This window comes from Pseudomonas sp. GQ91, from assembly GCF_059758795.1.
In genome coordinates this window covers 229,034-286,704 of record NZ_JCAXED010000005.1, presented here as the reverse complement: position 1 = coordinate 286,704, position 57,671 = coordinate 229,034, and the positions used below count along the sequence as shown (strand labels likewise).

Here is a 57,671-nt window from a genome sequence, read left to right as displayed (position 1 = left end):
TTCCTGCAAGTTGCTCGGAATGGTCGTGGTAACGCGGAAACCTTCGGTGTAGGCCTCGCTGCCATAACGCCCGACCATCTCCGCGCGAGCCATTTCAGCGATATACGGCGCGCTCACTTCGGGTGTCTGCACGTGATAGCTGGCGTTCAATGGCTCCGCCACGGCGGTTTCGTAGGTGTTCTGGTCGATTTTGCCCAGCTTGTACATGCGCCCCAGGATCCAGTCGCGACGCTCCTTGCTGCGGGCCGGGTTGGCCAGCGGGTTAAAGCGCGACGGGGCCTTGGGCAGGCCTGCAATCATCGCCATCTGTGCCAGGCTGACGTCGCGAATCGACTTGCCGTAATACACCTGGGAGGCGGCTTCGATGCCGTAGGCGCGGTTGCCCAGATAGATCTTGTTGACGTACAGCTCAAGGATTTCATCCTTGGTCAGCTGGCGTTCGATCTGCAGCGCCAGGAGGATTTCCGTGGCCTTGCGGGAAAAACTGCGCTCACTGGTGAGGAAGTAGTTCTTCGCCACCTGCATGGTGATGGTGCTGCCGCCCGTCTGAATGTGTCCGCTTTTTATCAGCTGCGTGGCTGCCCGGATCAGGCTGCTGGGGTCTACGCCGTGGTGGTTGGCGAAGTTATCGTCTTCGGCCGACAGCAGGGCGTTGATGAAATTGGGGGGGATATCGGCAAAACGGATCGGGGTACGGCGCATTTCGCCGAATTCCGCGATCAGTTTTTCATCGCTGCTGTAGACCCGCAAAGGAATCTGCAACTGGATGCTTCTCAGGGCCTCTACCGAGGGCAACCCCGGACTAAGATAGAGATAGGCGCCGCTGAGCACGAGCAGCAGCCCGCAAACCATCGCGACAACGGAGTACCCGAAAAACTTCAGCAGACGAATCAAGGCTTTTGGATTTCCAGAGAAAAGAATGAGTTAGGCGTCGGGGGCAAGCACGACAAACGATGGAACCACCCGACCTGCAGACAAAAGCGGAAAAAAACGCTGGGCATTAAAGCATTTTTCGACTTGGGACGTCATGAGCGCCGCGCAACCAAGCCGACCGAATGCATCTTCCAGGTATTGACCAACCCTGAGACACGGAAAGCGTTAGGGAGTTTTATGGTAAAGGGATTTTTCAGGCGAAGCGCCGATACCGTGCTGGGTGTCGACATCAGTGACAGGGGAGTGAGCGTGCTGGAACTGGCGCGTTCGGGTGCCGGATACAAGGTGCGCGCCTATGCGGCCCAGGCTTTTTCGGGGCGTGTCGTGGTCGACAGTAATATCCTCGATCTGGAGGTTGTCGCGCAGGCCGTTTCCAAGGCATTGTCTCGGGCGCGGACATCGATCAGGCATGCGGCCGTGGCGGTGGCGGGGCCGTCGGTGATTACCCGTGTGGTCGAGATGGAGGCCGGGCTGAAACCTGGCGAAATGGAGCAGAGAGTGCGAGGTGAGGCCGATCAGTACATTCCTTATCCGTTGGATGAGGTGGCGATCGACTTTCATGTTCAGGGGCCATCCTCTCGCGATCCTGCTTATGTCGATGTATTGCTTGCCGCCTGCCTCAAGGAGCAGGTGGAGGCACGTGAAGCCGTACTGGCCCTGGCTGGCCTGGCCACGCGAATAGTGGATGTCGAGGCGTTTGCCCTGGCGCGGATGACCGATACAGTGGTTGCCTGTATCGCACCGGGGAGTGGGATCAATAGTGCACAATGGGCTGCCGATGCCCAGGGATTGCGGGTCGCCTGCGGTCTGGCCCTCAGGAGTTTTGATTGATGACGAGAATCAACCTTTTACCCTGGCGCGAAGAACAGGCTGAACGCCGGCGCAAGTACTTTCTGGTGTTTTTGTTGGCTGTCGCGCTTGTGGTGCTGGCCGCCATATGGCTGGCAGATCGTGTCATCGACCGGGCGATCGATCGCCAGGTGGCCCGTAATAACCACTTGAGCAAGCAAGTCACGGTGCTTGATTCACGGATCAGGACCATCGATGAACTGAGTGAGCAGCGCCGGCAATTGATGGAGCGCATGAAGGTTGTCGAGGACCTGCAAGGCGATCGCTCGTCGGGCGGGCGGCTGTTTGACGAGTTGGCCCGTGCGGTACCCGATGGCGTGCAGTTGCACGAAGTCAGCGTCAGTGGAACGTCGGTCGAAATCAGCGGCACGGCGGACTCCACCCGCGATGTTGCCCGCCTCATGCGCAGCCTGGAAGAGTCCGCGGGCTTGCAGGATCCCGGCTTGCGGCATGTGCGGGCCGACGAGGCGGGAGGTGGCAATGCCTTCCAACTGATGGTGCGTCAGAGGGCTTCAGGCGAGGCGGGGCAGTGATTCTTCTGACCGGCCCGGTCGGGTCGGTTATGCCGCTGCTCTCCACGCTGTACCACGCTGCCGGCCAATGGCCGTGGCCTGGCAAGGTGCTGGTGGGAGGCGTGCTTGCCGGTCTGTTATGGGGGGCGGGCGACGCCTTCTACTTGAACGCAGCGCGGGAGCAGTTGCACCATCAGGAGGCTCGGGAGCTGGCATTGCGCGAACAATTTGCCGAAAAGGCTGTTCGGTCTGCTTATCTTGAAGTCTTGTCCCGTCAGTTGGAGGTTATGCGCAGCGCATTCGCCGAGCAGTTGCATCGATTGCCATCCGCGACCGAAGTGCCCAGCCTGCTTGAAGATATTGCGCGCCTGGGACTGGCCAGCGGTTTGACGCTGGAGGACCTCAGGCTGTTGGATGAGCAGGTCCAGCCGCTCTATGCCGAGCTGCCGATTCAGCTCAGCCTGATCGGGACCTATCATGATCTGGCGACCTTCATCAGCGCTGTGGCCGAGTTACCGCGCATCGTCACCTTGCATGACTTCCTCATCCGCCCCGTCGATGGGCGGGATGCCGGGTTGCTGCGCTTGAAGATGCTGGCCAAGACCTATCGTTACAGCGCTGCGAAGACTTTGCCATGAGCGCCCTCGAGGCTGCGTGCCTGGGTTTGGCGCTGATAGTCCTGGCAGGCTGTGAAAATCACGCCGACCTGCAAGCGTTGCAGGAGCAATTGCAGGTCATTCGTCAGCAAGTGCCCGTGCCGTCAGCGGAGGCGCCGCTGGCGGCCGCTCCAGGCCGGCGTTTTGTCTACGATCCGGTATCCCTGCGTGACCCGTTCCGGCCGCCGGACAAACCTCTTGGGCGTCCCGCCGGTCGGCCTGGACGGGCGCCGGATCCGGGGCGTCCCCGGCAGTTTCTGGAAGGTTTTGCTGTCGATGATTTCCAGATGGTCGGCACGTTGACCTTTGGGGCGCGGGTGTTTGCCCTGCTGCGTGGCACTGTGGGCGTGCATCGCCTGGAGGTGGGCGATTATCTGGGCGGGGATCATGGGCGCGTGGTGGCGATCCATGAGGGGCAAGTGGATATCGTCGAGCTTTTTCCGGATGCACAGGGCGAGTGGCTGGAACGCTCGCGAACGTTGGTTTTGAACGTGAACTCATAACGGAAGTAAACAATGAAAAGGACTTTTTCGTCCTTCGGTGTGGCGCTATGGATAGCGTTCGCAGCACCGATGGTCACCGCCGTGCCCAATCGGGTCGAGCTGATTCAACTTCCACCGCCGGGTGCTGCGCCGCTGAGTGACGGGCGTGGTGCGTTTACCGGCGATAAATTATCCCTCAACTTCCAGGACATCGAGGTCCGCGCCGTGTTGCAGCAGATCGCCGACGTTGCTGGCCTCAATCTGGTGGCCGCTGATGATGTCGGTGGTTCGATTACCCTGCGTCTCAAGAACATACCGTGGGACCAGGCACTGGATCTGGTGCTGCAAGCCAAGGGGCTGGACAAGCGGGTGAGCGCCAACGTGCTGTTGGTGGCGCCGGCGCAGGAGCTGGCCGAGCGTGAGTTGCGGGCTCTGGAGTCGCGCAGGCAGTTGACTGAACTGGCACCGCTGCGGCGCGAGCTGCTGCAAGTCAACTATGCCGATGCCGCGCAACTGGCCAAGCTGTTCCAGTCGGTGAGCGGCCTGGAAGGCGCGTCCGATGAGCGTGGTTCGGTGGCGGTGGATGACCGCACCAACAACATCCTCGTTTACCAGACCCAGGAGCGCCTGGACGAGTTGCGGCATATCGTTGCGCAACTGGATATTCCGGTCCGGCAGGTCATGATCGAGGCGCGGATCGTCGAAGCCAATGTCGATTACGACAAGAGTACGGGCGTGCGCTGGGGCGGACTGATCCAGAATAAAGGCAATTGGAGCGGTGGCGGCATCAATAACGGGACTTCGGAGGCGGCCGGGCAATCGGAGAGTACACCCAGTTCGCCGTTTGTCGACTTGGGCGTGGTCAATGGCTCGTCGGGCCTCGGTATCGTGTTTATCACCGACAACGTGCTGCTCGACCTGGAGCTGACAGCGATGGAAAAAACCGGCAACGGTGAAATCGTCTCGCAGCCCAAAGTGGTCACGTCCGACAAGGAAACCGCGCGGATCCTCAAGGGCACCGAGATTCCCTACCAGGAGTCCAGTTCCAGTGGGGCTACCTCGGTGTCGTTCAAGGAGGCTTCGTTATCCCTGGAGGTGACGCCGCAAATCACCCCGGACGACCGGGTAATCATGGAGGTGAAAGTCACCAAGGATGAGCCTGACTACCTGAACAAACTCAACGACGTGCCGCCCATCAAGAAAAACGAGGTCAATGCCAAGGTGCTGGTCAAGGATGGCGAGACCATCGTGATTGGCGGCGTTTTCTCGAAAACCCAAGGCAAAGTGGTAGATAAAGTGCCATTTTTGGGTGATGTGCCGTATCTTGGCCGCCTTTTCCGGCGGGATGTGGTCTCGGAGAAAAAATCCGAGCTGCTGGTATTCCTGACTCCGCGTATTATGAATAACCAGGCGATTGCTGTGAGTCGTTGATTCTGTGCGAAATTTGATTCTTGTTGGACCGATGGGGGCTGGAAAAAGCACCATCGGCCGTTTGCTGGCCAAAGAGCTGCGCCTGCCATTCAAAGACTCCGATAAGGAAATTGAATTGCGCACGGGTGCCAATATCCCGTGGATCTTCGATAAGGAAGGCGAACTGGGCTTTCGCGACCGTGAGCAGGCGATGATCGCCGAGCTGTGCGGCTGCGACGGCGTGGTCCTGGCCACCGGCGGTGGCGCGGTGATGCGCGAAGAGAATCGGCGGGCGCTGCATGCCGGCGGCCGGGTAATCTATTTGCACGCGTCTGTCGAACAGCAAGTGGGGCGTACCGCGCGTGACCGCAATCGCCCGCTGCTGCGCACGGCCAACCCCGAGAAAACCCTGCGCGACTTGCTGGCGCTGCGCGATCCGCTTTATCGGGAAATCGCCGATCTGGTGGTACAAACCGATGAGCGGCCACCCCGAATGGTGGTTCTCGACATTCTTGATCGCTTGCAGCAACTGCCTCCCCGTTAAAGCCAGGGCCGAAATGCGCTATTCTCGGCGACGCGTCATGATCGTCCGGGTTATGGCGTAGAGCTATCAGGCAGCGTCGAGGTTGCCGACACCGTTAATGCAGGGCGGGATGCCTGCTTCCATCTTCCACGTGGGGACACATGCAGACACTTAAGGTCGATCTTGGCGAGCGCAGCTACCCGATCCACATTGGCGAAGGTTTGTTGGACCAGCCCGAGTTGCTTGCACCGCACATTGCCGGGCGACAAGTGGCGATTATCTCCAATGAGACGGTGGCGCCGCTCTATCTCGAACGTCTGAGTCGCAGTCTTGAGGCCTATTCGGTGATCTCGGTGATCCTGCCCGACGGCGAAGCCTTCAAGAACTGGGAAACCCTGCAGTTGATCTTCGATGGCCTGCTCACTGCCCGCCACGACCGCCGTACCACGGTAATCGCACTCGGTGGCGGGGTTATTGGGGATATGGCAGGCTTTGCGGCGGCCTGTTACCAGCGTGGCGTGGATTTCATCCAGGTGCCCACGACGCTGTTGTCCCAGGTCGACTCATCGGTAGGTGGCAAAACCGGGATCAACCATCCGCTGGGCAAAAACATGGTGGGTGCGTTCTATCAGCCCAATGCGGTGCTGATCGATACGGCGACGCTCAACACCTTGCCGCCGCGCGAGCTATCGGCCGGCCTCGCCGAAGTGATCAAATACGGCCTGATCTGCGACGAGCCGTTCCTCGCCTGGCTTGAAGAGCACGTCGAGGCCTTGCGCAATCTGGATCAGGTGGCGCTGACCGAGGCGATTTCCCGCTCCTGCGCAGCCAAGGCGCTGGTGGTCAACGCCGACGAGCGTGAGTCCGGCGTGCGGGCCACGTTGAACCTGGGTCATACCTTCGGCCATGCGATCGAAACCCACATGGGCTATGGTGTGTGGCTGCATGGAGAAGCCGTGGCTGCTGGCACAGTGATGGCGCTGGAGATGTCGCAACGCCTGGGCTGGATCAGTGTCCAAGAGCGTGACCGCGGTATCCGCCTGTTCCAGCGTGCCGGGTTGCCGGTCATTCCTCCCGAGGAAATGACCGAGGCTGATTTTCTCGAACACATGGCGATAGACAAGAAAGTGATCGACGGTCGTTTGCGTCTGGTGCTGTTGCGCCGAATGGGCGAAGCGGTGGTGACCGACGATTATCCGAAAGAGATTCTACAGGCCACGTTGGGAGCGGATTACCGCCTCCTGGCCCAGCTTAAAGGTTAACCAGATCCCGATGACTAGTTTGCATGCCGACGAGGCGTTTCTCGGCCATTACCAGCTAAACCACGACCCTTTTGCTCCTCGGGTGCCTGGTTTCAAGTTTTTCCCCGCACAACGCAAGCCGGTGTTGGGGCAACTGCACCACCTGGCGCGCTACAGCCAGCTATTGCTGGTGGTCACCGGGCCACTGGGCAGCGGCAAGACCCTGTTGCGTCAGGCGCTGGTGGCCAGCACCAACAAACAGTCGGTGCAGAGCGTGGTGGTCTCCGCCCGTGGCGCGGGTGACGCGGCAGGTGTTCTGCGCCAGGTTGCGCAGGCCCTTGACGTTTCCGATGCGGAGCCGACAGCGATCCTCAAGCAGGTCGTCCAGCTGGGCCTGACCGGCCAGGAAGTTTACCTGCTGGTGGATGATGCCGAGCAGCTCGACGAATCGGCGCTGGATGCGTTGCTGGCCCTGGCGGCCGGGACGCCTGAAGGTCGTCCGCATGTCTTCCTGTTCGGCGAGTCGTCGCTGATCGCCGATCTGGAGCAATTGGGTGGCGAGGAAGAGCGCTTCCATGTCATCGAGTTGCAGCCCTACGAAGAAGAGGAAACCCGCGAATATCTGGCCCAGCGTCTTGAAGGCGCCGGGCAGGGCATCGAACTTTTCTCCGCTCAGCAGATCTCTGATATTCACGAAAGCTCCGATGGGTGGCCGGGCACCATCAACCAGGTCGCCCGGGATACGATGATCGAAGCGATGATAGCCAGCCGTTCAGCGGTCAAGCGTCCAAAGATGGGGTTCACCATGCCGAAGAAACACGTACTGGCCATTTCTGCCGTTGTCGTGGTTGCCGTCGCCGCCGCCTGGTTGATTCCGGGTCGCAGCAAAGCGCCGACAGCGCCAGGCGCGTCTACCGAACAGGCGCAGTTGCCGTTGGGCAAGCCGACCACCAATGATGCGCCAGCCGTCGAATTTGCAGGTTCTGGCCAGCCCACCGAGCTGCCAATGGTGGGGCAGCCGGTGATGCGTGGCCCGTTGGCGGAAGAAGCCGGCGCTATCGCCGAAGGTGACGACGGCGTGCCGGTGGAAGGCGCCAGTGGTACTCCGCCGACCGTCACCACTGTTGCTCCGCCGTCTGGCGCGGCTGCCGACCCGGCGCCAGCCCCGGCTCCCGCGCCAACGCCAGCGCCAGCGCCGACTCAGATTGCAGCGGCCAAGCCGGCTCCAGTCCCTGCCCCGACGCCGAAGCCTGCTCCGGCCGCCAAGCCTGCTGAAAAACCGGTGACCGTGGCCAAGGCCGCCGCCGGCAGTGGCTGGTATGGCAGTCAGCCAGCGAAGAACTATGTGGTCCAGATCCTTGGCACCAGTTCCGAAGCCAGCGCGCAAAACTTCATCAAGGAGCAGGGTGGCGAGTACCGCTACTTCAAGAAGGACCTCAACGGCAAGCCGTTCTATGTGGTCACCTACGGCAACTTTGCCAACCGTGATGCAGCCGTTAACGCCATCAAGGCCTTGCCAGCGAAGGTTCAGGCTGGTAAACCTTGGCCTCGCACTGTCGCCAGCGTCCAACAGGAACTGGCAGCAACTCGCTGAAGATTCGGCGGCCTTACCCAGGTCGCCTCTCCCGGCACCTCAAAAAAACACCAAGTGCGTGCAGTCCCTACGGACCGCGCGCTTTGTGGTGTCTGCGTCACAGTAGCTTTTGAGTCGCGGCGGTCAGAATTAAAAAAGTTTTGACTAGCACAGCGTATCGCTTTAAACCTTTCATAAATGCGACATAGATTTGCGACATTTCGTCGCTAAATTTGTGAGCGTCTGTGTCGGTGTGTACAATGACCTCCCTTTTGCCCCCCGCTAAGCCGGCGTACGTTCGGCGTGGAAGGTAACCGGTTGAATTAAAAAGAAATTTGCCTCGGAACAAGAGGCAGCCTGGTGAGAAAGTGTCTATGAAAGCAGGTCTGTACCAACCCGATGAATTCAAGGATAACTGCGGTTTCGGCCTGATTGCCCATATGCAGGGCGAACCCAGTCATACCCTTCTGCAAACGGCCATCGAGGCCCTGACCTGCATGACCCACCGTGGTGGGATCAACGCCGACGGCAAGACCGGTGACGGCTGCGGCTTGCTGATTCAAAAGCCCGACCAGTTCCTGCGCGCCATCGCCAAGGAAACCTTTGGTGTCGATTTGCCCAAGCAGTACGCCGTGGGCATGGTGTTCTTCAATCAGGACCCGGTGAAAGCCGAGGCGGCTCGCGAGAACATGAATCGCGAGATCCTGGCTGCGGGCCTGCAGCTCGTTGGCTGGCGCAAAGTACCGATCGACACCAGCGTCCTTGGCCGCCTGGCCCTGGAGCGCCTGCCGCAGATCGAGCAGGTGTTCATCGCCGGCGACGGCCTGAGCGACCAGGACATGGCGATCAAGCTGTTCACCTCCCGTCGTCGCTCGTCCGTGGCCAATGCCCTGGATACCGACCACTACATCTGCAGCTTTTCGCACAAGACCATCATTTATAAAGGCCTGATGATGCCGGCGGACTTGACCGCCTTCTATCCGGACCTCAGCGATGAGCGCCTGCAAACCGCGATCTGCGTGTTCCACCAGCGCTTCTCCACCAACACGCTGCCGAAATGGCCGCTGGCCCAGCCTTTCCGCTTTCTCGCCCATAACGGCGAGATCAACACCATTACCGGCAACCGCAACTGGGCCGTGGCCCGTCGCACCAAGTTCGCCAACGATCTGATGGACCTCGAGGAACTCGGCCCGCTGGTCAACCGCGTGGGTTCCGACTCGTCCAGCATGGACAACATGCTCGAACTGATGGTCACCGGCGGCATTGACCTGTTCCGTGGCGTGCGCATGATCATTCCGCCTGCGTGGCAGAACGTCGAGACCATGGACCCCGATCTGCGGGCGTTCTATGAGTACAACTCGATGCACATGGAACCGTGGGACGGCCCGGCCGGCGTGGTAATGACCGATGGCCGCTACGCCGTCTGCCTGCTGGACCGTAACGGCCTGCGCCCGGCGCGTTGGGTGACCACCACCAATGGCTTCATCACCCTCGCGTCGGAAGTCGGCGTGTGGAACTACCAGCCTGAAGACGTCATCGCCAAAGGCCGCGTCGGTCCTGGCCAGATCCTTGCCGTGGACACCGAGACCGGGCAGATCCTCGACACCGACGCCATCGACAACCGCTTGAAGTCGCGTCATCCGTACAAGCAATGGCTGCGCAAGAACGCCCTGCGCATCCAGGCGACCATGGAGGACAACGACCACGGCTCGGCGTTTTACGACGTCGATCAGCTCAAGCAGTACATGAAGATGTACCAGGTCACGTTCGAAGAGCGCGACCAAGTGCTGCGCCCATTGGGTGAGCAAGGCTACGAGGCCGTCGGTTCGATGGGCGACGACACGCCGATGGCCGTGCTGTCCCAGCGCGTGCGCACGCCGTACGACTATTTCCGCCAGCAGTTCGCCCAGGTGACTAACCCGCCGATCGACCCGCTGCGCGAAGCCATCGTGATGTCCCTGGAAGTTTGCCTCGGTGCCGAGCGCAACATCTTCCAGGAGTCGCCTGAGCATGCTTCCCGTGTGATCCTCAGCTCGCCGGTGATTTCCCCGGCCAAGTGGCGTTCGTTGATGAACCTGGAGCGTCCGGGTTTCGACCGCCAGATCATCGACCTGAACTACGACGAGAGTCTTGGCCTCGAAGCCGCTGTGCGCAACGTCGCCGACCAGGCCGAAGAAGCGGTGCGCGCCGGTCGTACCCAGATCGTGCTGACCGACCGTCACATCGCGCCGGGCAAGTTGCCGATCCACGCCTCGCTGGCCACCGGCGCGGTCCACCACCGCCTGACCGAAAAAGGCCTGCGCTGCGACTCCAACATCCTCGTGGAAACCGCGACCGCCCGTGACCCGCATCACTTCGCGGTGCTGATCGGTTTCGGCGCCTCGGCGGTCTATCCGTTCCTCGCGTACGAAGTGCTGGGCGACCTGATCCGCACCGGTGAAGTGCTGGGCGACCTCTACGAGGTGTTCAAGAATTACCGCAAAGGCATCACCAAGGGTCTGCTGAAGATCCTGTCGAAGATGGGTATCTCCACCGTCACGTCCTACCGTGGCGCGCAGCTGTTCGAAGCCATCGGTCTGTCGGAAGAAGTCTGCAACATGAGCTTCCGTGGCGTGCCGAGCCGCATCAAGGGCGCGCGTTTCGTCGACCTCGAAGCTGAACAGAAAGCCCTAGCGGCCGAAGCCTGGAGCGCGCGCAAGCCGATCCAGCAAGGTGGCCTGCTCAAGTTCGTGCACGGTGGCGAATACCACGCCTACAACCCGGACGTGGTCAACACCCTGCAAGCCGCCGTGCAGCAGGGCGACTATGCCAAGTTCAAGGAATACACCACGCTGGTGGATAACCGTCCGGTGTCGATGATTCGCGACCTGTTCAAGGTGAAGACCCTGGACACGCCGATGGACATCGACCAGGTCGAGCCACTGGAGTCGATCCTCAAGCGTTTCGACTCCGCCGGTATTTCCCTCGGCGCCTTGTCGCCTGAGGCTCACGAAGCCCTCGCCGAGGCGATGAACCGCCTGGGCGCGCGTTCCAACTCCGGCGAAGGCGGTGAAGACCCGGCACGCTACGGCACCATCAAGAGCTCGAAGATCAAGCAAGTGGCGACCGGGCGTTTCGGGGTCACCCCGGAATACCTGGTCAACGCCGAAGTGCTGCAAATCAAGGTCGCCCAGGGCGCCAAGCCGGGTGAAGGCGGCCAGTTGCCGGGTGGCAAGGTCAACGGCCTGATCGCCAAGCTGCGTTATGCGGTGCCGGGCGTGACCCTGATTTCGCCGCCGCCGCACCATGACATCTACTCGATCGAGGATTTGTCGCAGCTGATTTTCGACCTCAAACAAGTCAATCCGCAGGCGCTGGTCTCGGTGAAACTGGTAGCAGAAGCCGGCGTTGGCACCATCGCCGCCGGTGTGGCCAAGGCCTATGCCGACCTGATCACCATCTCCGGCTACGACGGCGGCACCGGCGCATCGCCGCTGACCTCGATCAAGTACGCTGGCGCGCCTTGGGAGCTGGGCCTGGCCGAGACTCACCAGACCCTGCGTGGCAACGACCTGCGCGGCAAGGTTCGGGTGCAGACCGATGGCGGCCTGAAAACCGGCCTCGACGTGATCAAGGCGGCCATCCTCGGCGCCGAGAGCTTCGGCTTCGGCACCGCGCCAATGATCGCCCTGGGCTGCAAATACCTGCGCATCTGCCACCTGAACAACTGCGCCACCGGCGTCGCGACGCAGAATGAAAAGCTGCGCAAGGATCACTACATCGGCACGGTCGACATGGTGGTGAATTTCTTCACCTACGTCGCCGAAGAAACCCGAGAGTGGCTGGCCAAGCTGGGCGTGCGCTCACTCGAAGAGCTGATCGGGCGTACCGATCTGCTGGACATCCTCGAGGGCCAGACCGCCAAGCAGCATCACCTGGATCTGACGCCGCTGTTGGGCAGCGATCACATTCCGGCGGACAAGCCACAGTTCTGCGAAGTGGACCGCAACCCGCCGTTCGACAAAGGCCTGCTGGCCGAGAAGATGGTCGAGATGGCCGCCTCGTCGATCAACGACGCCAGCGGTGGCGAATTTGCCCTGGATATCTGCAACTGCGACCGCTCCATCGGCGCACGGATCTCCGGCGAAATTGCACGCAAGCATGGCAACCAAGGCATGGCCAAGGCGCCGATCACGTTCCGCTTCAAGGGCACCGCTGGCCAGAGCTTCGGGGTCTGGAACGCCGGTGGCCTGCACATGTACCTGGAAGGCGACGCCAACGACTACGTCGGCAAGGGCATGACTGGCGGCAAGCTGGTGATCGTCCCGCCGGCCGGTAGCGTCTACAAGACGCAGGACAGCGCGATTGTCGGGAACACCTGCCTGTACGGCGCCACCGGTGGCAAGTTGTTCGCCGCCGGTACCGCCGGCGAGCGTTTCGCCGTGCGTAACTCGGGTGCCCACACCGTGGTGGAAGGCACTGGCGATCACTGCTGCGAATACATGACCGGAGGCTTCGTCGCCGTTCTGGGCAAGACCGGCTACAACTTCGGTTCGGGCATGACCGGCGGTTTCGCCTATGTGTTGGACCAGGACAACACCTTCGTCGACAAGGTCAACCACGAGTTGGTCGAGATCCAGCGGATCAGCGGCGAAGCCATGGAATCCTACCGTAACCACTTGCAGCACGTGCTGGACGAATACGTCGAGGAAACAGGCAGCGAATGGGGTCGCAACCTCGCTGAAAACCTCGATGATTACTTGCGTCGTTTCTGGCTGGTCAAGCCCAAGGCTGCCAACCTGAAATCGTTGCTTTCCAGCACCCGTGCCAACCCGCAGTGATATGCGCCTGAAGAGTTTGATGAGGTTTTAACATGGCTGAACGTCTGAATAACGACTTCCAGTTCATCGATGTCGGGCGCAAGGATCCGAAGAAGAAACTGTTGCGTCAACGCAAGAAAGAGTTCGTGGAAATCTACGAACCCTTCAAACCCCAGCACTCGGCCGATCAAGCCCACCGCTGCCTGGGATGCGGTAACCCGTATTGCGAATGGAAGTGCCCGGTGCACAACTTCATTCCCAACTGGCTCAAGCTGGTGGCCGAGGGCAACATCCTCGCCGCCGCCGAGCTGTCGCACCAGACCAACACCCTGCCGGAAGTCTGCGGTCGGGTGTGTCCGCAAGACCGTCTGTGCGAGGGCGCCTGCACCCTTAACGACGGCTTTGGCGCGGTGACCATTGGTTCGGTGGAGAAGTACATCACTGATACCGCGTTCGCCATGGGCTGGCGCCCGGACATGTCCAAGGTCAAGCCGACCGGCAAGCGGGTGGCGATCATCGGCGCCGGGCCGGCTGGCCTGGGTTGTGCCGACGTGCTGGTGCGCGGCGGCGTGACGCCGGTGGTGTTCGACAAGAACCCGGAAATCGGTGGCCTGCTGACCTTCGGCATCCCCGAGTTCAAGCTGGAAAAGACCGTGCTGAGCAATCGTCGCGAAGTCTTTACCGGCATGGGCATCGAGTTCCGCCTGAACACCGAGATCGGCAAAGACGTGACCATGCAGCAACTGCTCGAAGAATACGATGCGGTATTCATGGGCATGGGCACCTACACCTACATGAAGGGCGGTTTTGCCGGTGAGGATCTGCCGGGTGTCTACGATGCCCTGGATTTCCTGATCGCCAACGTCAACCGTAACCTGGGCTTTGAAAAGTCGCCGGAAGATTTCGTCGACATGAAAGGCAAGAAGGTCGTGGTGCTGGGCGGTGGTGACACCGCGATGGACTGCAACCGTACGTCGATCCGCCAGGGTGCGAAGTCGGTGACCTGTGCTTATCGGCGTGACGAAGCCAATATGCCGGGCTCGCGCAAAGAGGTGAAGAACGCCAAGGAAGAAGGTGTGAAATTCCTCTACAACCGTCAGCCGATCGCTATCGTCGGCGAAGACAAGGTCGAGGGCGTGAAGGTGGTCGAGACCCGTCTCGGCGAGCCCGACGCCCGTGGTCGTCGCAGCCCCGAGCCGATCCCGGGTTCCGAAGAGATCATCCCGGCTGATGCCGTGGTCATCGCGTTCGGTTTCCGCCCGAGCCCAGCGCCGTGGTTCGAGCAGTTCGAGATCCAGACCGACAGCCAGGGCCGCGTCGTCGCGCCCGAACTGGGCCAGTACAAACACCAGACCAGCAACCCGAAGATCTTCGCCGGTGGCGATATGGTGCGCGGCTCCGACCTGGTGGTAACGGCGATCTTCGAAGGGCGCAATGCCGCCGAAGGGATCCTGGATTACCTGAACGTCTGATCCTGATCCCAGTTTGGAAGGGGATCAAAATGTGGGAGGGGGCTTGCTCCCGATAGCGGTGTATCAGTCACCCGATTCATTGACTGACACACTGCTATCGGGAGCAAGCCCCCTCCCACATTTACTTTGCAGTGCGTTCATGCCCGCGACAAATTGACCCGATAGACAAAAGGCACGGCTCTTGCCGTGCCTTTTACGTCCGGCTCTGAGAAAATGCCCGCACTTTTTTTGCGGATGCCGACATGACTGCCCTCAAGAACGACCGTTTCCTTCGTGCCCTGCTCAAGCAACCCGTGGATGTCACCCCCGTGTGGATGATGCGTCAAGCCGGTCGCTACCTGCCGGAATACCGCGCCAGCCGCGCCCACGCCGGTGATTTCATGAGCCTGTGCATGAACCCTGCGTTCGCCTGCGAAGTCACAATGCAACCGCTGGACCGTTATCCTCAGCTGGATGCGGCCATCCTCTTCTCCGATATCCTGACCATCCCGGATGCCATGGGCCAAGGCCTGTACTTCGAAACTGGCGAAGGTCCGCGTTTCAAGAAAGTCGTCAGCACCCTGGCCGACATCGAAGCCCTGCCGATCCCCGATCCCCACAAGGACCTGGGTTACGTGATGGACGCGGTCAGCACCATTCGCCGCGAACTGAACGGCCGCGTACCGCTGATCGGCTTCTCCGGCAGCCCGTGGACCCTGGCCACCTATATGGTCGAAGGCGGCTCGTCGAAAGACTTCCGCAAGACCAAGGCCATGCTCTACGACAACCCACAGGCCATGCACCTGCTGCTGGACAAGCTGGCGCAGTCGGTCGTCTCTTACCTCAACGGCCAGATCATGGCCGGCGCGCAAGCGGTGCAGATCTTCGATACATGGGGCGGCAACCTGTCGGCGGCGGCGTACCAGGAGTTCTCCCTGGCTTATATGCGCAAAATCGTCAGCGGCCTGATCCGCGAACACGAAGGCCGCAAGGTCCCGGTGATTCTGTTCACCAAGAATGGCGGCCTGTGGCTCGAAAGCATCGCCGATGCCGGCGCGGATGCCCTGGGCCTGGACTGGACCTGTGATATCGGTGAAGCCCGCCGTCGCGTCGGTAACCAGGTCGCCCTGCAAGGCAACATGGACCCGACGGTGCTGTACGCCAAGCCCGAGGCAATCCGCACTGAAGTCGGCCGCATCCTCGCCAGCTACGGCAAGGGCACCGGGCATGTGTTCAACCTCGGCCACGGCATCACCCCGGAAGTCGATCCAGAACACGCCGGCGCTTTCCTGCGCGCGGTGCATGAGCTGTCGGCGCAGTATCACGAGTGATCGCAGCCCGGCCCCAATGACAACCTAGTCCGTGGCAAGAGGGCTTGGCCTTGTGGCAAGGGAGCTTGTCCTGTGGCGAGGAGGCTTGTCCTGTGTCGAGGGGGCTTGTCCTGTGGCGAGGGGGCTTGTCCCCCGTTGGGCTGCGTAGCAGCCCTCAAACCATTCACCACGGCTGACGGACCATAGAGGTCTTTTTTGGGGCTGCTACGCAGCCCAACGGGGGACAAGCCCCCTCGCCACAGACCAAACCCATTACACAGACCAAACCCATCACACAGACCCAACCCATCACCACAGGACAAGCCCTCAACCCACAAAGCGGTCTCAGGCGTGGTTGAGCGGTGCCAACTTCGCCAGCTTCAGCGCCACCAGCAACGCCACCAGCAGCAGTGCGACGATAAACCCGCCAATCCCGCTCCATCCCGCGTAATGCCAGAAGAACCCGCCTGCCGTACCGGCGATGCTGGAGCCCGCGTAGTAGCTGAACAGGTACAACGACGAGGCCTGGCCCCGGGCTTTGCGCGCCCGGCGACCAATCCAGCTGCTGGCCACCGAGTGGGCGCCGAAGAAGCCGAAAGTGAACATCAGCATGCCGAGGAACACCAGCGGCAGCGGGGTGAATAGCGTCAGTGCGATCCCGGCGAGCATCAGCACGATAGTGGCCCACAACACGCGACGGCGACCCAGGCGGTCAGCCAGGGCGCCGATCTTCGCCGAGCTGTAGATGCCCGAGAGGTACACCACAGAGAGCAAGCCCACCACGGCCTGGCTCAGGTCATAGGGAGCGGCGAGCAAGCGATAGCCAATGTAGTTGAACAGGGTCACGAAGGCGCCCATCAACAGGAAGGCTTCGAGAAACAACCACGGCAATCCCGCATCCTTGAAATGCATGATAAAGCCATTCATCAGGCTGCGCGGCTTGAGGCTGCTGGCGCGGAAGTTGCGCGATTCGGGGAGGATTTTCCAGAACAGCGTTGCCGCGATCAGGGCCACGGCACCGATGATCAGCATCGCGATGTGCCAACTGACGAAGTCGATCAGCACGCCGATGATCAAGCGCCCGCTCATGCCGCCAATGGCGTTACCGGCGATGTACAGGCCCATGGCCAGGCCGAGGTGCTGCGGATGGATCTCTTCGCTCAGATACGTCATCGCGACCGCAGCCAGCCCACTCAGGGACAGCCCCACCAGCGCGCGCATTAACAGAATCCCTTCCCAGGTCGGCATCAGGCCGCTGGCAATGGTGCAGGCGGCAGCGCAGAACAGCGCCGCCACCATCACCGGCTTGCGCCCGAGACGGTCGGAAACCGGCCCGGTAATCAGCAGGCCAAAGGCAAGCATCGCGGTGGACACCGAGAGGATCAGGCTGCTCTGTGCCGCGTTGATGGAGAACTCCCGGGACAGTACCGGCATCATCGGTTGTACGCAGTAGAGCAAGGCAAACGTGGCAAAACCGCCGGCGAACAGCGCCAGCACCGTGCGCATGAACAGCGGCGTGCCTTTTTCGATATAGGCATCCTCAAGCTGCGCGACGACCTCATCCAGGGCTGTGGGCGGGCGTTCTTGGGCAAGTGTGGCGACAGCAACTTTCACGCGGGACCTCGGGGAGGAAAAGCCGCCAGGACTGGCAATGGGAAAAAGAATATAGCTGGCTAATGATTCTTTCCAATATATTGTTCGACCTGTTTGATAGCTTTTACGACCTAATGAGGTTTTCATGGAATTGCGCCATCTGCGCTACTTCATCGCCGTGGCCGAAGAGTTGCACTTCGGTCGCGCCGCCCAGGTGTTGGGCATCTCGCAACCGCCGTTGAGCCAACAGATTCAGGCGTTGGAGCAGCAGGTGGGCGCGCGCTTGTTCGAGCGTACCAATCGTCGGGTCGAACTGAGCGAAGCCGGACGATTGTTCCTGCATGAAGCGCGCCTGGTCCTGGCGCAGATGGACAAGGCCGCGGACGTGGCCCGCCGGGCGCAATTGGGCGAACTCGGTGAGTTGAAAATCGGCTTCACCTCTTCGGCACCGTTCAACGCCAGCATTCCACAGGCGATTTTTGCCTTTCGCCAGGCCTTCCCGGCGGTGCACCTGAGCCTGCGGGAAATGAGCAGCACCGAAGTGGCGCAGGCGCTGGTGGATGAGTCGATCCAGGTCGGGTTGATGCGTCCGCTGCCGTTGCCTGATTCGTTGAATGTCGTGGAGCTGATGCGTGAACCGCTGGTCGCGGTGCTGAGTGCCGGTCACCCGCTGGTGGAAGGCAGCGAGCGCGGTTTGCATCTGGCGCAGTTGGCCGAAGAGCCTTTCGTGTTCTTCCCGCGCGCCTACGGCAGTGGTTTGTACGCCCAACTGCTGACCCTGGCCCGCGAGGCCGGCTTCACCCCGCATTTCGCCCAGGAGGCCGCCGAGGCGATGACCATCATCGGTCTGGTGGCCGCCGGGCTGGGGGTTTCAGTACTGCCAGCCTCGTACCAGCGTATCCGCATCGACGGCGTGGTCTACCGAACGTTACTCGATCAGGAGGCGGTGACGGCGGTGTGGCTGGTGCAGCGCAAAGGCCAGCCCTCGCCCATGGCCAAGGCGTTTGTCGAGCTGCTGACGCGTAAGGCGGTGCTGTAGCGGCAATGGTGAAAATGCGCAGAACATTGTAGGAACGAGGGGGCGCCTAGCCCTTGCTCGCGAAAAACGTCAACGATAGCGCGTGTATTCAGGATAAACGCGGCGCCTTAGCGTTCTTCGCGAGCAAAGGCTAGACGCCCTTTGTCATTTCTGGTGTTTCAATTCTGCTTCGAAGTCCCGGTTTCCTTGAACAGCTGCGCCGCCGAGCCTGCTTCGCTCACGCCGTTGGCGCGCAAGCCGGCGAGGATGTCGCGATCGAGCATGCTCACCCAGCGGTTGTAGTTGCGATGAATCTTGCCGTTCTTGTAGCCCAGGTCGCGGCTGTCGCGGTAGGTGATGGCGTAGTTGTTGCCGGTGTAACGGATGTCGATTTCGGCGTGGTAGCGGTTGCGCACGGTGATTTCAGCCTGGATCAGGCCTGGGTCGGCGCGTTGCACGGTCCATTGGCGTTTATCCAGGGCGGCGAGGATGCTCTGTTTCATTTTCGCTGCACTGACCTGCTCATTGGCCGTCAGCGCGTGCTGGGTGTTGAGTACTGGTTTGCTGGTGCAGCCGGCAACGGTCAGCAGGGTCAGGACAATCAGGGTAGCGCGTAGCAAGGAAGACATTCCGTTTCTCCAGTCAGTTAAAAGGCTTGCTGCCAGCGGCGAAAGATCAGCGAAGTATTGACGCCGCCGAAGGCAAAGTTGTTGTTCATCACGTAATCGTTGTGCATCTGGCGAAACTCGCCTTGCAGGTAGTCCAGCTCGCCACAGCGCGGGTCGACGTGATCCAGGTTGAAGGTCGGCACGTATTGATCGCGGTTCATCATTTCGATGCTGAACCATGACTCCAGCGCGCCGCAGGCGCCCAGGGTATGGCCGAGGAAACTTTTCTGCGAACTGATGGGCATGCGGCTGCCGAACAAGCTGTGGGTGGCCAGGGTTTCGGCGATGTCGCCCTGTTCGGTGGCGGTGCCATGCCCGTTCACATAACCGATGGCCGCCGGTTGCAGGTTGGCGTCTTCCAGGGCCAGCTCCATCGCCCGGCGCATGGTGGCCTGCTCGGGGCGGGTGGTGTGCTGGCCGTCGGCGTTGCTGCCAAAGCCGACGATCTCGGCGTGGATATGCGCACCGCGCGCCAGGGCGTGCTCCAGCTCTTCGAGCACCAGCATGCCGCCGCCTTCACCGATCACCAGCCCATCACGGCCATTGTCGTAGGGACGCGGGCTGGTTTGCGGCGCGTCGTTTTTCAGGCTGGTGGCGTAGAGTGCGTCGAACACCATGGCTTCAGTCGGACACAGCTCTTCCGCGCCGCCGGCGAGCATCAGCGGCAGCCGGCCGAACTTGATGGCTTCGTAGGCGTAGCCGATGCCCTGGCTGCCGCTGGTGCAGGCGCTGGAAGTAGGAATCAGGCGCCCAGTGAGACCGAAGAAAATACTGATGTTGGCCGCCGTGGTGTGCGGCATCATCCGTACGTAGGAGTTGGCATTCAGCCCTTCGGCCACGGAATTGAGCAGCATGTTGCCGAAAGCCTTGATCTCGTCGGTGCTGCCGGTGGACGAGCCGCACGCGACGCCCATGCGCCCGTCCTTGATCGACGGATCGCCCAACAGGCCCGCGTTGTGCAACGCCTGTTCCGCCGCCCACACCGCCAGCCTGGACACCCGGCCCATGCTGCGCAGCTGTTTGCGGGTCCAGTGGGCCGGCACCACGAAATCATCGATAGGCCCGGCCAGTCGGGTATTCAACTCGCTGAACCGATCCCACTCATCCATGCGCCGAATGCCGCTACGGTTAGCGCGAAAATTGGCGACGATGCTCTCCCAGTCGCTGCCCAGGGACGTGACGCCGGCCATGCCGGTGACGACCACACGTTTCATCAGCACAGGCCTCCGTTGACTGCCAGCACCTGGCGCGTGATGTAGGCGGCTTCGGCGGACATCAGGAAATTCACCGCGCCAGCCACTTCTTCCGGCGTGCCCATGCGTTGGGCGGGGATCATCTTCAGCAGTTCTTCCACTGGCACGTTCTCATCGAGCATTGCGGTGTCGATCAAGCCGGGAGCCACGCAGTTGACGGTGATCCTGCGCTTGCCGAGCTCGATCGCCAAGGCTTTTGCGGCACCGATCAAGCCGGCCTTGGAAGCGCTGTAGTTGACCTGGCCGCGATTGCCGATCAGCCCGGAGACCGAGGTGATGCAAACAATCCGCCCGGCGGCGCGACGCCGAATCATCGGCATCATCACCGGGTGCAGCACGTTGTAGAAACCGTCGAGGTTCGTGCGCATCACCACGTCCCAGTCGTCTTCCGAAAGGGCCGGGAATGCGCCGTCGCGAGTCAGTCCCGCATTCAGCACGACCCCGTAATAGGCGCCATGTTCTTCCACGTCCGCTTCCAGGATTGCCTTGCAGCCAGGGCGATCCGAGACGTCGAACTGCAGCACCCGAGCCTTGCGCCCAAGGGCCTGGATCTCGGCTTGCACGGCATCCGCCTCGGCGCGCCCCGTGCGGCAATGCAGCACGATGTCATGGCCGGCTTGGGCCAGGCGCAAGGCAATGGCGCGGCCGATGCCTCGGCTGGAGCCGGTGACCAGTACGGATTCACTCATGACGCGTGTCCTTCGATTCAGCTAAATAGTTGGCCGCCTGGGGCGGTCGAAATACGTTCAGGCGCGCGCTGGCCTGGATCCCGTCGCCCGTCAGGTGGCATTCGAACACACCCATGCCGTTGTCGTCTTCCAGGGAGCGCAGGCCGTGGATGTTCAGTTCGGCGCCGGCAGGGAAATGCTCGACGTTGCACTCGAACTTGCGGGTGCCGAGCAAAAAGCCCAGCGCCACCGCTTCGCCCTTCTGGCGCGCATGACAGCCCGCGTAAGCGGCGACGCTCTGCGCCATCAGCTCAATACCGACCCAGGCCGGCAGGCTCCCGTCTTCGCGGTTGAACAAGCCGCCTGGCTTGACGGTGAGGCGGGTGTGGATCCGCTCTTCGTCGAAGGCCAGGACCTGGTCGATGAGGATCATGTCGGCGGCGTGAGGCAGTAGCTCGGCGAGTGACCAGTCGCTCATGGGGCATCTCCGATAATCAGGCTGACATTGTTGCCGCCGAAGGCAAACGAGTTGCTCATCAGGCAGCGTTTTTCCAGGCGCGCCCCGGTTGTTGCCCACTGCAAGGCGGGTAGCGCCGGGTCTGGCTGCGCGTCCCAGATATGCGGCGGCATCAGGCCCTGGCACAGGCTCAGCCAGCAAAACGCAGCCTCCAGCGCTCCGGCGGCGCCAAGCGTGTGGCCGGTCATGGGCTTGGTGGAAGAGCAGGCGACACCGTCTGGAAACAGCCTGGCAACCGCGAGGCTTTCCATGGCGTCGTTATGTAGGGTCGCGGTGCCATGCAAATTCAGGTAACCGATCTGCGCGGGCGCGAGGCCAGCGCTGGCCAGGGCCTTGTGCATTGCTTGCCACGCACCCTTGCCGCTGGGCTCGGGAGCGGAGATATGGTGCGCGTCGCAACTGGCGCCGCTGCCCAGCAGCGCGATCGGCGCCGGGGTCTTGCTCATCAGGAACAGCACTGCGGCTTCGCCGATATTGATGCCGTTGCGGTTGACCGAGAACGGGTTGCAACGCTGGGGCGAAACGGCTTCCAGCGAGGTAAATCCATTGAGGGTCAGTTTGCACAGACTATCGACCCCACCGCACAGCACGGCGTCGCAGATACCCAGGTCCAGCAGGCGCCGGGCGCTCATCAGCGCACGGGCGCTGGAGGTGCAGGCAGTGGAGATCACGTACGCCGGGCCGCTGAGTTGCAGCCAATCGGCGAGAAAGTTGGCCGGTGCGCCGAGTTCTTGTTGCTGGTAGTCGTAGTCGCCGGGGAAATGGTTTTCCTGCAGGTATTGGGCGATGCCGCGACTGGCCTCATCGATACCCGATGTGCTGGTGCCGAGCACAATACCGATGCGTGAAGCCCCCAAGCTCTGGATCGCCTGGCGGATCTCACCTTCGATCTGCAAGGCGGCCTCCAGCAGGAGTTGGTTGTTGCGGCTGCTCTGTTGGGCCATTTGCGGCGGTATCGGCGCCAACTCACCCAATACGCTGCCGACCGGCAACACGCGTCCGGGCACCCAGCCGCTTTCGGCGTGCATGCCCGAGCAGTCCCCGGCAAACAGGTTACGGCTGACTTCGTGCTTGTCGCGGCCCAGCGCGCAGATCACGCCGAGGGCATTGAGGTAGGCCGTCATGGGGCGTTCTCAAGCGGCGTTACATAGTAATTCAGTTGCTGGCCCCGCAGGTATACGGTGAACACCCGTGGCGCTTGATAGATGATCTGCCAATGGGGCTTGAGCACCCGCACATCATCCATCGCACGGGCGTCGGGGTAATTGCCGGAGAGTTCATCCGTCGGTGTCAGGGCAAACAGCAGCGCCGCAAACAACTCCCGCGCCTGGGGGTTGGGCGGTAACAAGCCATCTGCCTGCCAGCTGCCATCGACCAGTCTTTGCCGGGCCTGGGGGATGCCCAGCGGGTCCATCAGCGACCAGCGAATAGCCTCGGCTTCGTGCTGGATCACCAGTATCCAATCCTGGCGCTGACCGTCCTGTTCACGTTCGACATGCAACTGCAGCGGCAGGTCCAGGCTGGGACTGTGGGCGGGCAACGGCGGCTGGCTGGCGCAGGCGCTCAGCAGCAGGCAGACGCTCAGCAGCAGCCCGCGGATCATTGCGTTGCACCGGCGAGCGGCTTGCGGGCTACCACATTGACCAGGGTTTCTTCGCGCTCGCCAAACGGCTTGGGCCGACGCAGGCCCCAGCGCTCGAGCAGGCCGAAATCCGTGGAACGACTCCACCACAGATACGGGTACGAGACGTTCTGCGGGCCGAACTCGAAACCTTGCTCGCGAATCATCTCCAGGTACTCATCGGCGCTTTTTTGCACATGCATCGGATGACGGAACAGCCAGCGAATCACCCAGGTGTCGATATAGGCTTCGGTGGACTCGGCAAACAGCAGGTAGCCGCCGGGCTTGAGCACTCGATAGAACTCGTTCAGCGCCCGTTGCTGTTCCACCAGGTGATGGAATGTCTGGTGGCAGAACAGAATATCGACACTCGCATCGGCCACGTCCAGGGTGGCGCAGTCGCTGCCGATCAGTTCGATGGCGAGGTCCTGGCGCTGCGCTTCGGCGCGACTCAGTTCGAGGCTGTGGGGATCGGCGTCGAGGCCGATCAGGCGCTTGGGCGCGAACACTTGCTGCAGCAGCCGGAACGATTTGCCCTGCCCACAACCGGCATCCAGCAGCACCGGCGCGACCGGCAGCGGCTCGCTGAACAGGTTGCGCAAGTCGTTGATCGCCACGCGCAGCACGTGATGCTGCCAAGTGTGGCTGCGCAGGAACCAGAAACCGAACCTGGTTTCTTCGACGTAGTTCTTGCTCAAGTATTCCTTGTTAACCGGAGGGCTGCTCATGCGTGATCCTCTGCGCAGATTTCCGAAAGCATCCGCAGGCGGCGCTTGGGTTCGCTGACAAAAGGGTTGCGCTGGTCCCAGGCATACCCGGCGAGGATCGCGCTGATCATCCGGCGAATTTCCGGTGAGCTGTCGGCATGGAAAATCACATCTTGAAAGGTCCCGGCGTACCAACCTTCGACGTAGCAGCGGAAGGTGTCCACGCCGCGCTTCAGCGGCTCGGCGAACTCGGTTTGCCAGTCGACGCTTTCACCCTTGAGTTGGCGGTTCAGCAGGCCGGCGGCCATGCTGGCAGAACGCATGGCGATGGTCACCCCGGAAGAGAACACCGGGTCGAGGAATTCCGCGGCATTGCCCAATAGCGCAAAGCCCGGACCGTGCAAGGTGGTGACATTGGCCGAATAGCCGCCGATATTCCGCGCCGGGGTATCCCACACGGCGTTTTTCAGCACCTTGGACAGGCTGGGGGTTTCGTCGATAAAACCGCGCAGGCAGGCATCGAGATCGAGATCGCGTCCCTCGAAATGGGTCTTGGCGGCTACCACGCCGACCGAGCAGCGACCGTCGCTGAACGGGATGGTCCAGAACCAGATATCGCGCTGGGTCGGATGAGTGGTGATCAGAATCTTGGTGCGGTCGAAGCCCGGATGTTCAATGCGGTCCTCGATGTGGGTGAACACCGCCTGGCGCAGCGGGAAGTTCGACGCTGCTTCCAGGTTCAGCAGACGCGGCAGCACGCGGCCGTAACCGCTGGCGTCGAGAACGAAGCCGGCCTTGATGTGATATTCGCGGCCATTCTCCTGGCGCACATGCAGGTAGCGATGGCCGGCTGCGAAATCCACTCCGACCAGGGTCTGGCCGTAGCGGATTTCCACCCCTTGCAACGCGGCCTGATCGGCCAGCAATTTGTCGAAGTCGGCGCGCTGCACCTGGAAAGTGGTGGGCTTGCCGTTGCTGAAGGTGTCATCGAACTCAAAGGCGCTGTAGCGTTCGCCCCAGGCGAACGCGGCACCTGTCTTCAATTGGAAGCCGGCAGCATTGACGGCCTCGAGCATGCCGGCCTCCTCGATGAAGTCGATGCAGTGCGACAGCAAGCTTTCACCAATGGAAAAGCGCGGGAAGTGCTGGCGCTCAATGATCAACACATCATGCCCGTTACGTTTGAGCAGCGCGGCCGCAATGGCGCCGGACGGACCCGCGCCAATCACCACCACCTGGCGACGTTCCATTTCAACTGTGGGCACTGTTGCTCCTTGCCGGGTCGGCGATCATCAAATTCAATTCAGGAAAATCCGCGCACATCAGTGCAAGTGCTCCCGGTGGCTTGCCCACGGCGCGAGCATAAAGCTGAACGCCAGGCCGAGGCTCACCGAAAGGCCGAAGTTACTCACCGCCGGTGTACTGGAAACCGCCAGCAAACCAAAGGATAGCCATGTGGTGATGGCTGCCAGCAGCGTTCCCAGCAAGCTGACGGCGGCACCGCCGATCTGCTCGCGCATAAGAATCGCGTAGTCGACGCTGATGGCTGTCACCAGCAACAGGCCGAACAGGCTGAACAGCGTCAACGGCTGTCCCAGCCAGCCGAGACTGGCCAGGCTGCACATGGCCGCCAGCAGCGGCAGCGCGACGATACGCAATGCTCCGCCAAGCCCGAACGGCAGGAGCAGCAGCAATACGATCAGTACACAGGAGATTAATTTCAATTCAGCGGCGCTGATCTGGGTCGCGGCAAATACCCGGTTCAAATCACCCAGGCGGTCGACCAGTTTCACCCCGGGCAAATCCTCGGCCTGGACCCTCAGCAACGCCGGGTCGTTCAAGCCTTGCAGGCTGACCATCGCCGCTACGCCATCCTTGATGTCGCCCAGCCACAGCGTGCGCCACGGCTCGGCCAGCGGGCCGCGCAGTGCAGCGTCAATGTCTTGGGTGGGCAAAGCCTGCAATTGCGCCACTTCCGCCTGCAGCGCGCTGGCCGGCACACCGAGGTCGAGCAAGGGCTGCCAGAGGGGCGGCAGGCTGTTCAGGGCCTGGCGCAGCTGTTGTTGCGTGCTGGCGGGGCTGACCAACTGAGTGAGCGCCAGGTAGCCCTGCAGCTTGTCCATGTTGACCAGTTGATCCAGGCGCTGACTCAGCGCAGCCTGGCGCTCGAGCAATTGCTGTTGATTATCTGCCCGCACGAGGAAGAACTGGCTGGTGGGTTGATAGCCGGTAATCCGTGCAATGGCCTGTGCTTCCTGGAGCAATTGCGGCGGTGCGCCGATCCATTGGCGAATATCGTTTTTGCTCTGCAGTTGCCACAGTCCACCGGCACAGAACAGCAGCGCCAGTACCAGCAGCGCTGGGCTGGGCAGGCGCTTGAGCAGCGACTCGCGTATCCCCAGCAGGCACTCGGCGACCTGTAATGGCCATTGCGCGGGGCGCAGGTCCATGCCGCTGAGCAACGCCGGCAGCAGGCACACCGCCGACAAGTAGGCACCTACCAGGCCAGCGGCGGAGAACACGGCGATCTGCGTCAGCGCCGGGAACGGCGTCCAGGCCAGGGCCAGGTAGCCGATGCAGCTGGTGGCCAGGCTCAGGCTCAACCCCGGCAACGTCAGGCGCAAGGCTGGCCAACTGCGCCAGGGTTGCAGGCTCCAGCTCTTGGACAGGTAGTGCAGCGGGTAGTCGATGGCCACCCCGATCAGGCTGGCGCCCAGCACCAGGGTCATCACGTGCACGCGCCCAAACAGCGCGACGCAGGCTACCGTGCCAAACAACATGCCCACCAGCACCGGAACGAAGGCCAGCAGCACCCGCCAACGGCGAAACGCCAGCAACAGCAACAACAGGATGCCGAACGTCGCGCCGCCGCCGACCCACGTGATTTCGCGGGAGGCCTGCCGTTGGCCGTTGGCGGCATACAGCAGGCCGCTGGCCGCGAGCAGTTGCACACCTTGTTCGCCGGCCTGTTCGCGGCTCGACTGCAGCAAGGCGGCGACTTGCAGCGGCAGTTGCATATCGAACGCACTGCCGCTGGTGCGCGCCCGCAGCAGCACCCAGCTTTTGCCGTCGGCGTCGGCGATCAACGCGCCGCTGCCGATATCAAGTTGCACCGAGCCCTGGTGCGGTTGGCTGTTCTGGATGCGCCCGGTCAGGCCAAGCCAGTCGTCCTGGCTCGGTACCAGGCTAAAACCGCTGAAAGGATCGAACAATGCCTGCACCCGCTGCGCAATGAACGCCTCGGGCTGTTCGATCAACTGCTCGCGGTCCTTGGCCGAAAGCATTGCCAGGCGCCCTTGCAGCAGTTGCTTGCGCAGGGCCGGCAGGTCGGCCTGCACATTCCATGTGATTTTTTCAAACAGTCCACTGGTTTGCCAGCGCTCAGCCAGTTGTTGGGCCATGGCCAGCGCCTGTTGCCGTTCGGTGTGCCCCACCAGCACCAGCATTTCGCGGTTCAGCGGTTCTTGCATGCGCTGTTCGGCTTGAAGCTCCAGCGCGTCGGGCGTGCTGCCCGGCACCAGCTCCATCAGGTTGGCCGACAGCGGCGCACCGTTGCGCCATTGCCAGCCGGCCAGCGCCAACACGCCCACCAGCAGGATCAGGAACAGACGTGGCAACCAGCGCTCACTGGGCAAAATCGTGTTGCTCCGTCTCGCTCAAAGGGTGCTCGGCGGTGCTGTCTTGCAGGCGCAACACGGTGCTGTCGCCCTGGGTTTCCAGCAGTTCGATGGTGTGCACCAGCGTGCCGCCGTCGATATTGATTTGCGTGAAGACCTGTTTCAGCAGCAGCGAACGCGGAATCAGCGTCAGTTTCCACGCCGTGGCCGTGCCTTGCAGTTGCAACTCGAAGTCTCGCTGCAAGCCGCTGCTGTCGCCTTGCAGGACGGCGAGGAACAGGCGGTTCTGCTGCGCGCCGGCGCTTTTGTTCGGTAGCGCATGCCAGCCGCTGGCGTTGCGTCGGGCGATACCTTGGGCGTTGATCCGATAGTCTTGTTGCAACGGCGTTTCAAGCAGCCAGAGCAGGCCGTGGTCCTTGGCCAGCACGAACCTGCCTTTGCTGGTCAGCGGTTGTGGCAGGGCGCGCAGGTGTTTTTCCTGGATGAAGTTGCCGTGGATCACCTCGGGCCTGGCTAACTGAGCGCTGAGTTGCTGCAGGTCAAACGCCTGGGCAACGCCTGATAAACCGAAAAACACCAACACTGTAGGCGCGAGTTTGCTCGCGAAAAACGTGAGGGCGCCGCGGGGTATCAGGCAGCCAGCATTATCGTTGAGGATTTTCGCGAGCAAGCTTGCTCCTACAGAGAACGCGGTCAGCATTTCAAGACTCTCTCTACGGCATCGATGAACACCTTGGGCGAGGCCAGCTGCATCTCGCGACTGGCGATCTCGACCGCCACTTGCACGGTGCTGGCGCGGGTCAGGCGTTCGCCGCTGGCGAGGTCGCTGATCAGGTAGTTGACCTTCAAACGGTTCTCCCACTCCACCAGGCTGGCGCGCACATTGATTCTTTGACCAAAGGTGGCGCCGCGCACGTAGCGCAGTTGCATGTCGATCACCGGCCAGGCATAGCCGGATTCCAGCATCGCCGTGTAGTCATGGCCGATCTTGTCCAACAGTGCGCAGCGCGCGACCTCCAGGTACTTCACATAGTGGCCGTGCCAGACCACGTGCATGGTGTCGACATCAAAAAACGGCACGAGGATTTCAGTGTCGCTGTGCAATACACCCTGGCTACGCATGCAGCCTCCAGTGTTGCTCGGCGATGCGTTGCAGACACAGGCGCAGTTCGCCTTCGAGGGCGCGGTCTTCGATGACCGGCGGGAAGTCCTTGGCCAGCTCTTCGTGCATGGCCGCCAGGGCCGCTGGCAGCGGACGTGCGTCGGCGGCCTGGGCGCGCAGCCACACACCTTGATTGGCGGCGAGCAAGGTGGCGGCGGCAACCTGCTCGGTCAGCTCGAGGACGCGGATTGCATCGCGGGCGGCAATCGTGCCCATGCTCACCTTGTCCTGGTTATGGCACTCGGTGGAACGTGAGAACACGCTGGCCGGCATGGTGTTTTTCAGGGCTTCGGCGGTCCAGGCGCTGGTGCCGATCTGCACCGCCTTGAAGCCGTGATTGATCATCGCGCGATCCGCCGGCGCGCCCGACAGGTTGCTCGGCAAACCGTGGTTGTAGCGCACGTCCACCAGCAACGCGAGCTGTCGGTCCAGCAGGTCGGCGACGTTGGCCACCAGGGTCTTGAGGCTGTCCATGGCGAAGGCGATATGACCGCCGTAGAAGTGCCCGCCGTGCAGCACGCGTTCGGCCTCGGCGTCGATGATCGGGTTATCGTTGGCGCTGTTGAGTTCGATCTCGATAAACGAACGCAGCCAATTCAGGCTGTCCGCCAGCACGCCGAGCACATGCGGCGCGCAACGCAGGGAGTAGCGGTCCTGCAGACGATGCAACGGCGCGGTCGGCGCGTCGATGGCCAGGTCCTTGCGCAACCAGGCGGCGACTTGCATCTGGCCCGGATGCGGCTTGGCGGCGAACAGGCGCTCGTCGAAGTGTTCCGGATTGCCCTGCAGCGCTACCACGTTCAGTGCGGTGATGCGCGTGGCCAGTTGCAGCAGGTAGTCGGCGCGGGCAAACGCCAGGCAGGCCAGGCCGGTCATCACGGCGGTGCCGTTCATCAGCGCCAGGGCTTCCTTGGGCCGCAGTACCAGCGGTTCCCAGCCCAATTCACGGTGTACCTCACCGGCAGGGCGGCGTGCGCCCCGGAACATCACTTCGCGCTCGCCGGACAGGGTAGCGGCCACATAGGACAGCGGCGTCAGATCGCCGCTGGCGCCGACCGAGCCTTCTTCCGGGATCAGTGGCAGCACATCGTATTCAAGAAACGCCTGCAGGCGCTCCAGCAACTCCACGCGCACACCGGAGACGCCGTGGCACAGTGACTGCAAGCGCGCCGCCAGCACGGCGCGGGTGGCTTGCGCATCCAGCAACTTGCCCAGGCCACAGCCGTGGAAGGTGTACAGATGCCGCGGCAGCGCTTCGACGTGCTGCAACGGCACCGCCACCACGCACGAATCGCCGTAACCGGTGGTCACGCCGTAGATCACGCCTTCCTTGTCCAGCAGCGAATCCAGGAACTGCGCGCCCTTGGCAATGCGCTGCCGATAGTCGGCATCGCCTTGCAACCGGGTTGGCGCCTGACGGTTGGCCAGGGCCAGCACGTCTTCGATGCGCAAAGGGAGTTCGCCGAAGGTTACCGGCTCAAGCGGATGCGTCGTCATCGGTCTTCCAGAAAGGGTAAAAGTTGAACCATTGTTGGGGCGCTTCCAGGCAGAAATGCCCCAGGCGTGCGGCATAGCGTGCGGTCCAGGTGGCAATCACCTGCTGGCGGTCGCTGCGCTTCCATTCGATCAACTGAGCGAAGGGCTCGATGATCAAGCGATAGCGACCCTGGTGTTTGAGGCACATCAGCAGGTTGACCGGGCATTTCAGCAAGCCGGCCAACAGCCACGGGCCTTGCGGAAACGCGGCGGAGTGGCCCAGAAAGTCCACGCGGACGGTGCGCCCGCCGTGCAGCGGCACGCGGTCACCGGCAATCGCCAGCCATTCGCCGTCATCCAGGCGCTGGCTGAGCAACAGCATGACCGCCGGGTCCAGTTCGCTGACCTGGATCAGTCGCAAGTTGGTTGCCCCGGCCTCACCCAGCAGACGATTGAAGCGTTCGGCGTGCTTGGTATGCACCAGCACGTTCATGGTGACTTTCTCGCCCAGTTCAGCGAGGGCGCGGCACACTTCCAGATTGCCCAGGTGCGCGCCCACCAGCATCTGCCCGCGCGCACTGCGCAGTTGGCCGCGCAACTGTGCCGGGTCGAGGATCTCGATCTGTTCCAGACGCAGCTTGCCATTCCACACATCGAGCTTGTCCAGCAGTGCGTCGGCAAACGCCATGAACTGGCCGAACACCCGGCGATGACTGGGGCGCAAGTCGTCGCGAGCGCTCCAGTCGGCCAGCCGCTGCTGGTATTGCCAGGCGCTCTGGCGGGCGGTGCGGCCAAACAGGAAAAAGTACAGGACAATGCCATACAGCAGCGGGCTCAACAGCCGGCGCCCGAGGAGTTTGGCGGCGAATGCGGTGAGCCGCATCAGCCACAGGCTGCCGCGCTCTTCGCGGTCGGCCCAGTGCCTGGTGTTGTCGCTCATGCCTGCCACCGTCGCCAGAGAATCAGCGGCGCACGGACCAGCATGCCGAAGAACAGCCGGGTGTGCATGGAGGAGATCAGCAGGTTGTCGTGCACCATGCGAAAGTGCGACAGGCCGTCGGCCGGGTAATGTACCTGGGTCGGCAGCCAGCGCATCGGCTGGTCACGCCAGGCCAGGCGCACGAGGATATCGGAATCGAAATCCATGCGTTTGCCGATGTTGGCCGAGTCCATCAGCGCCAGTACCGGCGCCAGCGGGTAGATACGAAAGCCGCACATCGAATCGCGAATCTGCAGCGACAGGCTGTTGATCCATACCCAGACATGGGTCAGGTAGCGTGCATACAAACGGCCCTTGGGCACGCTGTCGTCGTATTCGGGATAACCGCAGATGAGTGCTTCGGGATGGCTGCGCGAGGCGTCGAGAAAGGTTGTTACCTCCCGCAGGTCATGTTGGCCGTCGGCATCCACTTGCAAGGCGTGGCTGAAGCCCAATCGTGCCGCTTCGCGAAAGCCCGCCATCACCGCCGCGCCTTTGCCTTGATTGGTGGGCAGGGTCAGCAGCGACACGTTGTCGAGGCTTGCGAGTTGCGCCAGCACGGCGGCGCAGGCCGGGCTGCTGCCATCATCCACCAGCAGGCAGGGCAGGCCGCTGTCCAGCAGGCGGCTGACCACGGCGGGCACGGCGGCTTCGTGGTTGTAGACCGGGATCAGGGCGCAGGGATTATGCATCGGCGGCGGCTAGCAAAATCCGTCCGCTGGAGCACGCGGCCGTGCCATTGCGGTAGGCAAAGTACAATTTGCCGCGCTCGCGGTCGAAACGCAGGTGCAGTTCGATCCGATCGTCCGGGCGCACCAGTTGCTGGAACTTGAGTACTTCCATTCCGGCAAAGTCGCTCGGCAGATCGAGCAATTGCCGACCCAGGCTCAGGGCCCAATCCACTTGCACCACGCCCGGTAGCACCGGCGTCTGGGGGAAGTGACCGCTGAAATAGGCCAGGTCAGGCGGGATCGCCAGTTGCAGCGTCCATTCACCGTCGGTTTCGGCGTGTTCGAGGATGTCGGGGGCTTTGGGCCGCGGAGCCAGCAGCAAGGCCTCCACGTCAGCCTGGGGCAGTTTGCCTTGGGCATTCAACGGCAATTGCCGCAACAGCCGCCAGCGACGGGGCAGCGCCAGGGGTTCGCAGTGCTGGCTCAGGTGCTGGCGCAAGGTTTCGGTCACCGCGCGCCGGCCCTGGTTGCGCAAGGCGTGCAGGCCATCGCCGCTGAGTACCACCAGCGCGCCGAGGGAGGCACGGTTCTCTTTCACCACGCCCAGGCGGCTTTCAGCGACCCAAGGGTGATCCATCAACGCGCGTTCGAGCATCGGCAGGGCGATGCGTTTTTCTTCCAGCTTGACGATCCGGTCCAGACGGTCCAGCAGTTCGAAGCGGCCGTCGGCGTGGAGGATAGCGGCGTCGGCGGTGTGCTCGAGGTGACCGGCGGGCAGGTACGGCGAGGCAATGCACAAAGCGCCAGCGGCGTCCTGGCTCAGTTGGACCCCGGCAAAGGGCTGCCACAGGCTTTCGCCCTGACGCCAGGCAATACCGCCGGTTTCCGAGCTGCCGAGGATTTCCGTCGGCCATTGCTGCAAGCGTTGTTGCAGGCTGCTGGCCGCGTCGCCGGGCAGCGCGCCGCCCGAGGAAAACACCCGCTTGACCGCGCTCAGCGCCGGCCAGTCGAGGTTGTCGCCCATGCGCTTGAGCAGCGCCGGGCTGGCGACCCAGGCAAAGTGCGGGTGCTGGCGGCTGACACGCTGCAAGTCCTCCGGGAAAGGCAGTTGCTGACGCACCAGCGTACGCCCGGCACACAGCGGCCATAGCACGCGGAACAGTAAACCGTAGATGTGCTGGGTGGCGACGCTGCCGATGATGCAGGCGTCTCCCAGATCGGCGCCCCACAGGGTTTCCAGGGCCTGGACCTCAGTGGCCAGTTGGCCCAGGGTTTTGTCGATGCGCTTGGGGTCGCCGCTGGACCCGGAGGTGCACAGGCTCAGTTGGCCAGCGTGCAGATCCAGGGCGCCAGCGCTGAGCGGCGCCTGGTACAGCGCGTCGAGATCGCTGGCCTCGGTCAGCCAGGCGTCGACTTCATGGGCCCAGCGTTGGCGCGTCTGGGGTTGCAGGTCGGCCGGCAGCAACACGCTGACGCCGGCCCGCCAGGCGCCCAGCAGGGCAATCGCCAGCAGACCGGCATCCGTCAGGTGCACGGCCAGGCGCCGAATGCCACGAGCGTGCAACCCGGCAGCCAGGCTCAGGGCGTATTCGCACAGTTGTGCGTGATTCATCGCCGGTTCAGTGGTGACCGGACGCTGTGCTACAGGCTCAAGCAGCAAGTGCTCAAGATTTACCCAATTCATACGCGGCCTCGAACCCTCTGTCGTATCAGCCATTCCACGGCAAACAACAACCCCATCAACCCGTAGGCGATCAGGCCGTTGTACAACGTCCACCAGCCCAGCGGCGCCCACAAGGTAAGCGCGGCGGCGATCAGGCCGTTACACAAGAAAAACACACTCCACGCCACGGTGACCTTGCGGGTATACACAATGGCGTTATCAGGCAATTGCGGTTCGCTCAAGCGCGCCAGGCGCTCGACCATCGGCGGGCCGTATTTCAGACTCAAGCCGAACAGCGCCAGCATGAAGGCGCTGACCAGGCTCGGGTACCAGCGCAGCAGCTGCGGATTGTCGAACCACGCCAGCATCAGGCAAAACACGATGGCGAGCACCGCCATCCAGCGTGCACCCGGGGTGCGCGCGCCGGTCAGCGCACGCAACAGCCACAGGCAGGCCAATAGCAGGCCGAATTGCCAAGGCGCAAAGTGCGCCGTGCCGAAATACACCGCGAAAGGGTACAGCAGCCCTGCCAGCAACAGACCAAGGCCGATCAGGCGGCTCATGCGGCCGGTTGGACCAGGCGGTAGACCGCCTCGACCACGTCATTGACCGTGCGCACGGCCTTGAACTCTTCGGCGGCGATTTTCTTGCCGGTCTGGCGCTTGATGTGGTCGATCAGGTCTACCGCATCGATGCTGTCGATTTCCAGGTCCTGATACAGGTTGGCATCGAGGGTGACGCGCTCAGGTTCCAGTTCAAACAATTCCACCAAGGCATCGCGCAGGGTGTTGAAGATATCGTCACGAGTTTGCATGGTCGGGTCTCAAGCTGCCTGTCTGGCCGTGACGAACGCCGCGAGGCTGGCCACGTTGATGAAGTGATTGCGGGTGTCCTTGGCGTCGGCGTCGATTTTGATGCCGTACTTTTTCTGGATCGCCAGGCCCAGTTCCAGGGCGTCTACCGAATCCAGGCCGAGGCCTTCGCCGAACAGGGTTTGCTCGTCACCGATGTCGTCCACGCTGATGTCTTCCAGGCCCAGGGCCTCGATGATCAGGGTTTTTATGTCGTGCTCAAGGCTATTTGGATTGCTCATCTTCGGCGAGCTCCTTAATGAAATAATGGTGCAGGTAATCGTTAAGCTTGCGTGAGGCTTGAGGAGGAGGCCCTTGCGTGGCAAACGTCTGTGGTTCTATATCGGCACCCACCTGCAAACTGAAGTGAAAACGGCATTTGGGGATGCGATACCAGGGTTCGGCCTTGGTCAGGGTGGTGGGGCTGACTTTGAGCACCACCGGGGTAATGACCGCGGCGCCCCTTAGCGCGATGGCGGCCGCGCCTCGATGAAAGGCTGGCGCCTGGCCGGGCACGGTGCGGGTGCCTTCGGGAAAGATAATCAGCGTCTGGCCGTTGCGCAGTGCGCCGGCGGCGGCATCGAGCATGTCGATGCTGCCGTCGTTGCTGATGTACCCGGCATCGCGCACTGGGCCCCGGGTGAAGGGGTTCTGCCACAGGCTTTGCTTGACCACGCAATTGGCCTGGCGCACCAGGCCAATCAGAAACACCACGTCGATCAGCGACGGGTGGTTGGCAATGATCATCTGGCCAGGGCGTCCGAGGTGTTCGGCGCCTTCGACGCTGTAAGTGAGAATGCCGGCACTCTGCATCATCCGGATAAAAAACCAGAACAGCCGACTGATGGTGTGACGCGCGCGCCGTTGATGCTGGCGGGCGTCTCCCGGCAGGCAACTGAGCAGCGGGAACACCAGCAGGCGCAGGCACAGGCCGCCGATGCCGAACAGGGCGAAGCTCGCCGCCGTGGCGAACAGTCGCCAGTGATAAGCGTCTCGGGGCTTGTCGGTCAGTGATTGCGTTGCCAGTTCCATACTCGGTTCTTCCAGGCATGTTGGCAGGCGTCCTGTTCGTTGAACAGCGCGCGCAGCAGGTTCAGGGCGTGAGGCCACTGGGTTTTGGTGGGTTGGACAGTCGCGGTGTGCAGCGCCAGTTGCCATTCGTCGCCTGGGGTCAACAACAGACCGAGGGCATAGGGGAAAGGTACATCGTCGATCCAGCGCGTGTAGGCCTCGGGCGGCTGTTCTTCGGTGATCACCAGCAGTACGGCTGGCGCGCCTTCGTTGAGCAGCGCGACAGCCTCCAGGACGCCGTGCTCCAGGCCGTCGCCGGCGGCCGCCAAGGCGGTCATTTCGCTGGTTTCGTTACGCAGGATCGACCACAGGCCAATCACCGCGTTATGCACCGACAGGCTGAACTGGGTGGGCGATAACGGCTGGTCCTTGGCCAGGTCGCTGAGAATCTCGAGGGTGCGCGGGGTTTCACCGTGACGCGAAACAAACACCAGCGGCAGGTCTTGCAAGCCTTCGGCCAGGGGCCAACCGACACTGAAGGCCATCCGGGCCAGGCGGCTGAGACGGCGGCGCTGCATGGCTGGCAGGAACGACACATCGGGCGCGGCTGCGCTGGGAGCCAGTAACACTGGGGCCCGGCACCATTCGCGCCAGCCGTCCACGCTGTCGAGCCCAGGGGCCCACGCGCGCCATTGAGCGATGTTGAAGTTGATCACGGAGAAGATATCCCGCCCCTGCGGGCTTCCTTGTGCAGCAATCGGCCCGGAAAACCGGGACATGGCGCAACGGCCAAGTGGCGCGCATTATCCCGGTGCTGTTGGGTTCTAGCAAACTTTGGTAAAAAAATGTTCACGGAATATTACAAATTTACCGAAATACAAACACCGATTGTCCGTCATCGGGGCAGGGGGCTGGGTGTCAGGCATTTCCGGCTTTATCGGGCTGGCGCGAGACAGAAGGGCAAGATAAAGCCTCCAATGCTGTAGTACAGGTGTGATCAAGGTAGCGAGCGAGCGCTTTTGCCCTCTACACTCGGGCATTCATTGATACACGGAGGTTTTTCCATGCGGCGCGTGGTGTTCAATCAGAAAGGCGGCGTTGGCAAGTCCAGCATTGCCTGCAACCTGGCGGCGGTCAGCGCCAGCGAAGGCTATCGAACCCTGTTGGTAGACCTCGATGCACAAGCCAACTCGACCCAGTACCTCACCGGGCTGACAGGCGACGATATCCCCATGGGCATTGCCGATTTCTTCAAGCAAACCCTGTCTTCCGGGCCGTTCTCGAAGAAAAACAAGGTGGATATCTACGAAACGCCGTTCGACAACCTGCACGTTATTACCGCCACCGCCGAACTGGCGGACTTGCAGCCCAAGCTTGAGGCCAAGCACAAGATCAACAAGCTGCGAAAGCTGCTGGACGAGTTGGCCGAGGATTACGACCGGATCTACCTGGATACCCCGCCAGCGCTGAATTTCTATGCGGTTTCCGCGTTGATTGCCGCTGATCGCGTGCTGATTCCTTTCGATTGCGACAGTTTCTCGCGTCAGGCGCTGTATGGCCTGTTGCGTGAAATCGAAGAGCTGAAGGAAGACCATAATGAAGACTTGGAAGTGGAAGGCATCGTGGTCAACCAATTCCAGGCCCGGGCGAGCCTGCCGCAGCAGATGCTCGATGAGTTGATTGCCGAGGGTTTGCCGGTGCTGCCGGTGTACCTCGCCAGCTCGGTGCGGATGCGTGAGTCTCACCAGCAGAGCAGGCCGCTGATCCACCTGGACCCACGGCACAAACTGACGCAGCAGTTTGTGGAGTTGCATAATTTGCTGGAAAACGCCTGAGCGCCTGTCGTCGAAAACAGTGCTGCCAAGACCGCACAATAAAACTGTGGCGAGGGGGCTTATTGTGGCAAGGGGGCTTATTGTGGCGAGGGGGCTTATTGTGGCGAGGGGGCTTGTCCCCCGTTGGGCTGCGCAGCAGCCCCCAAACCAGCCGCAGAGGCGTGTCTGATACACCGCATTCTTCTTTTTTGGGGCTGCTGCGCAGCCCAACGGGGGACAAGCCCCCTCGCCACATCCGTTTCAGTAAACGCCCTGGCCATGCAGCCAACTCATCAACTGCGGCAACGGCAACGCGCCGCTCTGGCGCGCCACCTCCCGGCCATTCTTGAACAGGATCAAGCTGGGAATCGAGCGAATCCCCAACTGAGCGGACAACTGCTGATTGGCCTCGCTATCGAGCTTGGCCAGCCGGCATTTACCCGCCAACTGCCCTGCTGCCTGCTCGAACACCGGCGCAAACGACTTGCACGGCCCGCACCAGTCGGCCCACACATCCACCAGCAGTGGCAAATCACCTTTGATCTGGCTGGCGTAGTCGCCCTGTTTCAGCTCAAACGGCTGGCTCAATAACACCGGTTGTTTGCAGCGCCCACACTTCGGCGCGTCTCCCATGCGTTCGCTGGGGATGCGGTTAAGACCATTGCACTGCGGGCAGGGGATCACAAGAGGATCGGACATGGAAGACTCCGTTGAAGTGGCCAATGAACTCAACTTGGAGCCTGAACGAGGGATTATCAAGCTCCGGCGGTGATGACGTGTGCACTCACATTTTCGCCAGTGCTGACGTGGTGTGTGTATCTAGGCTGATTGAGCCTATTTGAAAATGCACCATTGGTCCGTTTGCAGGTATCGCACATGGCGATAGCAGGCTGGCAGAGTATTTCAACGTGCCGGTGGACATGTTTATCCGAGAACCGCTAGGACGAGCAACTGATCTCCAGGTGCTTGCCCCAATCCGGCGGCCGCTGCGCGTATTGCTCCATTCCTGGCTGTTCTTCAAACGGCTTGCTCAACACCTCATGCAGTCGACGCACTTCGGTGTAGTCACCTGATTCAGCCGCCTGGATTGCATTTTGTGCCAGGTAGTTGCGCAAGATGTACAGCGGGTTCACCGCGTGCATCCGTTCACGGCGCTGTGCTTCGTCGCCCTTGCCTTCCCGCGCGACGCGGGCCTGGTACTCATCCGCCCACGCATCAAAGCCCGCGAGGTCGACGAAATCATCGCGCACTCGCGCCACGGCCAATGCCGCGGGCTCATCCCCCAGGCGGCGGAAGAATAGGCTGTAGTCGACGCCGCTGCCCTGCATCAGTTGCAACAGGCGCTCCACCAACTGCTGGTCGTCGTCTTCGGCGGTGGTGAAACCCAGCCGGCGGCGCATCAAGTCCAGGTAGTGCGCCTGGTACAGCGGCAGGTACAGCCCCAGGGTTTCGCGCAGCGCCTCGACGCTGATAAACGGGGTGAGCGCCTGGGCCAGCGCACTGAGGTTCCATTGGCCGATAGGCACTTGGTTGCTGAACGAATAGCGACCCTGGTCATCGGAATGGTTGCAGATGAACTGTGCGTCGAAGTCATCGAGAAAGGCGAACGGCCCGAAGTCGAAAGTGATGCCGAGGATCGACATATTGTCGGTGTTCATCACCCCATGGCAAAAACCGTAGGCCTGCCATTTTGCGATCAGCTCAGCGTTGCGTTCGACGATCTCGCGGAACATCGCCAGATACGGCTCGGGTTGTTCCTGGCATTCGGGAAAATGCAGCTTCAGGACATGCTCGGCCAGTTGCTTCTGCTGTTCGGGTTTGCGGGTGTAGTAGAAGTACTCGAAATGGCCGAAGCGGATATGACTTTGGGCCAGGCGCAGGACCATCGCGGCCCGTTCCTGTTTCTCGCGCCACACCGGCGTGCTCGAGCCGATCACGCACAGCGCGCGGCTGCTGGGAATACCCAGGGCATGCAAGGCTTCAGAGGCGAGAAACTCGCGAATCGAGGAACGCAGTACCGCCCGGCCGTCGCCCATGCGTGAGTAAGGCGTCTGTCCGGCGCCCTTGAGGTGCAGGTCCCAGTGTTCGCCGGCCTGGTTATACACTTCGCCGAGCAGCAGGCCGCGACCATCGCCCAACTGCGGGGTATAGCCGCCAAATTGATGCCCGGAATAGATCATCGCCCGTGGCTCGGCCTCGGCCCACAGTTTGTGCCCGCCGAACAGTTCGGCGAATACCGGCGTTTCGGCAATGGCCGGGTCCAGGTCAAGCAAGGCCATGGCCGCGTGGCTGGCGACCACCAGGCGCGGCTCGTCGATAGGTTCGGGGAGCACGTGGGTCGAGAAGTCGTCGCCCAGACGGGCGAAACGGTTGTCGAAGGTCAATTCGTCGAGGGCTTTCACCGGCCATCTCCAGCAGAATGTTCGGACATTCTGCTGGGCGCAGGCCAGTTAGTCGAGCTTGCTCGGCGGGGGCGGCGGTGCGTCGGCAACATCGCCGGCCGGCGGTTGTGGTGCGTCGTGGTCGCTGGCCGGACTTGGGAGGGTCGGTTGGCTTTCCTCTGCCGGCATCAGTTTGTATTCCTTGCCGTTGAGGTTCTTCAGGTAAATCTCCATCTGCCGGAACGAGATGTTGATGTTGTGTTTCTTGAACTCGCGACTGATGAAGCGGTTGATCTCGTCCAGTGCCGGGTTGCGGTCGCCGAGGTCGCGCACGTGCATGCGCAGTTCGTGCTCCAGGGTGCTTTCGCCGAAGTTGAGGAAGTAAACCAGCGGTTCCGGATCTTTCAGTACGCGGGGATTGTCGCGGGCTGCCTTGAGCAGCAAGTCCCTCACCATATCCAGATCGGAATCGTAGTCCACGCCGATTTTCAGCGTGACCCGGGTGACGGTGTCGGTCAGCGACCAGTTGATCAATTGACCTGTGATGAAGGTCTTGTTCGGGACAATGATGTCCTTGCGGTCGAAATCGGTAATGGTGGTCGCACGGATGCGGATCTTGCTCACCGTGCCTGACAGGTTGCCGATGGTGATGGTGTCACCGATGCGTACCGGGCGTTCGAACAGGATCATGATGCCGGAGATGAAGTTGGCGAAGATCTCCTGCATGCCAAAGCCCAGGCCCACTGACAGCGCGGCCACCAACCATTGCAACTTGTCCCAGCTCACGCCGAGGGTCGACAACGTGGTGACAAAGCCGACGCCTGCGATCACGTAGGACAGCAAGGTGGTGGCGGCGTAGGCGCTGCCTTGGGCCAGTTCGAGTTTGGACAGCACCAGCACTTCCAGCAGGCCAGGCAGGTTGCGTGCCAGGGCGAAGGTGATACCGATGATGATCAGTGCGCCGAGCAAGTCGCTCATGCTGATGGGCACCATGCTGATATTGGGCGCGGTACCGCTGGTGTATTCGTAGAGCGTCACGTTGTCGAGGTAGGAGAACACCGAGATCAGGTCCGACCAGACCCAGTACAGCGCCGCGATAAAACCACCGAGCAAGGCCAGGCGGATCAGGCGCATCGACTGTTCGTTGACCTGTTCGATGTCCAGGGTTGGTTCCTCGATCACCACTTCGCCGTCGCCGGCCTCCTTCGCGGCCTGGCGCTTGGCCAATGCGCGGGAGTAGGCCAGGCGCCGCGCGGCAACGCCCAGGCCACGGACGAAGGTGGCCTCGATCACCAGCCAGAACATCAGCAGGTACAGGGTGTTGATCAAGCGGTCGCTGAGCTTGAGGGCGGTGTAGTAATAACCGAAGCACACCGCGATAAACAACGCGATGGGCAGCGCGGTAAACAGCACGCCCACAGCCTTGCGAAACAGCGAGGCTTTTTCATGGGTCGGGCTGATGAGCAGCAAGCGACTCAGCAGCAAGGCCATCAAGGCGTAGCAGGTCAGCACCACGGCGATGCCCAGGACGTCATCCGCCAGCGCCGCCGGTTGATGTTCGGCGATGGCCACCACGGCCACCAGCGCCAGCACCACCAGCCCGAGTCTGCGGATCCAGCCCTGGAGAAATTCGACCTGGGGCTTTTCCCAGCGAAAGTGCAGTTCGGCGACGCCGCCCGGCGCAAGCACCCGGTAGGCGGTATAGAACACCAGCCACGCCTGGGCGATCTGCAGCAGCGCCGCGCCGAGGTTGGCGTTCTGTCCGCGGGCGTCGATTTGCAGGGCGTAGCCGCAGAGGGCCAGGCCGAGTGCAACGGGCATCGCCAGCAGGATATTGACCAGGATGGCAATCGGTGTGTGCCATTGGCTGTCACGTTTGAAGTGGCCGATGTCCAAGTGGATTTTTTTCAGCCGCTCGTACAGGTTGCTGCGTCGCCACAACAAGGCGCCGATCAGCAGGAGCAAGGGCAAAAACAGCAGCGGGCGCTGCGTCAGGCCGTCGTACAGCTCGCTGACGCTGGAAGCCCAGGGCAGGGTGTCGATCTGTTTTTTCAGACGTGAAGGGACGGTTTCCAGCCATTCAGTATCCAGCGGCTTGTTGCTGGGGATCCAGAACATCTGCTCGTCGAGGGTTGCACGCAGGCTGGTGGCGGTACTGAGGAGTTGTTTCTGGTTCAGTTGCAAGGTGATGGATTCGTTGAGCAGCGAACTCAACTCGCGACTCAGGCGCTCCAGCAGGTCGCTGCGGGTCATCGCCAGTTCCAGCAGGGTGCGCCGCAGTTGTGGCGTGACCTGATCTTCTGGCTGATCCTTTAGCAAATTGTCGACGTAGCGGCTAGGCGGGTTGATCAGTTCTCGCTGCTGGTTGACCTCGAACTGATACAGGCGAATGTTGGCGATATCATCCGCCAGATCACGGTCTACCTTCAGCTGTGGCAATGCCTGCTTTTGCTTATAAAGAATCTTCGACAGCAACAGGCTGCCCTGGAGCACGTTGATCTGCTCGTCCAGCGCCGCATCGCTTTGGGTCACGTTGTCCAGCATTTGCTTGGTTTGCAGGTTCTGCTGGGTCAGTTCATTGAGCCGGTCAGTGCCTTTGAGCAGGTAGTCGGAGAGCTTCAGGTTGGCGGCGCTTTCCGTGGCCAGCAGGCTGCTGCCACCGGCTTTCTGCGCTTCGATGGATTGCTGGGTCACCGTCTCCTGGGACTGGGCCAGGCGCTTCTGGTTGATCAGGGTTTGCAGGTCCTGGATTTCCTGTTCCAGGCGGGCGGTTTTTTCCGCCGCCAGATCATGCTGGCTGTTACCCAGGTCTTGCAGCTGGCTGTTGCCCGCCAGTTCCTGGCGACGCAGGGGGATCAGCGCATTGAGCGCCGCCAGTTCGGCATTCAGTTGGTTGCGTTGGTCGCCGCTCAGGGGCTTGCCCTCGTCCTTGCCGGCCTTGAGGGTGTTATTGATCTGCTGGATGCGGGTCTGGCTGCTGCTGATTTCAGTCTGCGCACGCTCCGGACGTGTCTGGGCGGCGATGCTCAGGCTGTTGGCATCGGCCAGTTCTTTCTGCAGGTCGCCTTGCTGGGTGCTGCGCTGCACCAATAGTTGCTCAAGCTGCGGCACCGGCAAGTTGGCATAACGTTGGGCGACCGGAATGACTTTGGTGGCCTTGACCCGGGCCAGTTCACGCTGGTTTTCCGTGGTCTGGCGTGGCGCATCCTGCAGTTGGCGCTTGAGGTCCTCCAGGCGCTGCTGGTAATCCTGCTGGTTACCGAGAAAGGTCAGGGTTTGTTGCAGAATGGTTTGCAGGGCCTTCATTTCTGCGTCAGGCAGCTTACGGTCAGGCAATTTATCCAGGGATTGCTGGACGGCATCCACGCTGGGCGGGTCGGCGGCGTACAGCGGGCTGACACAGAGGCTCAAGCCGAGCAGGGCAGTAGCTAAAAAAGTGCGCAGGATTGTCATAGAGACCGGTCGAACGAGGTGAAAAATAGGGAGCGCCCTGACGTCCAGAAGCGCGTCATCGCTCCGCAGTTTAGAGGAAGAGCCCGGGCCCCGGGCGACTTCCTTCGGGGAATCTGACGCCGACTTTGCCGATCTTGTTCCCGTCCATCATGGCGACCGTCCAAATGGTGTTGTTCCACTCGACCTGGTCGCCCACGATCGGCGCGCCACCGACTTTCTGGGTAATGAACCGGCTCAGCGGCATGTTCGGGTCGATACCGTCGAGCTTCAGCCCGTACAGCGCCGAAACCGCGCCCAGCTGGGCGTCGCCTTCCAACACGAAGTCGCCGAAGAAGCGCAAGTCAAGACCACGCTGGGGTGCCTGGCTGAACAGTTTGCCAAGCGCTCCCAAGTTGTGTTCATGGCCGATCACGCAGAGCAGATCGCCGACTTCCAGCACGGTACTACCCGACGGATGGAGCAGTTGCTGGCCGCGAAACAAGGCGGCGATACGTGTGCCTTCGGGCATTTTCAGCTCACGCAGGGCGGCGCCGATGCACCATTTTTCAGCACCCAGGCGATAAACGAAGAGTTCCCACTCGCTGGTGACGTGGACTTCCAGGGCTGCCCTGGAGATCGGCGCAGGCTCTGGCGGTACCGTCACTTTCAGCCATTTGGCGATCCACGGCAGGCTGGTGCCCTGGACGAGCAACGACACCAGTACGATAAAGAACGCCAGGTTGAAGTACAGCTGGGCATTGGGCAGCCCGGCCATCAGCGGGAACACCGCAAGAATGATCGGCACCGCGCCGCGCAAGCCCACCCAGGCGATAAAGGCTTTTTCCCGACCGTGGAAAGCTTTGAACGGCAGCAGACCGATCATTACCGACAGCGGCCGCGCGAACAGGATCATCCACAGCGCCAGGCCGAGGGCCGGCAGGGCAATCGGCAGCAGGTCGTGGGGCGTTACCAGCAGGCCCAGCACCAGAAACATACCGATCTGCGCGAGCCAGGCCATGCCGTCGAGCATGTGCAGGATACCGTGGCGACTGCGCACGGGACGGTTACCGAGCACCAGGCCGCACAAATACACCGCGAGGAAGCCGCTGCCGTGCAGGGCGTTGGTCAGGGCGAACACGAACAGACCGCCGGCGATCACCAGGATCGGGTACAAGCCGTTGGCCAGATTGATCCGGTTGACCATCTGCAACATCAACCAGCCGCCGCCCAGGCCGAGGATACCGCCGATGCCGAACTCGCGTAGCAGATGCGTCAACAGGCTCCAGTGCAGGCCGGTCTGGCCGCTGGCGAGCATGTCGATCAGGGTGACCGTGAGAAATACCGCCATCGGGTCGTTGCTGCCGGATTCGATTTCCAGGCTCGCGCTTACCCGTTCGTTCAGGCCCTTGCCGCCCAACAACGAGAACACTGCCGCGGCGTCCGTAGAGCCGACGATGGCGCCGATCAGCAGGCCTTGAATCAGGTTGAGATCAAACAGCCAGGCGGCGGCCATGCCGGTGAGACCGGTGGTGATCAGCACCCCGATCGTCGCCAGCGAGAGCGCCGGCCACAGCGCGACGCGGAAACTTGATACCCGGGTGCGCAAACCGCCATCGAGCAGGATCACCGCCAGGGCCAGGTTGCCGACGAGATACGCCGTGGGGTAGTTGTCAAAGATAATGCCGCCGCCGTCGACGCCAGCGAGCATGCCCACGGCCAGGATGATCACCAGGATCGGGATGCCCAGGCGGGACGAAAGGGAACTCACCAGAATGCTCGCACCTACCAGCAACGCGCCGATCAAGAACAGGCTGTTGATGGTTGTCGCATTCAAAGGCAGTACTCCAGAAAGAAAGGCAAGGCGCAGACTGACCATGCAGTCTGCGTGCCAGCGATTCTAACCTGTTGAATTGCGGTGCTGTCAAAAAAGGTTTTTTGCGTAATGGCTGGCAAGGGTGTCCAGTTGGCGGGCGGCCTTCACCCAAAAAACACAGCCTGAACCGCAGAGGATCTGTGGGGATTCAGGAACCAGATTGCATAAATGCAGTCACTAAGGCTCCAAAGCGTGGCCCGACCTTTAAAATCAAGGCTGCGCGCCAGGATACCCCTGGCTTCCAAGGTGAATTTTCTTTATCGTCACCGCCCTTTTAAAAAGCCCGAGAAATCAAAATGTTAGAAACATCTCTCAGCCAGCTGGAACAGCTGGTCAATGACCTGGTGCAGCAAAACCAACACCTGCTGGGCGCCAATGAGTCCCTCAAATCGGAGCTGGCCCTCGCCAAGGACGAGAACGACAGCTTGCAGCTGAGCCTCATGGAACATGAAGAAAAGCAGGGCGCTACAGCCGCGCGGATTCAGGCGTTGGTTGAGCGCGTGAGCGCAGGTCCTGTCAGCGCATGAATCCAGGCACCGAGGGGATAAAGGTCGTTTCGATTCTCGGTGAGGATTACTCGATCAAGGCACCGGACGGGGAAGACAACACCCTGATGAGCGCCGTGACGATGCTCAAGGCGTCCCTGGCCACCACCAAGAAAAAGTACCCGACGCTGATCGGCGACAAACTGCTGGTGCTGGCGGCGCTGAACCTGTGCGCCGAACAGATTGAAATGCAGCAGCGTCACCAGCAGGAGCTCGACCGTTATCAAGAGCAAGTCAGCGCCACGGTCGAGGTGATCGCCAAGGCTATCGGCCAGCCTTAGGGCTAGAACCACTCATCCTGCATCCCCAGGCATGTATCGTCGCGTGCCTCGAGAAGTGCCAGTTCGTGATGGCAGCCCGGTATTTCCCAGGTCAGGAAGTACCGGGCGGCCTGGAGCTTGCCCTTGTAGAAAGCGATATCGCCAGCGTTGCCCTCGAGCAGCCCTTTTTCGGCGCGAATCGCCTGTTCCAGCCAGCGCCAGCCGATCACCGTATGCCCGAACACTTTCAGGTACAGCGCCGAATTGGCCAGGCTGCTGTTGACCTTGCCGTGTGCCAGGTCGGTCAAGAGTCCGAGAGTGACGCTTTGCAAGCGTGCCACTAACTGTTCCAACGGTTCGCGTAACGCGCTGAGCGATGGATATTCCTGGGCCCGTGCGCCGGTTTCGGCGATCAGGCGAATCAGTTGCTTCAAGCCCGAACCGCCATTCTGTGCGAGCTTGCGCCCCAGCAGATCGAGGGACTGGATGCCATGGGTGCCTTCATGGATCGGGTTCAAGCGGTTATCGCGGTAGTACTGCTCAACCGGATATTCACGGGTATAACCGTGGCCACCGAGAATCTGGATCGCCAGCTCGTTGGCCTTCAGGCAAAACTCCGAAGGCCAGGACTTGACGATAGGTGTCAGCAGGTCCAGCAATTCGTGGGCCTGTTGGCGTCCGGCCTCGGTGTCCAGGGTCGTGGTGTCGTCGAACAGCCGCGCGGCGTACAGCCCCAGGTCGAAGGCCCCTTCGACATAGGCTTTTTGCGTCAGCAGCATGCGTTTGATATCGGCGTGCTGGATGATCGACACCGGCGCCGTGTTCGGGTCCTTGCTGTCGGGCAGGCGGCCTTGGGGTCGTTCCCTGGCGTATTCCAGGGAGTAAAGGTAACCGGCATAGCCGAGCATCACCGCGCCCATGCCGACGCCAATCCGGGCCTCGTTCATCATCTGGAACATGCAGGCCAGTCCCTGGTGAGGCTTGCCCACCAGATAACCGACACAGTCGCCGTTATCGCCGAAGTTCAGTGCCGTGGACGTGGTGCCACGCCAGCCCATCTTGTGGAACAGCCCGGCCAGCAGCACGTCGTTGCGCTTGCCGAGAGTGCCATCGTCGTTGACCAGGAACTTGGGCACGATAAACAACGAAATACCCTTCACCCCGGCGGGTGCGTCCGGCAGCTTGGCCAGCACCATGTGCACGATGTTTTCCGACAACGGGTGATCACCGCCGGAAATGAATATCTTGTTGCCCTTGAGTCGATAGGTGCCGTCAGGCGCGGGCTCGGCGCGGGTACGAATATCCGACAACGACGAACCGGCATGGGGTTCGGTCAACGCCATGGTGCCGAAGAAGCGACCTTCGATCATCGGTTGCAGGAAGCGCTGTTTCTGCTCTTCAGTGCCAAAGCTCTCGATCAGATTGGCCGCGCCCATGGTCAGGAACGGGTACGAGGTCGAAGCAGCGTTGGCCGACTGGAAGTGCGCAAAACAGGCCTGGGACAGCAGCGTCGGTAATTGCATGCCACCGACTTCGAAGCTGCGGGCCGCGTTGAGGAAACCCGCTTCGAGGAAGGCATCGACCGCCGGTTTCACTTCTGGAATCAGAATCGCCCGACCGTCTTCAAAGCGCGGCTCGTTCTCATCCCCCTTGCGGTTGTGCGGGGCGAAGAATTTCTCGGCGATGTTGCGAGCGGTGCCGAGGGCGGCGTCGAAGGTTTCGCGGTTGTGCTCGGCAAACCGCTCGCGCTGGGTCAGGCCCTCGGCATCGAGGACTTCGTACAGCTCGAAAGCCAGATTGCGGGAACTGAGCAGCGACTCGGACATGGCGGCTTACCTGTGTGGGAATAGGCCTGAGTCTAAGTGTGCGAATAAAGGCTGGATAGCAAGATTGATCTAAGTGATGGAGGGGCAGAACAGGAGCGCAGAGTTGCAGTGCAGCCAATGTGGGAGCGGGCTTGCTCGCGATAGCGGTGTATCAGACACGCATAAGGTGACTGATCTACCGCTATCGCGAGCAAGCCCGCTCCCACATTTTTTCAGTTAGCCGATGGTCATCAGGCTGGCGTTACCACCCGCTGCAGCGGTGTTCACGCTCAACGCACGCTCGATCACCAGGCGTTCCAGCGCAATGCCGGTTTCACCCGAAGACAGGCCGTGAACCCCGACAATCGCCCCACCACGCTGGGCCACTTGTTGGCAAACCCCACGCAGTTGATCGGAGTCGCCGTGGTGCAAGACCGCGTCGAAGATCACTTCGTCTTTGGTCCAGTCGGCCACACGCTTTATCTTCGCCTGAATTTCCTTCGGCAGACGTGTGAACAGTGCCTTGGTCAAGTCAGATTCCGGCCATACCGCCGAGCTGCCCACGGCCAGTACAGCCGCCAGTTGCGCCAACAGGTCGCCTTCCACGTCCGCCAGGCACAGCACGTGCTCGCGGGGCAGAATGGCGTAGCTGTTACGCTCGCCGGTCGGGCCGGCCAGTTGGCGGGTGATACCGCTTTGCGATTGGGCGGCGAACTGCACGCAGAGGGCGCTCAAGTCGCTGAACTGGTTGCTGTCGGCCCAGGCTTTCAGGGCTGTCAGCGGCTGGCTCATGGCATCCCGCAGGCGTACATCCGGTGCAGCCAAGGTGTCGGCGCGTACGAAGGATTGCTCGATTGCATCGGTAGGACGCGTCGACAACAGTCGGTACAAGTACAGCGGGCCGCCGGCTTTCGGACCGGTACCCGACAAGCCTTCGCCGCCGAATGGCTGCACGCCGACCACGGCACCGACGATGTTACGGTTGACGTAGACGTTGCCGGCATTGACGTTGTCGATCACCTTGGCGATCGTTTCGTCGATACGGGTGTGCACGCCCAGGGTCAGGCCATAGCCGGAAGCGTTGATCTGGCCGATCAACTGGTCGATTTCCTTGCGCTTGTAGCGCACGACGTGGAGTACCGGGCCGAAAATCTCACGTTGCAGCTCGTCGAAGCTCTCCAGCTCGATCAGGGTAGGCATCACGAAGGTGCCGCGCTTGATTTCCTCGCTGTCGGCAATCGCCACCTGGTACACCGTGCGGCCTTTGTCGCGCATGCCTTGGATGTGTTTCTCGATACCGGCCTTGGCGTCGGCGTCGATCACCGGGCCGATGTCCACGGACAAGCGCTCAGGGTTGCCGAGACGGCATTCAGCCATCGCGCCCTTGAGCATTTCGATGACGCGATCAGCAGAATCTTCCTGCAGGCACAGTACGCGTAGGGCCGAGCAGCGTTGACCGGCGCTGTCGAAGGCCGAGGAAACAACGTCGATGACCACTTGTTCGGTGAGTGCCGACGAGTCGACGATCATCGCGTTCTGGCCACCGGTTTCGGCGATCAGCGGGATTGGGCGACCTTGTGCATCCAGGCGGCCGGCGACATTGCGTTGCAGCAGGCGCGCAACTTCGGTGGAGCCAGTGAACATCACGCCCTTGACGCGCTCATCGCCCACCAGGCGGGCACCGACGCTTTCGCCCTGGCCTGGCAGCAGTTGCAGCACGCCTTCAGGAATGCCGGCTTCCAGCAGCAGGCGCACGGCCTGCGCGGCCACCAGCGGAGTCTGCTCGGCAGGTTTGGCCAGTACCGGGTTGCCTGCGGCCAGTGCGGCAGCGACCTGGCCGCTGAAAATGGCCAGCGGGAAGTTCCACGGGCTGATGCAAACAACCGGGCCCAGAGGGCGGTGCGCATCATTGCTGAAATCGTTGCGGGCCTGCACCGCGTAGTAACGCAGGAAGTCCACGGCTTCACGCACTTCGGCGATGGCGTTGGCAAAGGTCTTGCCTGCTTCACGGGCCAGCAGGCCCATGAGTGGCTGGATCTCGCCTTCCATCAAGTCGGCGGCACGTTCCAGGATCGCGGCGCGTTCGGCGGGCGGGGTGGCCTGCCAGATCGGGGCGGCGCTGAGGGCGCACTGGATCGCGTTGTCGACGTCGGCAACAGTCGCTTCCTGTACGTGGCCCACGACATCGCGGTGATCCGAGGGGTTCAGCACTGGCGATGCCACTTCATTGCTGGACTCGCAGCCTAGCATCGGCGCGGCTTTCCAGTTGTTGTGGGCGGTGGCCAGCAAGGCACAGGACAGCGATGCCAGGCGGTGTTCGTTGGCCATGTCGATGCCGGCCGAGTTGGCGCGGTCGCTGCCATACAGGTCACGCGGCAGCGGGATACGCGGGTGCGGCAGGCCGAAACCGCCTTCCAGCGTAGCCATCTGCTCGATGCTGGCCACCGGATCGGCCACCAGCTCCTGGATCGAGATGGATTGGTCGGCGATACGGTTGACGAACGAGGTGTTGGCGCCGTTTTCCAGCAGTCGACGTACCAGGTAGGCCAGCAGTGTTTCGTGGGTGCCGACCGGTGCGTACACGCGACACGGACGGTTCAGCTTGCCTTCGGAGATCTTGCCCACGACTTGTTCGTACAGCGGCTCACCCATGCCGTGCAGGCATTGGAACTCGTACTGACCGGGGTAATAGTTCTGGCCGGCGATGTGATAAATGGCCGACAAGGTGTGGGCGTTGTGCGTGGCGAATTGCGGGTAGATAACTTCCGGTACCGACAGCAGCTTGCGTGCGCAGGCAACGTAGGAAACGTCGGTGTATACCTTGCGGGTGTACACCGGATAGCCTTCCAGGCCTTCGACTTGGGCGCGCTTGATTTCGCTGTCCCAGTACGCGCCTTTTACCAGGCGGATCATCAGGCGGTGACGGCTGCGGCGTGCCAGATCGATCACGTAGTCGATCACATACGGGCAACGCTTCTGATAAGCCTGAATCACGAAGCCGATGCCGTTCCAGCCGATCAATTTCGGCTCGAAGCACAGACGTTCCAGCAGATCCAGGGACAGCTCCAGGCGGTCGGCTTCTTCAGCGTCGATATTCAGGCCGATGTCGTACTGCTTGGCCAGCAGCGTCAGGGACAACAGGCGCGGGTACAGCTCGTCCATCACGCGTTCGTACTGGGCGCGGCTGTAGCGTGGGTGCAGGGCCGACAGTTTGATGGAGATGCCCGGGCCTTCGTAAATGCCGCGACCGTGGGAAGCCTTGCCGATGGAATGGATGGCTTGCTCGTAGGACGCGAGATACTTCTGGGCGTCGTGTTCGGTGAGTGCGGCTTCACCGAGCATGTCGTAGGAATAGCGGAAGCCCTTGGATTCGAATTTGCTGGCGTTGGCCAAGGCTTCAGCGATGGTTTCACCGGTAACGAATTGTTCGCCCATCAGGCGCATGGCCATGTCGACGCCCTTGCGGATCATCGGCTCGCCGCTCTTGCCGATGATGCGGCTCAGGGACGACGTCAGGCCTGCTTCGTTGTGGGTCGCCACCAGTTTGCCGGTCAGCAGCAGGCCCCACGTGGCGGCGTTGACGAACAGCGATGGACTGTTGCCCAGGTGCGGATGCCAGTTGCCGGTGCTGATCTTGTCGCGGATCAACGCATCGCGGGTGCCTTTGTCCGGAATGCGCAACAGCGCTTCGGCCAGGCACATCAGTGCCACGCCTTCCTGGGAGGACAGGGAGAATTCCTGCAGCAGGCCTTGAACAATGCCTGCACGGCCACCGGCGCTCTTCTGATTGCGCAGTTTCTCGGCAATCGAGGCCGCCAGCTTGTTGGTCGCTTCGGCCATTTCGGCGGGCAGGCGAGCCTGCTCGATCAACATCGGCACCACTTCCGGCTCGGGACGGCGGTAAGCGGCGGTGATCGACGCGCGCAGGACCGATTGCGGCAGGATGCTTTCAGCGAACTCCAGGAAGCACTGATGGGCGTGGTCGGCCTGCACCTCACCGGCGTCATCCATATCCTTGCTGGCCGAACCATTGAGCTCGGTCAGGGTTGCGCCACCCTCGAGTTTCTCCAGGTAATTGAAAATCGCCTGCTTGATCAGCCAGTGCGGCGTGCGATCAATGGAGGTCGCGGCCGCCTTGAGGCGTTCGCGGGTTGGGTCATCGAGTTTGACCCCAAGGGTGGTCGTAGCCATATTTTTATCCTCATGGGTGCCACTACTGCGTGGCATCAGCTGGCGGCAAGATTAGCTTCGCGCCGGCACAGGTGCAACCGGGTGCAACCCAATTTGTCGATGAAATTCGCGCTGCTCGTCAGGAAAACGTTGTCGCCCCGCGAAATCGGCAAGGTGCTGGTGCATTTGCTTCTGAATTCGGTTGTTTTTGCTCCGAAAAGGAGCAAAAACAGGCCGTTTGCCGAAAAACATCCTCAGGTGCAACTAAAACTCGCGAAACTGGTTGCACCTTATTTGCTTTGTTGAATAGCATTCGCGCCTAAGGTGCAACCGCCTGCAAGGGCAGGGTTCATCGGCTGATGGCTTTCCTGGGGAAACGTCAGTCATAAATGCGCGGCACGCAACTCCGTCTAACAAGCTACTCTTTTGTGGACGGACTGACAGACCGCCGCTACATAAAAACAAAGCCAGGGCGTAACTCAATGAGCGTAAGTAATCCAACCCTGATCACATTTGTGATCTACATCGCGGCAATGGTGCTGATCGGTCTCATGGCCTATCGCTCCACCAATAACCTTTCCGATTACATTCTCGGTGGTCGCAGCCTCGGCAGCGTCGTCACCGCACTCTCGGCTGGCGCCTCGGATATGAGCGGCTGGTTGTTGATGGGCCTGCCGGGCGCCATCTACATGTCGGGCCTGTCGGAAAGCTGGATCGCCATCGGCCTGATTATCGGTGCATACCTGAACTGGCTGTTCGTCGCCGGTCGCCTGCGGGTGCAGACCGAGCATAACGGCGACGCGCTGACGCTGCCGGACTACTTCTCCAGCCGTTTTGAAGACAAAAGCGGGCTGCTGCGGATTATCTCCGCGGTGGTGATCCTGGTGTTCTTCACCATCTACTGCGCTTCCGGCATCGTTGCGGGTGCGCGTCTGTTTGAAAGCACCTTCGGCATGTCCTACGAGACGGCGCTGTGGGCCGGTGCAGCTGCGACGATTGCCTACACCTTCATCGGTGGTTTCCTGGCAGTGAGCTGGACAGATACCGTGCAAGCCACGCTGATGATCTTCGCGTTGATCCTCACGCCGATCATCGTGTTGCTGGCTACCGGTGGTGTCGACACCACGTTCCTGGCCATTGAAGCCAAGGACCCGACCAGCTTCGACATGCTGAAAAACACCACCTTCATCGGCATTATCTCGCTGATGGGCTGGGGCCTGGGCTACTTCGGCCAGCCGCACATCCTGGCGCGCTTCATGGCGGCGGATTCGGTGAAGTCGATTGCCAAGGCGCGTCGCATCTCCATGGCCTGGATGATCCTGTGCCTGTGCGGGACCGTGGCTGTCGGTTTCTTCGGCATTGCCTACTTCTCGGCGCACCCGGAAGTCGCGGGCCCGGTAACCGAAAACCCTGAGCGGGTATTCATCGAACTGGCGAAGCTTCTCTTCAATCCATGGGTCGCCGGTGTCTTGCTGTCGGCCATCCTGGCTGCCGTAATGAGCACCTTGAGCTGCCAGCTGCTGGTGTGCTCCAGCGCCCTGACCGAAGACTTCTACAAGGCTTTCCTGCGCAAGGGCGCGTCTCAGGTCGAGTTGGTCTGGGTCGGCCGGATCATGGTGTTGCTGGTTGCGTTGATCGCCATCGCCATGGCAGCGAACCCGGAAAACCGTGTACTGGGCCTGGTGAGTTACGCCTGGGCTGGTTTCGGTGCGGCCTTCGGTCCAGTGGTACTGATCTCGGTCCTGTGGAAAGGCATGACCCGCAACGGCGCACTGGCCGGTATCCTGGTCGGCGCGGTCACTGTGATTGTATGGAAGCAGTTCGAGCTGCTGGGTCTGTACGAAATCATTCCGGGCTTCCTGTTCGCCAGCATTGCAATCTACGTCGTGAGCAAGCTGGGTGAGCCTACCGCCGGTATGGTTGAGCGCTTTGCCGCTGCCGAAAAAGACTACAACCTCAACAAGTGAGGCGTGTCGGCCGGCCTTGATCGTCGGTTGAACTGAAAGCGGCCCGCATCCCTGGGATGCCGGGCCGTTTTTTATGGGCTCGATTGCGCTGCTCGCCCGTTCGAGGGTGACGCTGTGCACACCGCCGGGCATCCAGCCCTGCACCTTTACCCCTGTAAAAGGTAAACTCCGCCCCCTGCGCAGGAGCAACCATGAACTATCGTCACGCCTTTCACGCCGGCAACCACGCCGATGTCTTCAAACACCTGACCTTGACCCGCCTCATCGCCCTGATGTCGCGTAAGGAGCAGCCGTTCGCCTATCTCGACACCCATGCCGGGATTGGGCTGTACGACCTGCAGGGCGACCAGGCCAACCGCACCGGTGAGTACCTGGAAGGCATCGCCCGTTTGTGGGGGGAGACGGACCTGCCGGCGCTGACCGCCGATTACCTGCGGGTGCTGCACGAGATGAATCCGGATGGGCAATTGCGCTACTACCCCGGCTCGCCAGAGCTGGCACGGCGCCTGACCCGGCCCCAGGACCGTGTATTGCTTAATGAAAAACACCCGGAAGACGGCGTGTTGCTCAAGGACAACATGAAGGGCGACCGACGGGTCAAGGTCCACCTGGGCGAGGGCTGGCATGTGCCCCGGGCGCTGCTGCCGGTACCGGAAAAACGTGCCCTGATGCTGATTGACCCGCCGTTTGAAAAACTCGATGAGATGCAGCGCTGCGCGGCGTCCCTCAAGGAGGCCGTGGGGCGTATGCGCCAGACCGTTGCCGCGATCTGGTACCCGGTCAAGGACCAGCGCATGTTGCGTCGCTTCTATCAGGACCTGGCCGGCACCGGTGCGCCGAAGTTGCTGCGAGTGGAGTTGCTGGTGCATCCGCTGGACACGCCCAACAGCCTGAACGGCTCCGGCCTGGCGATTGCCAATCCGCCCTGGGGTTTGGAGGAGGAGTTGCGTGAACTGCTGCCGTGGCTGTCCAAGAAGCTTGGTCAGACCCAGGGCGGGTGGCAGATGGACTGGCTGATCGCCGAGTAACGCAGCCTCTACTTGTATAAGCGCTTGTTGTGGCAAAGGGGCTTCTTGTGGCAAAGGGGCTTATTGTGGCGAGGGGGCTTGTCCCCCGTTGGGCCGCGAAGCGGCCCCAAATAGGCCCCACAGTATTTCCAGATAAACCGTGGAGCCTGGTTTAAGGGCCGCTTCGCGACCCAACGGGGGACAAGCCCCCTCGCCACACAAAAACCGCAACACCGCGTCAGATCGGGCAGGTCACGCCTGTGCCGCCGATACCGCAGTAGCCTTGCGGATTCTTCGCCAGGTACTGCTGGTGGTACGCCTCGGCGAAGTACACGGTCGGCGCTTCATCGATTTCCGTGGTGATCTCGCCTAGACCGGCTTTGCTCAGTTCTTGCTGATAAGCCTGTGCACTGGCTTGCGCCGCCGCCAGTTGTTCTGGGGTGGTGGCATAGATCACCGAGCGATACTGGCTGCCGATGTCATTGCCCTGGCGCATGCCCTGGGTCGGGTTGTGCAGTTCCCAGAACATCTTCAGCAGGTCTTCATACTTGACCTTGGCCTGGTCATACACCACCAGCACCACTTCGCTGTGGCCGGTCAGGCCCGAGCAGACTTCTTCATAGGTCGGGTTCGGCGTATAGCCGCCGGCGTAGCCGACTACGGTGCTGACCACGCCGTCGCGCTGCCAGAATTTGCGCTCCGCACCCCAAAAGCAACCCAGGCCGAAGATCGCGAACCCTACGTCATCGAGGAAGGGGCCCAGCAGCGGGTTGCCGTTGACGAAGTGGGTCTGTGGCAGGGCCATCGGGGTTTCACGGCCGGGCAAAGCTTGTTCTTGAGTAGGCAGCACGTTTTTGTTCACCAGAATTTCCGAGCGCAAGACCATGATCAGTCCTCTCAGTCAGATTGAGTAATGTGAGTATTCAGACCGCCAGTGTGCCCGAGTGTTACGGCGATGTCAGGCGATTGGCCCGCGAGGATAGCGTCTGAGCTTGTCCAGCAACTCGGCGCCCGGGATTGGCCGGTCGAACAGGTAGCCCTGGCCGACGTCACAGCGATGGCGGCGCAGGAACGCCAGTTGCGCGGCCGTCTCGATGCCTTCGGCGACGACCTTGAGTTTGAGGTTATGCGCCATGGCGATCACCGCCGAGGTGATTTCCATGTCGTCCTGATTGTCCGGGATTTCATGGATAAAGCTGCGATCGATCTTGATGATATCGATGGGGAATTTCTTCAGGTAACTCAGGGATGAGTAACCGGTGCCAAAGTCGTCCATCGCCAGGGTCAGGCCGAAACTCTTCAACTGGTCCAGTTGCAGGCGCGTGTCTTCGGTTGCCTCCAGCAACAGGCCCTCTGTCAACTCCAGCTCTAACAGATTGGCCGGCAATTGTTCCTCCTTGAGGATGGTGGCGATGGACGCCACCAGGTCCGGATCGGAGAACTGCTTGGGCGACAGGTTGATCGCCACCTGCAAATTGCCCATGCCGGCGGCGCTCAACTGTTTGCTCATGCGGCAGGCCTGGCGTGCGATCCATTTGCCGATGGGGATGATCAGGCCGGTCTCTTCAGCGACGCTGATGAACTGGTCCGGGCGGATCATGCCTTTTTCCGGGTGATTCCAGCGCAACAATGCTTCCATGCCCAGCAGGCGCCCGCTGCGCAGGCACAACTTGGGCTGATAGAACACGTCCAGCTCGTTCTGGGTCAGGGCACGGCGCAGGTTGTTTTCGACGAACAGCTTGTAGCTGGCCTCTGCATTCAACGCCTCGGTAAATACTTGCACCTGATGTTTACCGTTGGCCTTGGCCTTGTGCAGGGCCAGGCCTGCGTTACGCATCAGGGTCTGCGGATCGCGACCGTGCAGCGGCGCGCAGGCCAGGCCCACGGAGCCGGTGACGCTGATCAACTGGTTGTCGACGAACATCGGCTTGTCGAGGGTTGCCAGCAACTGGCTGGCCATCTGCTGGCCGGCCTCAAGGTTGGTATCGTCCAGCAATACCGCGAACTCATTACTGGCAAACCGCGCCAGGCTGCCACCGGCACTGAGGCTGTTGCGCAAGCGTCGGGCCAGGCTGATCAGCAGTTTGTCGCCGGTCTGATGGCCGAGGCTGTCGTTGATCCGCTTGAAGTTGTCGATGTCCACCAGCAGCAGGCTGATGGGAGTGTCACTGTCCCGGGCAAAGCGCTCATCCAGGTTGCGGATAAACGCCGGGCGGTTGCCCAGGTTGGTCAAATTGTCAGTGTAGGCCAGGCGTTCGATACGCTGCTGGGCCAGTTTGGTCTGGGTGATGTCTTCGTAGATGCCGATGTAATGCGTCAGTTCGCGGTTGTCGCCATAGACCTTGGAGATCGACAACTGGCCCCAATAAGGTTCGAGGTTTTTGCGTCGACTTTTGAATTCACCTTGCCAGCTGTTGCTTTTAGCCAGGCTCGAGGGTGCGTCGAACAGCAGTTCGCTGAGGTTCTCCAATGCCGGCAGTTGTGCCAGGCGGTGACCATGGACTTCTTCGGTGCTGTACTGGGTGATCGCCGTAAAGCTGGGGTTAACGTATTCCACTATGCCGTCGCAGTTGACCAGCAAAAAGGCATTGGCGCTTTGCTCCACCGCGCGCTGGAACAAATGCAGGGCGCTGGTGGCGGCACGGCGGTTGTGGTTGTTGATGACCAGGGCAAACTGGTCCGCCAGTTCGCCGGCAAAGGCAATTTCATCCGTCAGCCATTCCCGGGTGCTGCCGCTTTGTTCCAGGCACAGCACGCCGACCACTTGGCCATCGATGCGGATGCTGGCGTCGAGCATGGCGTGGATATCCATGGGACGCAGGCTTTCGACCATGTCCCGGGTGCGCGGATCCCGCATCGCGTTGGTGGCGTCGATGGCCCGACTGGTTTGCAGGGCTTCCAGGTAATCGGGAAAGCCGCTGGCATCGATCGGTTCTGGCAGATGGTGTTGCTGTTTGGCCCGCTGGTAGGCCGAGATGGGCAGCAGGTGCTGGCCTTCCAGGTTCCAGATACTGGCGCAGTCGATCTGGTAAATATCGCAGGCGCTGCGGGTGATCAGTTCGGCAGCTTCTTGCAGGGGGTTGTTGGTGCTGTAGCGTTGCCGGGCCAGGAGCAGGATCAGTTCCTGCTGGGCACGTACTCGCTCCAGGTGTTGCAGTTGTTCCTGTTGCGCGCGCTGGTTGAGCTCCAGGGCGATCTGCAGG

General features: G+C 61.5%; 48 protein-coding genes (2 of these 48 running past the window's edge). 18 read left to right on the top strand and 30 right to left on the bottom strand.

The window, feature by feature from the left end:
* Positions 1–891: the 5' portion of a penicillin-binding protein 1A gene (locus AC6CIA_RS09820; RefSeq protein ID WP_498311784.1), read on the bottom strand. Its footprint begins 1,557 nt before the window's first position; the window shows 891 of its 2,448 coding nt (coding positions 1–891); its start codon is at positions 889–891; its stop codon lies beyond the left edge, outside the window.
* A 219-nt stretch (positions 892–1,110) separates the two neighbouring features.
* On the opposite strand from AC6CIA_RS09820, the gene pilM reads away from it, so the two are divergent.
* The 11 genes from pilM (at position 1,111) to hemE (ending at position 15,760) form a co-directional block, all read left to right on the top strand.
* On the top strand, positions 1,111–1,764 hold the full coding sequence (gene pilM, locus AC6CIA_RS09815) for a type IV pilus biogenesis protein PilM (RefSeq protein ID WP_498311703.1): 654 nt from the start codon (positions 1,111–1,113) through the stop codon (positions 1,762–1,764).
* The gene (locus tag AC6CIA_RS09810) at positions 1,764–2,315 is read left to right on the top strand and encodes a PilN domain-containing protein (protein WP_498311702.1); all 552 of its coding nucleotides are present in this window, start codon (positions 1,764–1,766) and stop codon (positions 2,313–2,315) included. Before pilM ends, AC6CIA_RS09810 begins: the two co-directional genes overlap by 1 nt.
* The gene (locus AC6CIA_RS09805) at positions 2,312–2,932 is read left to right on the top strand and encodes a type IV pilus inner membrane component PilO (RefSeq protein WP_498311701.1); all 621 of its coding nucleotides are present in this window, start codon (positions 2,312–2,314) and stop codon (positions 2,930–2,932) included. The genes AC6CIA_RS09810 and AC6CIA_RS09805 overlap by 4 nt, the downstream gene beginning before the upstream one ends.
* Positions 2,929–3,453: a pilus assembly protein PilP gene (locus AC6CIA_RS09800; RefSeq protein ID WP_498311700.1), complete on the top strand. Its 525-nt coding sequence runs from the start codon at positions 2,929–2,931 to the stop codon at positions 3,451–3,453. Before AC6CIA_RS09805 ends, AC6CIA_RS09800 begins: the two co-directional genes overlap by 4 nt.
* 69 nt (positions 3,454–3,522) lie before the next feature.
* Positions 3,523–4,863 (top strand): type IV pilus secretin PilQ, encoded by a 1,341-nt coding sequence (locus tag AC6CIA_RS09795; protein WP_498311783.1) that lies wholly within the window; start codon positions 3,523–3,525, stop codon positions 4,861–4,863.
* Between the two features lie 4 nt (positions 4,864–4,867).
* The gene (gene aroK / locus AC6CIA_RS09790) at positions 4,868–5,386 is read left to right on the top strand and encodes a shikimate kinase AroK (protein WP_084379832.1); all 519 of its coding nucleotides are present in this window, start codon (positions 4,868–4,870) and stop codon (positions 5,384–5,386) included.
* Between the two features lie 140 nt (positions 5,387–5,526).
* Complete coding sequence (aroB, locus tag AC6CIA_RS09785; protein ID WP_339529441.1) at positions 5,527–6,627, top strand: 3-dehydroquinate synthase; 1,101 nt, start codon at positions 5,527–5,529, stop codon at positions 6,625–6,627.
* Between the two features lie 10 nt (positions 6,628–6,637).
* On the top strand, positions 6,638–8,200 hold the full coding sequence (locus AC6CIA_RS09780; RefSeq protein ID WP_498311699.1) for an SPOR domain-containing protein: 1,563 nt from the start codon (positions 6,638–6,640) through the stop codon (positions 8,198–8,200).
* Between the two features lie 353 nt (positions 8,201–8,553).
* On the top strand, positions 8,554–12,999 hold the full coding sequence (gene gltB / locus AC6CIA_RS09775; RefSeq protein ID WP_498311698.1) for a glutamate synthase large subunit: 4,446 nt from the start codon (positions 8,554–8,556) through the stop codon (positions 12,997–12,999).
* A gap of 32 nt (positions 13,000–13,031) precedes the next feature.
* Positions 13,032–14,450 carry an FAD-dependent oxidoreductase gene (locus tag AC6CIA_RS09770; RefSeq protein WP_498311697.1) on the top strand — a complete coding sequence of 473 codons (1,419 nt, stop codon included), beginning with the start codon at positions 13,032–13,034 and terminating at the stop codon, positions 14,448–14,450.
* A 242-nt stretch (positions 14,451–14,692) separates the two neighbouring features.
* Positions 14,693–15,760: a uroporphyrinogen decarboxylase gene (gene hemE / locus AC6CIA_RS09765; RefSeq protein ID WP_498311696.1), complete on the top strand. Its 1,068-nt coding sequence runs from the start codon at positions 14,693–14,695 to the stop codon at positions 15,758–15,760.
* Between the two features lie 324 nt (positions 15,761–16,084).
* Here the strand turns inward: hemE and AC6CIA_RS09760 are convergent, their stop codons facing one another.
* Positions 16,085–17,353, bottom strand: a complete 1,269-nt coding sequence (locus tag AC6CIA_RS09760; protein WP_498311695.1) for an MFS transporter — start codon at positions 17,351–17,353, stop codon at positions 16,085–16,087.
* 124 nt (positions 17,354–17,477) lie between these two features.
* Here AC6CIA_RS09760 and AC6CIA_RS09755 point away from each other — a divergent pair, with 124 nt between their 5' ends.
* Positions 17,478–18,371: a LysR family transcriptional regulator gene (locus AC6CIA_RS09755; RefSeq protein ID WP_498311694.1), complete on the top strand. Its 894-nt coding sequence runs from the start codon at positions 17,478–17,480 to the stop codon at positions 18,369–18,371.
* Between the two features lie 158 nt (positions 18,372–18,529).
* Here the strand turns inward: AC6CIA_RS09755 and AC6CIA_RS09750 are convergent, their stop codons facing one another.
* Genes AC6CIA_RS09750 through AC6CIA_RS09655 form a run of 20 tightly spaced genes read right to left on the bottom strand, consistent with a single transcriptional unit; the run spans position 18,530 to position 35,930 of the window.
* Entirely contained in the window at positions 18,530–18,979 is a 450-nt protein-coding gene (locus AC6CIA_RS09750; RefSeq protein WP_498311693.1) for a hypothetical protein, read from the bottom strand.
* A 17-nt stretch (positions 18,980–18,996) separates the two neighbouring features.
* Positions 18,997–20,232 carry a beta-ketoacyl-ACP synthase gene (locus tag AC6CIA_RS09745; protein WP_498311692.1) on the bottom strand — a complete coding sequence of 412 codons (1,236 nt, stop codon included), beginning with the start codon at positions 20,230–20,232 and terminating at the stop codon, positions 18,997–18,999.
* Complete coding sequence (gene fabG / locus AC6CIA_RS09740; protein WP_498311691.1) at positions 20,232–20,960, bottom strand: 3-oxoacyl-ACP reductase FabG; 729 nt, start codon at positions 20,958–20,960, stop codon at positions 20,232–20,234. The genes AC6CIA_RS09745 and fabG overlap by 1 nt, the downstream gene beginning before the upstream one ends.
* Positions 20,953–21,417, bottom strand: coding sequence for a hotdog family protein (locus AC6CIA_RS09735; protein WP_498311690.1), 465 nt, complete (start codon positions 21,415–21,417; stop codon positions 20,953–20,955). The genes fabG and AC6CIA_RS09735 overlap by 8 nt, the downstream gene beginning before the upstream one ends.
* The gene (locus AC6CIA_RS09730; RefSeq protein WP_498311689.1) at positions 21,414–22,580 is read right to left on the bottom strand and encodes a beta-ketoacyl-[acyl-carrier-protein] synthase family protein; all 1,167 of its coding nucleotides are present in this window, start codon (positions 22,578–22,580) and stop codon (positions 21,414–21,416) included. Before AC6CIA_RS09730 ends, AC6CIA_RS09735 begins: the two co-directional genes overlap by 4 nt.
* Positions 22,577–23,059, bottom strand: a complete 483-nt coding sequence (locus AC6CIA_RS09725; RefSeq protein WP_498311688.1) for a hypothetical protein — start codon at positions 23,057–23,059, stop codon at positions 22,577–22,579. Before AC6CIA_RS09725 ends, AC6CIA_RS09730 begins: the two co-directional genes overlap by 4 nt.
* Complete coding sequence (locus AC6CIA_RS09720) at positions 23,056–23,805, bottom strand: class I SAM-dependent methyltransferase (RefSeq protein WP_339529454.1); 750 nt, start codon at positions 23,803–23,805, stop codon at positions 23,056–23,058. The genes AC6CIA_RS09725 and AC6CIA_RS09720 overlap by 4 nt, the downstream gene beginning before the upstream one ends.
* On the bottom strand, positions 23,802–25,049 hold the full coding sequence (locus AC6CIA_RS09715; RefSeq protein ID WP_498311687.1) for an NAD(P)/FAD-dependent oxidoreductase: 1,248 nt from the start codon (positions 25,047–25,049) through the stop codon (positions 23,802–23,804). The genes AC6CIA_RS09720 and AC6CIA_RS09715 overlap by 4 nt, the downstream gene beginning before the upstream one ends.
* Positions 25,050–25,106: 57 nt before the next feature.
* Positions 25,107–27,419, bottom strand: coding sequence for an MMPL family transporter (locus AC6CIA_RS09710; RefSeq protein WP_498311686.1), 2,313 nt, complete (start codon positions 27,417–27,419; stop codon positions 25,107–25,109).
* On the bottom strand, positions 27,409–28,101 hold the full coding sequence (locus tag AC6CIA_RS09705) for an outer membrane lipoprotein carrier protein LolA (protein WP_498311685.1): 693 nt from the start codon (positions 28,099–28,101) through the stop codon (positions 27,409–27,411). The genes AC6CIA_RS09710 and AC6CIA_RS09705 overlap by 11 nt, the downstream gene beginning before the upstream one ends.
* Positions 28,095–28,523 (bottom strand): acyl-CoA thioesterase, encoded by a 429-nt coding sequence (locus AC6CIA_RS09700; RefSeq protein WP_339529458.1) that lies wholly within the window; start codon positions 28,521–28,523, stop codon positions 28,095–28,097. Before AC6CIA_RS09700 ends, AC6CIA_RS09705 begins: the two co-directional genes overlap by 7 nt.
* The gene (locus AC6CIA_RS09695; protein ID WP_498311684.1) at positions 28,516–30,060 is read right to left on the bottom strand and encodes an HAL/PAL/TAL family ammonia-lyase; all 1,545 of its coding nucleotides are present in this window, start codon (positions 30,058–30,060) and stop codon (positions 28,516–28,518) included. The genes AC6CIA_RS09700 and AC6CIA_RS09695 overlap by 8 nt, the downstream gene beginning before the upstream one ends.
* Complete coding sequence (locus AC6CIA_RS09690) at positions 30,041–30,979, bottom strand: lysophospholipid acyltransferase family protein (protein ID WP_498311683.1); 939 nt, start codon at positions 30,977–30,979, stop codon at positions 30,041–30,043. The genes AC6CIA_RS09695 and AC6CIA_RS09690 overlap by 20 nt, the downstream gene beginning before the upstream one ends.
* Complete coding sequence (locus AC6CIA_RS09685) at positions 30,976–31,710, bottom strand: glycosyltransferase family 2 protein (RefSeq protein ID WP_498311682.1); 735 nt, start codon at positions 31,708–31,710, stop codon at positions 30,976–30,978. Before AC6CIA_RS09685 ends, AC6CIA_RS09690 begins: the two co-directional genes overlap by 4 nt.
* Positions 31,703–33,373, bottom strand: coding sequence for an ApeI family dehydratase (locus AC6CIA_RS09680; protein ID WP_498311681.1), 1,671 nt, complete (start codon positions 33,371–33,373; stop codon positions 31,703–31,705). Before AC6CIA_RS09680 ends, AC6CIA_RS09685 begins: the two co-directional genes overlap by 8 nt.
* Positions 33,370–33,915, bottom strand: a complete 546-nt coding sequence (locus AC6CIA_RS09675) for a COG4648 family protein (protein ID WP_498311680.1) — start codon at positions 33,913–33,915, stop codon at positions 33,370–33,372. Before AC6CIA_RS09675 ends, AC6CIA_RS09680 begins: the two co-directional genes overlap by 4 nt.
* On the bottom strand, positions 33,912–34,166 hold the full coding sequence (locus AC6CIA_RS09670) for an acyl carrier protein (protein WP_003209389.1): 255 nt from the start codon (positions 34,164–34,166) through the stop codon (positions 33,912–33,914). Before AC6CIA_RS09670 ends, AC6CIA_RS09675 begins: the two co-directional genes overlap by 4 nt.
* A 9-nt stretch (positions 34,167–34,175) precedes the next feature.
* On the bottom strand, positions 34,176–34,445 hold the full coding sequence (locus tag AC6CIA_RS09665; RefSeq protein WP_498311679.1) for a phosphopantetheine-binding protein: 270 nt from the start codon (positions 34,443–34,445) through the stop codon (positions 34,176–34,178).
* On the bottom strand, positions 34,429–35,235 hold the full coding sequence (locus AC6CIA_RS09660; RefSeq protein ID WP_498311678.1) for a lysophospholipid acyltransferase family protein: 807 nt from the start codon (positions 35,233–35,235) through the stop codon (positions 34,429–34,431). Before AC6CIA_RS09660 ends, AC6CIA_RS09665 begins: the two co-directional genes overlap by 17 nt.
* Entirely contained in the window at positions 35,211–35,930 is a 720-nt protein-coding gene (locus AC6CIA_RS09655; protein ID WP_498311782.1) for a beta-ketoacyl synthase chain length factor, read from the bottom strand. Before AC6CIA_RS09655 ends, AC6CIA_RS09660 begins: the two co-directional genes overlap by 25 nt.
* A 348-nt stretch (positions 35,931–36,278) precedes the next feature.
* On the opposite strand from AC6CIA_RS09655, the gene AC6CIA_RS09650 reads away from it, so the two are divergent.
* On the top strand, positions 36,279–37,049 hold the full coding sequence (locus AC6CIA_RS09650; RefSeq protein WP_498311677.1) for a ParA family protein: 771 nt from the start codon (positions 36,279–36,281) through the stop codon (positions 37,047–37,049).
* Between the two features lie 240 nt (positions 37,050–37,289).
* Here the strand turns inward: AC6CIA_RS09650 and trxC are convergent, their stop codons facing one another.
* The 4 genes from trxC to AC6CIA_RS09630 all read right to left on the bottom strand — a co-directional run bounded on the left by trxC (position 37,290) and on the right by AC6CIA_RS09630 (position 44,675).
* Positions 37,290–37,727, bottom strand: coding sequence for a thioredoxin TrxC (gene trxC, locus AC6CIA_RS09645; RefSeq protein ID WP_498311676.1), 438 nt, complete (start codon positions 37,725–37,727; stop codon positions 37,290–37,292).
* Between the two features lie 239 nt (positions 37,728–37,966).
* Complete coding sequence (selO, locus tag AC6CIA_RS09640; RefSeq protein WP_498311675.1) at positions 37,967–39,430, bottom strand: protein adenylyltransferase SelO; 1,464 nt, start codon at positions 39,428–39,430, stop codon at positions 37,967–37,969.
* 48 nt (positions 39,431–39,478) lie between these two features.
* Positions 39,479–42,862, bottom strand: coding sequence for a mechanosensitive channel MscK (gene mscK, locus AC6CIA_RS09635; protein ID WP_498311674.1), 3,384 nt, complete (start codon positions 42,860–42,862; stop codon positions 39,479–39,481).
* Between the two features lie 70 nt (positions 42,863–42,932).
* Entirely contained in the window at positions 42,933–44,675 is a 1,743-nt protein-coding gene (locus AC6CIA_RS09630) for a potassium/proton antiporter (RefSeq protein WP_498311673.1), read from the bottom strand.
* Positions 44,676–45,010: 335 nt separating this feature from the next.
* On the opposite strand from AC6CIA_RS09630, the gene AC6CIA_RS09625 reads away from it, so the two are divergent.
* Positions 45,011–45,241 carry a hypothetical protein gene (locus tag AC6CIA_RS09625; RefSeq protein WP_498311672.1) on the top strand — a complete coding sequence of 77 codons (231 nt, stop codon included), beginning with the start codon at positions 45,011–45,013 and terminating at the stop codon, positions 45,239–45,241.
* Entirely contained in the window at positions 45,238–45,540 is a 303-nt protein-coding gene (locus AC6CIA_RS09620) for a cell division protein ZapA (RefSeq protein ID WP_498311671.1), read from the top strand. The genes AC6CIA_RS09625 and AC6CIA_RS09620 overlap by 4 nt, the downstream gene beginning before the upstream one ends.
* 2 nt (positions 45,541–45,542) lie before the next feature.
* On the opposite strand, the gene AC6CIA_RS09615 is transcribed toward AC6CIA_RS09620, so the two are convergent.
* Together AC6CIA_RS09615 and putA are read right to left on the bottom strand one after the other, a co-directional pair.
* Positions 45,543–47,345, bottom strand: coding sequence for an acyl-CoA dehydrogenase (locus tag AC6CIA_RS09615; RefSeq protein WP_498311670.1), 1,803 nt, complete (start codon positions 47,343–47,345; stop codon positions 45,543–45,545).
* 216 nt (positions 47,346–47,561) lie between these two features.
* Positions 47,562–51,515, bottom strand: a complete 3,954-nt coding sequence (putA, locus tag AC6CIA_RS09610; protein WP_498311669.1) for a trifunctional transcriptional regulator/proline dehydrogenase/L-glutamate gamma-semialdehyde dehydrogenase — start codon at positions 51,513–51,515, stop codon at positions 47,562–47,564.
* Between the two features lie 81 nt (positions 51,516–51,596).
* Here putA and AC6CIA_RS09605 point away from each other — a divergent pair, with 81 nt between their 5' ends.
* The 3 genes from AC6CIA_RS09605 to AC6CIA_RS09595 all read left to right on the top strand — a co-directional run bounded on the left by AC6CIA_RS09605 (position 51,597) and on the right by AC6CIA_RS09595 (position 54,489).
* A complete protein-coding gene (locus AC6CIA_RS09605; protein ID WP_498311668.1) occupies positions 51,597–51,800 on the top strand; it encodes a hypothetical protein in 204 nt (67 codons plus the stop codon).
* 176 nt (positions 51,801–51,976) lie between these two features.
* Positions 51,977–53,461, top strand: a complete 1,485-nt coding sequence (gene putP / locus AC6CIA_RS09600) for a sodium/proline symporter PutP (RefSeq protein ID WP_498311667.1) — start codon at positions 51,977–51,979, stop codon at positions 53,459–53,461.
* 191 nt (positions 53,462–53,652) lie between these two features.
* The gene (locus AC6CIA_RS09595) at positions 53,653–54,489 is read left to right on the top strand and encodes a 23S rRNA (adenine(2030)-N(6))-methyltransferase RlmJ (RefSeq protein WP_498311666.1); all 837 of its coding nucleotides are present in this window, start codon (positions 53,653–53,655) and stop codon (positions 54,487–54,489) included.
* 217 nt (positions 54,490–54,706) lie between these two features.
* Here the strand turns inward: AC6CIA_RS09595 and msrA are convergent, their stop codons facing one another.
* Both msrA and AC6CIA_RS09585 read right to left on the bottom strand, forming a co-directional pair.
* Complete coding sequence (msrA, locus tag AC6CIA_RS09590; RefSeq protein ID WP_498311665.1) at positions 54,707–55,354, bottom strand: peptide-methionine (S)-S-oxide reductase MsrA; 648 nt, start codon at positions 55,352–55,354, stop codon at positions 54,707–54,709.
* Between the two features lie 72 nt (positions 55,355–55,426).
* Positions 55,427–57,671, bottom strand: the 3' portion of a protein-coding gene (locus tag AC6CIA_RS09585) for a putative bifunctional diguanylate cyclase/phosphodiesterase (RefSeq protein WP_498311664.1). 449 nt of this gene lie beyond the right edge of the window; the window shows 2,245 of its 2,694 coding nt (coding positions 450–2,694); the start codon falls outside the window, past its right edge; its stop codon occupies positions 55,427–55,429.

What these genes read in the sequence shown, in the direction of transcription:
- pilM (WP_498311703.1), top strand. Translation starts at nt 1,111, where the DNA reads ATGGTAAAGGGATTTTTCAGGCGAAGCGCCGATACCGTGCTGGGTGTC.
- AC6CIA_RS09810 (WP_498311702.1), top strand. Translation starts at nt 1,764, where the DNA reads ATGACGAGAATCAACCTTTTACCCTGGCGCGAAGAACAGGCTGAACGC.
- AC6CIA_RS09800 (WP_498311700.1), top strand. Translation starts at nt 2,929, where the DNA reads ATGAGCGCCCTCGAGGCTGCGTGCCTGGGTTTGGCGCTGATAGTCCTG.
- AC6CIA_RS09795 (WP_498311783.1), top strand. Translation starts at nt 3,523, where the DNA reads ATGGTCACCGCCGTGCCCAATCGGGTCGAGCTGATTCAACTTCCACCG.
- aroB (WP_339529441.1), top strand. Translation starts at nt 5,527, where the DNA reads ATGCAGACACTTAAGGTCGATCTTGGCGAGCGCAGCTACCCGATCCAC.
- AC6CIA_RS09780 (WP_498311699.1), top strand. Translation starts at nt 6,638, where the DNA reads ATGACTAGTTTGCATGCCGACGAGGCGTTTCTCGGCCATTACCAGCTA.
- gltB (WP_498311698.1), top strand. Translation starts at nt 8,554, where the DNA reads ATGAAAGCAGGTCTGTACCAACCCGATGAATTCAAGGATAACTGCGGT.
- AC6CIA_RS09770 (WP_498311697.1), top strand. Translation starts at nt 13,032, where the DNA reads ATGGCTGAACGTCTGAATAACGACTTCCAGTTCATCGATGTCGGGCGC.
- hemE (WP_498311696.1), top strand. Translation starts at nt 14,693, where the DNA reads ATGACTGCCCTCAAGAACGACCGTTTCCTTCGTGCCCTGCTCAAGCAA.
- AC6CIA_RS09755 (WP_498311694.1), top strand. Translation starts at nt 17,478, where the DNA reads ATGGAATTGCGCCATCTGCGCTACTTCATCGCCGTGGCCGAAGAGTTG.
- AC6CIA_RS09750 (WP_498311693.1), bottom strand. Translation starts at nt 18,979, where the DNA reads ATGTCTTCCTTGCTACGCGCTACCCTGATTGTCCTGACCCTGCTGACC.
- AC6CIA_RS09745 (WP_498311692.1), bottom strand. Translation starts at nt 20,232, where the DNA reads ATGAAACGTGTGGTCGTCACCGGCATGGCCGGCGTCACGTCCCTGGGC.
- fabG (WP_498311691.1), bottom strand. Translation starts at nt 20,960, where the DNA reads ATGAGTGAATCCGTACTGGTCACCGGCTCCAGCCGAGGCATCGGCCGC.
- AC6CIA_RS09735 (WP_498311690.1), bottom strand. Translation starts at nt 21,417, where the DNA reads ATGAGCGACTGGTCACTCGCCGAGCTACTGCCTCACGCCGCCGACATG.
- AC6CIA_RS09730 (WP_498311689.1), bottom strand. Translation starts at nt 22,580, where the DNA reads ATGACGGCCTACCTCAATGCCCTCGGCGTGATCTGCGCGCTGGGCCGC.
- AC6CIA_RS09725 (WP_498311688.1), bottom strand. Translation starts at nt 23,059, where the DNA reads ATGATCCGCGGGCTGCTGCTGAGCGTCTGCCTGCTGCTGAGCGCCTGC.
- AC6CIA_RS09720 (WP_339529454.1), bottom strand. Translation starts at nt 23,805, where the DNA reads ATGAGCAGCCCTCCGGTTAACAAGGAATACTTGAGCAAGAACTACGTC.
- AC6CIA_RS09705 (WP_498311685.1), bottom strand. Translation starts at nt 28,101, where the DNA reads ATGCTGACCGCGTTCTCTGTAGGAGCAAGCTTGCTCGCGAAAATCCTC.
- AC6CIA_RS09700 (WP_339529458.1), bottom strand. Translation starts at nt 28,523, where the DNA reads ATGCGTAGCCAGGGTGTATTGCACAGCGACACTGAAATCCTCGTGCCG.
- AC6CIA_RS09695 (WP_498311684.1), bottom strand. Translation starts at nt 30,060, where the DNA reads ATGACGACGCATCCGCTTGAGCCGGTAACCTTCGGCGAACTCCCTTTG.
- AC6CIA_RS09690 (WP_498311683.1), bottom strand. Translation starts at nt 30,979, where the DNA reads ATGAGCGACAACACCAGGCACTGGGCCGACCGCGAAGAGCGCGGCAGC.
- AC6CIA_RS09685 (WP_498311682.1), bottom strand. Translation starts at nt 31,710, where the DNA reads ATGCATAATCCCTGCGCCCTGATCCCGGTCTACAACCACGAAGCCGCC.
- AC6CIA_RS09680 (WP_498311681.1), bottom strand. Translation starts at nt 33,373, where the DNA reads ATGAATTGGGTAAATCTTGAGCACTTGCTGCTTGAGCCTGTAGCACAG.
- AC6CIA_RS09675 (WP_498311680.1), bottom strand. Translation starts at nt 33,915, where the DNA reads ATGAGCCGCCTGATCGGCCTTGGTCTGTTGCTGGCAGGGCTGCTGTAC.
- AC6CIA_RS09670 (WP_003209389.1), bottom strand. Translation starts at nt 34,166, where the DNA reads ATGCAAACTCGTGACGATATCTTCAACACCCTGCGCGATGCCTTGGTG.
- AC6CIA_RS09665 (WP_498311679.1), bottom strand. Translation starts at nt 34,445, where the DNA reads ATGAGCAATCCAAATAGCCTTGAGCACGACATAAAAACCCTGATCATC.
- AC6CIA_RS09660 (WP_498311678.1), bottom strand. Translation starts at nt 35,235, where the DNA reads ATGGAACTGGCAACGCAATCACTGACCGACAAGCCCCGAGACGCTTAT.
- AC6CIA_RS09650 (WP_498311677.1), top strand. Translation starts at nt 36,279, where the DNA reads ATGCGGCGCGTGGTGTTCAATCAGAAAGGCGGCGTTGGCAAGTCCAGC.
- trxC (WP_498311676.1), bottom strand. Translation starts at nt 37,727, where the DNA reads ATGTCCGATCCTCTTGTGATCCCCTGCCCGCAGTGCAATGGTCTTAAC.
- mscK (WP_498311674.1), bottom strand. Translation starts at nt 42,862, where the DNA reads ATGACAATCCTGCGCACTTTTTTAGCTACTGCCCTGCTCGGCTTGAGC.
- AC6CIA_RS09625 (WP_498311672.1), top strand. Translation starts at nt 45,011, where the DNA reads ATGTTAGAAACATCTCTCAGCCAGCTGGAACAGCTGGTCAATGACCTG.
- AC6CIA_RS09620 (WP_498311671.1), top strand. Translation starts at nt 45,238, where the DNA reads ATGAATCCAGGCACCGAGGGGATAAAGGTCGTTTCGATTCTCGGTGAG.
- AC6CIA_RS09615 (WP_498311670.1), bottom strand. Translation starts at nt 47,345, where the DNA reads ATGTCCGAGTCGCTGCTCAGTTCCCGCAATCTGGCTTTCGAGCTGTAC.
- putA (WP_498311669.1), bottom strand. Translation starts at nt 51,515, where the DNA reads ATGGCTACGACCACCCTTGGGGTCAAACTCGATGACCCAACCCGCGAA.
- putP (WP_498311667.1), top strand. Translation starts at nt 51,977, where the DNA reads ATGAGCGTAAGTAATCCAACCCTGATCACATTTGTGATCTACATCGCG.
- AC6CIA_RS09595 (WP_498311666.1), top strand. Translation starts at nt 53,653, where the DNA reads ATGAACTATCGTCACGCCTTTCACGCCGGCAACCACGCCGATGTCTTC.
- msrA (WP_498311665.1), bottom strand. Translation starts at nt 55,354, where the DNA reads ATGGTCTTGCGCTCGGAAATTCTGGTGAACAAAAACGTGCTGCCTACT.